We start from the raw sequence: 57518 nt of genomic DNA, 5'->3' as shown, positions 1-57518 counted from the left end.
GCAAGGAGCCCTTCCTGGAGCCGTTCACGCAGGGCCGGCAGCGTTACGCCCAGCACCTCGACGAGGCGAAGACCGCGCTGGCCGGGCAGACCGCCCAGCTGGAACGGCTGCAGCGGCTGGCCGACGCCGCGACGGCCTTCGCCGAGGTGGCGGACAAGCTCATCGCCGCCCGCCGCGACGCCACCCAGTTGATGAGCGGCACCGAGGAGCTGGTGGCCCAGTTCTCCGAGGGCCGCGACAAGAAGGCCACCGATGCCATCCGCGAGGAGGCGAAGGCCATCGAGCAGGCCGAGAAGGCGCTGCAGCACACGCTGGCCGAGCAGTCGGCCAGCCTGCGCCGGACGACCACCTTCGTCATGACCGCCGGCGGCCTGGTCGCGCTGGCCTTCGGCGTGGTGCTGGCGGTGGGCCTGGCCCGCGCCATCGGCCGGCCGCTGGCCCAGGCGGTGGAGGCCAGCCGGCGCATCGCCACCGGTGACCTGACGGTGTTGCTGGACGCCCGGCGCGACGACGAGATCGGCGCCCTGCTGCGGTCGCTGCACGAGATGCAGCAGTCGCTGCAGCAGGCGGTGCACGGCGTGCGCGAGAACGCCGAGCGCGTCGCCCGCTCGAGCAGCGGCATCGCCGAAGGCAACGGCGCCCTGCGCGACCGCACCGACGCGCAGGCCGCGTCGCTCCAGCAGGCCACCGCCTCGGTGTCGCAGCTGCACCAGACGGTGCAGCGCAACGAGGCCGACGCGGTGCAGGCGCGCCAGCTGGCGCTGTCGGCGTCCCAGGTCGCGGCGCGCGGCGGGCAGGTGGTGTCCGAGGTGGTGGCGACCATGCAGGGCATCAGCGAGGCGTCGCGCCGCATCGCTGACATCACCGGCGTCATCGACGGCATCGCCTTCCAGACCAACATCCTGGCGCTGAACGCGGCGGTGGAAGCCGCCCGCGCCGGCGAGCAGGGGCCGCGGCTTCGCCGTCGTCGCCGGCGAGGTGCGCACGCTGGCGCAGCGCTCGGCGGAGGCGGCCCGCGAGATCAAGCAGTTGATCGGCACCAGCGTCGAGCGGGTCGAGCAGGGCTCGACGCTGGTCGACCAGGCCGGCGGCACCATGCACGAGATCGTGCAGGCCATCGAGCGGGTGAGCGGCATCGTGCAGGCGATCAGCGACTCCAGCCGCACGCAGGGCGAGGGCCTGGGCCAGGTCAACCAGGCGGTGACCGACATGGACCGCAGCACCCGCGAGAACGCCAGCCTGGTGCAGCACAGCGCCGCGGCGGCGGACAACCTGTCGCAGCAGGCGCAGGCGCTGGTGCAGGCGGTCGCGGTGTTCCGGCTGCGCGAAGGCGTGAGATGAAGCCCCCGGGCGCCCGGGGCACCGGACACCACCCCCGGCGGGGGCGCTCAGCCGGCTTGGGCCAGCCCGGCGCCGGCTGAGGCCGCCGCTACTGCTCGATCAGCTCGGCGCCCTTGGGCAGCACGAAGCGGAAGCTGGCCGGCGGCAGGCCGACGTTGGCCTGGAAGTCGGTGAACTGCAGGCGCGAGCGCTGGCCGAAGCCGTCGAGGATGTCGAGCGCGGCCGGCGTGCGGCCCTTGAAGCCGATGCGCAGCTCGCGCAGCGTGCCGTCGGCCGTGCGGGGCTTGGCCAACACCCACTCCAGCCCGTCGGGCTGCGGCCCTTCGGCGGTGAGCACGAAGTCCTTGTCGAGCGAACCGCCGGCCAGCAGCGCCGCCGGCGTCGCGCCGAGCGCGCTGCTCAGCCGCCGCGAGCTGGCCTGGTTCAGGTCGGCGTCGTAGATCCAGACCTTTTCGCCGTCGGCGACGATGCTCTGCTCGAACGGCTTGGCGTAGCTGAAGCGGAAGCGGTCGGGCCGCGAGAACTCGAACTGGCCGGACGAGCTCTTGCGGCGGGCGCCGTCGGGCGACGTCACCGTCTGCGTGAAGGCGGCGCGGCCGCTCTTCACCTCGCGCACGAACTCGCGCAGCGTGTCCACCGCGTCGGCCTGCGCCGCGGCGGTGACGGCCAGCAAGGCGCCGGCCAGGAGGGGCTTGAACAGGAAGGTCATGCGGGCTGAGAGCGGCTGCGGCGCATCGAGGTTCAACGGGCACCCGGGGCGCCGCGCCGACACGCTGGTCAGACCTCCTCGCGCTTGGGCAGGATGAGGTCGCGGTTGCCGTTGGTGGCCATGGCCGAGACCAGGCCCGACTTCTCCATCTGCTCCAGCAGCCGGGCCGCGCGGTTGTAGCCGATGCGCAGGTGCCGCTGCACCAGCGAGATCGACGCCTTGCGGTGCTGCAGGACGATGGCCACGGCCTGGTCGTACATCGGGTCGGCCTCGCCGTCGCTGTCGCCGCCGCCCGGGCCACCGACCTCACCCGCCTCGCCGTCCAGCGTGCCGCCCTCGAGGATGCCCTCGATGTAGTTCGGCTCGCCCTGGCCCTTCAGGTAGTCGACCACCCGGTGCACCTCCTCGTCGGAGACGAAGGCGCCGTGCACCCGCACCGGCAGGCCGGTGCCCGACGGCATGTAGAGCATGTCGCCCATGCCGAGCAGCGCCTCCGCGCCCATCTGGTCGAGGATGGTGCGGCTGTCGATCTTGCTGCTGACCTGGAAGGACAGCCGGGTCGGGATGTTGGCCTTGATCAGGCCGGTGATGACGTCCACGCTCGGCCGCTGGGTGGCCAGCACCAGGTGGATGCCGGCCGCCCGCGCCTTCTGCGCCAGGCGGGCAATCAGCTCCTCGATCTTCTTGCCGACCACCATCATCAGGTCCGCGAGCTCGTCGATGACGACGACGACGAAGGGCAGGCGCTCCAGCGGCTCCGGCGCCTCGGGCGTCAGGCTGAAGGGGTTGCCCAGCGTCTCGCCGCGGGCGTGGGCCTCGTCGATCTTCTTGTTGAAGCCGGCCAGGTTGCGCACCCCCAGCTTGCTCATCAGCTTGTAGCGGCGCTCCATCTCGCCGACGCACCAGTTGAGCGCGTTGGACGCCTGCTTCATGTCCGTCACCACCGGGCACAGCAGGTGCGGGATGCCCTCGTAGACGCTCATCTCCAGCATCTTCGGGTCGATGAGGATGAGCCGCACGTCGCGCGCCTCGGCCTTGTAGAGCAGGCTGAGGATCATCGCGTTGATGCCCACCGACTTGCCGGAGCCGGTGGTGCCGGCGACCAGGCAGTGGGGCATCTTCGCCAGGTCGGCCACCACCGGGGCGCCGACGATGTCCTTGCCCAGCGCGATGGTCAGCTGCGAGGCGGCGTCGTGGTAGACCTGCGAGCCGAGGATCTCGGTCAGGCGGATGGTCTGCCGCTTGGCGTTGGGCAGTTCCAGCGCCATGTAGTTCTTGCCCGGGATGGTCTCCACCACCCGGATGGACACCAGGCTGAGCGAGCGCGCCAGGTCCTTGGCGAGGCCGACGATCTGCGCGCCCTTGACGCCGGTGGCCGGCTCGATCTCGTAGCGGGTGATCACCGGGCCGGGCGAGGCCGCCACCACCCGCACCTCGACGCCGAAGTCCTTGAGCTTCTTCTCGATCAGCCGCGAGGTCATCTCCAGCGTCTCGGGCGTCACCGTCTCCTGCCGCGCGGGCGCGCTGTCGAGCAAGTCCACCTGGGGCAGCTTGGTGTCGTGCGGGTCGGAGAACAGCGGCTTCTGCCGCTCCTTGGCCACCCGCTCCGATTTGGGCACCTCGACCATGGTCGGCTCGATGGCGATCGGCAGGTGGTCCTCGGCGACCTGGCGCTCGGCCTCGACGACGACGCGCCGCTCGGCCTTGGCGCGCTCGCCGACGCGCCGGTCCTCGGCCAGCTCTTTCTCGTGGCGGCGCCGCAGGTGCAGCGATTCCAGCCGCTCGCCCACCGCATCGGCCAGCGCCAGCCAGGAGAAGCGCAGCGCCAGCGACGCGCCCAGCACCAGCACCGCGATCCACCACACGCCGGAGCCGGCGAAGCCCAGCCAGGTCATGCTGGTCGAGCCGAGCTGGTAGCCGAGCACGCCGCCCGACGGGCCGGGCAGCAGCGATTCGAAGCGGTACAGCCGCGTCCACTCCAGCGCGGTGCTGGCCGACATCAGCAGCACCAGGCCGCCCCACAGCGACAGCTTCTCGATCCGGGTGGGCAGTTCGACGCGGCGGCCCTCGCCGCGCAGCAGCCGGGCCAGCGCGCCCAGACCGCAGCGCAGGGCGACCACCGGCAGCCACCAGGCCGACAGGCCGAAGAGGAAGAAGGCGGCGTCCGAGGTCCATGCACCCAGCAGGCCGACCCAGTTGCGCAGCGGCCCGCCTTCGCCCGACGTGGAGAAACCGGGGTCGGTGGGATGGTGGCTGATCAGCGCCAGCACCAGCAGCAGCCAGCCGACCCCGCCGGCGACCAGCAGCGCCTCGGTGCGCCAGCGCGGCGCCTGCGGAACGGTCGCGGCGGGCGCCGGCTTGGCGCGGCCGCGGCGGTGGACGGGGGGCGCCGCACCGGCGGTCGAGGCGCCGGCGACGGCGGGCTCGGAATGCAGCGAGCCGAGCGGAAAGGTCATGCGGCGATTGTCGCCGACCCGGGCCGGGCGGCCGGAGGCGTCGGGGCGTCAGTCGCGCTCGTACAGACGCTCTTTGAGGATGACCGAGCCGTTCTCCTGCGTCTCGATCACGCCGCGCTCCTCCAGGTCCTTCATCACCCGGCTGACCATCTCGCGCGAGGCGCCGACGATCTTGGCCATGTCCTGGCGCGAGACCTTGTTGCGGATGATCTTGATGCCGTTGTCCTCTTCGGCCATGTCCAGCAGCGTGCGGGCGACGCGGCCGTAGACGTCCAGCAGGGCCAGCGACTCGATCTGACGGTCGGCGGCGCGCAGGCGCGACACCAGGCCGCGCAGGATGCCGTAGGCCAGGCTGGTCGACTCGGGCAGGCAGCGCGAGAACTCGATGCGGCCGAGCACCAGCATGTCCGTCTGCACCTCGGCGCGGACCGTCGCCGAATGCGGCTCGTTGTCGATCAGGCTCATCTCGCCGACGTAGTCGCCGGCCTGCATGACGGCGAGGATGACCTCGCGGCCCCGCGAGTCGGCCGTCAGCACCCGTGCCCGGCCGTTGAGCAGGATGAACAGCGCATTCGACTTGCGCCCCTGCTCGACGATCAGCTCGCCGCGCCGGTAACGGCGCTTGACGACACTGTCCGCAATGGATTGGGCCTGATCGCTGGTCAACATGGAGAACAGCGGGACGCGACGGATCAGGTCCAGATTGGACAGCATCGACATGGGGTGAGCCTCCCGGTCTCAAGCGATTCGGACATCGCAGGCCGCGCGCCCGTCGATGGCGTGACAGCCTTCCTAGAATCCGGCAATTGTGCCGATTGACAGGGTTTCTGCCACCGGTTTCAACCCCATGTCAGACTCATAAGCAACGATCCGGCCCCGCGACCATCACCAGCCCATGTCCGCCTCCCCTACCCTCCACGCCCAGGTGCTGATCCTTGGCTCCGGCCCCGCCGGCTACACCGCTGCCGTCTATGCGGCCCGTGCCAACCTGAAGCCGGTGCTGATCACCGGCCTGGCCCAGGGCGGCCAGCTGATGACCACCACCGAGGTGGACAACTGGCCGGCGGACGCGGCCGGCGTGCAGGGGCCGGAGCTGATGCAACGCTTCCTGGCCCACGCCGAGCGCTTCAACACCCAGATCGTCTTCGACCACATCGGCGCGGTGGACCTGGCCCGGCGGCCGTTCACGCTCAAGGGCGACGCCGGGACCTACACCTGCGACACGCTGATCATCGCCACCGGCGCCTCGGCCAAGTACCTGGGGCTGCCCAGCGAGCAGGCCTTCATGGGCCGCGGCGTCAGCGGCTGCGCCACCTGCGACGGCTTCTTCTACAAGGGGCAGGAGGTGTGCGTGGTCGGCGGCGGCAACACCGCGGTGGAGGAGGCGCTGTACCTGTCCAACATCGCCAGCGCGGTTCACCTCGTCCACCGGCGCGACAAGTTCAGGGCCGAGGCCATCATGGTCGACAAGCTGCACGAGCGCGTGGCGGACGGCCGCATCGTCCTGCACCTGCACCAGACGCTGGACGAGGTGCTCGGCGACCCCAGCGGCGTCACCGGCGTGCGGCTGCGTGACGTCAACGACGGCAGCACCCGCGAGCTGGCGCTGCACGGCTGCTTCATCGCCATCGGCCACCATCCGAACACCGACATCTTCCAGGGCCAGCTGGAGATGAAGGACGGCTACATCGTCACCCGCTCCGGCCTGGCCGGCATGGCGACGATGACCAGCGTGCCGGGCGTCTTCGCCGCCGGCGACGTGCAGGACCACGTCTATCGCCAGGCCATCACCTCGGCCGGCACCGGCTGCATGGCGGCGCTGGACGCCCAGCGCTTCCTCGAACAGGCCACCTGACGCCCCCTGCCGAACCGGCCGCTGGCGCACCGGCGGCGGTTTGGGCTAGAATCGCGGTCTTTGCCGGAACGGGCAGCGCCTTGCGTGGCGCGGCCTCGCCGCCCTTCGATGCCTTGAGGGGCGCCGGCACCCCACACGAATTGCTACGGAGAAGCGTCATGGCACGCGTCTGTCAAGTCACGGGCAAGGGCCCGATGGTCGGGAACCACGTGTCCCACGCCAACAACAAAACGAAGCGCCGCTTCCTGCCCAACCTGCAGTACCGCCGCTTCTGGGTCGAAAGCGAGAACCGCTGGGTGCGGCTGCGCGTGACCAACGCCGCGCTGCGCCTGATCGACAAGGTCGGCATCGAGCAGGTCGTCGCCGACCTGCGGGCCAAGGGCGGCCTGTAAGGCCCCGCTGAAACGAGGAGCGCACCATGGCCACCAAAGGCGGACGCGAAAAGATCAAGCTGGAATCCACCGCGGGGACCGGCCACTTCTACACCACGAACAAGAACAAGAAGACGACGCCCGAGAAGCTCGAATTCCTGAAGTTCGACCCGAAGGCGCGCAAGCACGTCCTGTACAAGGAAACGAAGCTGAAGTGAGCCGGACGGCGGGGTCGCTTCGCGCCCCCTTGAAAGCGAGCCCGCCCGCGCCCTGCGCCGGCGGGCTTTTCTTCGTGTCCTCCTGGGACAGACCGCGTGGCGATCAGGGCCGGGGGCCCACCTTCACCCACTGCCACTCGAGCCAGTTGTCGGGGCGGTGCACCACCTCGACGTTCTGGCGCATCGCCCAGGGCACCACCTGCCGGTGCAGCGGGATGTGCAGCACCAGGGCGTTGTGCCGCTTCAGCGCGGCCTTCACCAGTTGCTCGCGCTTGGCGTTGTCGGGCTCGCGGCTGGACGCGGCGGCCAGTTCGTCCAGTTCGGCGTCGCGCACGTTGCCGAAGTTCCAGGCGCCGACGCCCTTGTCGCCCGGGCTGCGGTAGACCGGGGTCAGCGTGGTCTCGGCGTCCGTGATGGAGCCGCCCCAGCCGAGCAGGTACATCGAGGTGTCGCGCCGCTCCAGCTTGGGAAAGTACTGCGCCCGCGGCATGGCGTTGACCTTCACCCGCACCTTCAGCTGCGCCCACATGGCGGCCAGCGCGACGCAGATCTCCTCGTCGTTGATGTACCGGTTGTTCGGGCAGTCCAGCGTCACCTCGAAGCCGTCCGCGTAGCCGGCGTCGGCCATGAGCTTGCGCGCCGCGGCCAGGTCGAAGGGCAGGCGGCGCTCGATCTCCGGGTCGCGGCCATGCGCCAGCGGCGACGGCGTCACCGCGCCGGTGGGCTGGGCCTGGCCGTTCATCAGCCGGGTGCGAATGGCCTCGATGTCCACCGCCTGGTACAGCGCCTGGCGCACCCGCAGGTCCTTGAACGGGTTCTTGTCGGCCGGCACCCGGCCGTACAGCAGCTTGTCGCGCGACTGGTCCATGCCGATGAAGAGCACCCGGTTCTCCGGCCCCTCCACCACCTTGAGGCCGCCGCTGCCGCGCAGGCGGGGCACGTCGCGCGGCGCGGGGTCCTGCACGAAGTCGATCTCGCCGGACAGCAGCGCGGCCAGCCGGGTGGCGTCGTTGCGGATGGGCGTGTAGACCACCTCCTGCAGGTTGCCCTCCATCTGGCCCCACCACTGCGGGTTGCGCTTGTAGACGGTGCGCACGTCGGGCTGGCGGCTCACCAGCACGAAGGGGCCGGTGCCGTTGGCGTGCAGCGCGGCAAAGGTCTCCTCCTTGCCCTTGAAGTCCTGCGGCCGCACCACCTTGTGCTGCTCGCTCCACGACTTGCTCATGATGAACAGCGTGTTCAGGTGCTGCAGGAAGATCGGGTTGACCTGCTCGAGCTGGAACTCCACCGTCAGCGCGTCCACCTTGCGCGGCTCGCCCACCGCGTTGGCATACGCCTGCAGCGCCGACGTCGGCTCCCTGGCGCGCCGGATGGAGAACACCACGTCGTCGGCGGTGAAGGGGCTGCCGTCGTGGAACTTCACGTTCGGCCGCAGCTTGAGCCGCCACAGCCGAGGCGACACCTGCTGCCACTCGGTGGCCAGCTGCGGCGCCAGGCCGAGCTGCTTGTCGCGCCCGACCAGCGTCTCGTAGACCTGCGCATTCATGGCGTTGGTCAACGACTCGTTCTGCGCATGCGGGTCCAGCGTCTGCGGGTCGCCCTGGGTCGCCCAGCGCAGGACCTGGGCCTGGGCGCCGAGGGCCAGCAGCGCGCCCGCCAGCAGCGGCAGGACGCGGCGCAAGATCCAACGGTGGGGGGCGTGCGGCATGCCAGTCTCCTTCGTGCAATCCCTGGGCAGGACGGCGGCGAGTGTAGGCAGGCAAGAAAAAGGCCGCTGCGGGCAGCGGCCTCTTGTTCGCCGTGGCGCGCGAAGCGCCCCGAGGTCAGTTGCCCCTGAAGCGCGACTGCGGCACCGTCTTCAGCTCGCCGGGCAGCGAGCCGATGTACTCGGCCATCTTCTTCAGCTCGGCCGGCGAGAACTGCTTGACCTGCGCCGACATGATGGCGTTGTTGCGACCGAAGTGCGCGTTGTTCTCCGCCTTGTAGGCGCGCAGGCTGACCTCGAGGTAGTCGGCGTACTGGCCGGCGATCTTGGGGTAGGTGGGGTCCAGCGGCTTGTTGAAGTTGGCGCCGTGGCAGGACACGCAGGCGCCCTTGGTCAGCAGGGCGGCCACGTCGGCCGGCGGCTGCTTGGCGGGCTGCTCGGGCGGGGCCTCGCCGCCGGCTTCCTTGCCCTGCTGCTCGTAGAAGGCCGCGATGGTGTTGATGTCCTGCTCGGTCAGCGTGGTCGCCACCCCGCGCATCGTCGGGTGCTTGCGGTCGCCCTTCTTGTAGGCGGTCAGCGCGGCGGCGATGTACTTGGCGCCCTGGCCCGCGATCATCGGCACCTTGTGCACCACCGGGAAGCTCGACTGGTAGCCCGGGATGTTGTGGCAGCCGATGCACATGGCCACCAGCTTGGCCGCCGGCAGGCCCTGGGTCGCGTCCACCGCGGCGGTCGGTGCCTGGGCCCCGGCCGGGGAGGCCAGGGTGGCCGCGAGCAGCGCGGCTGCTGCGCCGGGCAGCCGAAGGGCGAGCTTGTTCATCATGTCTGGGATGCTTTTCCGACCAACCGTCGATTATAGGGTCGCCCCGTATACTGGCCTGAAGCCCTCGGCACCGCCGCATCGGTTGCACCGGGCGCGGCGGCGCCTCCCCCTCCGCGCGCCATACCGCGCCCTCCAGCGGCCCGCAGCATGAAATTCCAAGGCTCAGACCAGTACGTCGCCACCCAGGACCTGCGCCTGGCCGTGAACGCCGCGATCACCCTGCAACGGCCGCTGCTGGTCAAGGGCGAGCCGGGCACCGGCAAGACCATGCTGGCCGAGGAAGTGGCCGCGGCGCTGAACCTGCCGCTGCTGCAGTGGCACGTCAAGAGCACCACCAAGGCCCAGCAGGGCCTGTACGAGTACGACGCGGTGAGTCGCCTGCGCGACAGCCAGCTCGCCGACATCGACGGCGGCGAGCGCGTGCGCGACATCCACAACTACATCGTCAAGGGCGTGCTGTGGCAGGCCTTCGAGGCCGACCGGCCGGTGGCCCTGCTGATCGACGAGATCGACAAGGCCGACATCGAATTCCCCAACGACCTGCTGCGCGAACTCGACCGCATGGAGTTCTACGTCTACGAGACGCGGCAGCTGATCAAGGCCCGCCACCGGCCGCTGGTGTTCATCACCTCCAACAACGAGAAGGAGCTGCCGGACGCCTTCCTGCGCCGCTGCTTCTTCCACTACATCAAGTTCCCCGACGCCGACACCATGCGGCAGATCGTGGACGTGCACTACCCCGGCCTGAAGAAGGAGCTGCTCGGCGCCGCGCTGAAGACCTTCTACGAGGTGCGCAACCTGCCGGGCCTGAAGAAGAAACCGAGTACCTCCGAGTTGCTCGACTGGCTGAAGCTGCTGGTCGCCGAGGACATCCCGACCGAGGTGCTGCAGAGCAAGGACGAGAAGGTCGCGGTGCCGCCGCTGGTCGGCGCGCTGCTGAAGAACGAGCAGGACGTGACGCTGTTCGAGAAGCTCGTCTTCATGCAGCGCAACCACCGCTGAAGGACCAGGGTCGCACCATGAACCCGCTGGTGCAGCCGGTCACGCTCGCCGGCCGACATGCCCGGCTGGTGCCGCTGGCGCCGGACCACGCGCCGGCGCTGGCCGAGGCGGTGCAGGACGGCCAGCTCTGGCGGCTCTGGTACACGGCCATCCCCTCGCCCGACGGCATGCAGGCCGAGATCGAGCGGCGACTCGGCCTGCACGCCGCCGGCGCCATGCTGCCCTTCGCGGTGCTCGACGCCGACGGCGTGCCGGTGGGCATGACGACGTACATGAACGTCGACGCGGTGCACCGGCGCCTCGAGATCGGCAGCACGTGGTACGCCGGTCGGGTGCAGCGCACACCGCTGAACACCGAGTGCAAGCGCCTGCTGCTGGGCCACGCCTTCGACAGCCTGGGCTGCATCGCGGTGGAGTTCCGCACGCACGTCTTCAACCAAGCCAGCCGCCGCGCCATCGAGCGCCTGGGCGCCAAGCTGGACGGCGTGCTGCGCCACCACCAGCGCCTGGCCGACGGCACGCTGCGCGACACCTGCGTCTACAGCATCGTGGCCGCCGAATGGCCGACGGTGCGCGCCCACCTCACCTGGCAGCTCGACCGGCCGCGGGGCTGACCGCCACCGCCCGCCTCGCCACGCTGACCCCAGCCCGCCGCGAACGCCATGCTGATCGACTTCTTCTACACCCTGCGCAGCGCCCGCCTGCCGGTCTCCGTCAAGGAGTACCTCAGCCTGCTGGAGGCGCTGAAGCAGGGCGTCGTCGGCCCCGACAGCGACGGCGCCTTTCGCATCGACGACTTCTACTACCTGGCCCGCACGACGCTGGTCAAGGACGAGAAGCACTACGACAAGTTCGACCGCGCCTTCGGCGCCTACTTCCAGGGCGTGGAGCTGCTCACCGACTTCACCCGCGAGGTGCCGCTGGACTGGCTGCGCCAGACGCTGCAGCGCGAGCTGACGCCCGAGGAGAAGGCGGCCATCGAGAAGATGGGCTGGGACGAGCTGATGGAGACGCTGAAGAAACGCTTCGAGGAGCAGAAGGAACGCCACGAGGGCGGCAGCAAGTGGATCGGCACCGGCGGCACCAGCCCCTTCGGCCACGGCGGCCACAACCCGCAGGGCATCCGCATCGGCGGCCAGGGCCGCAACAAGAGCGCGGTCAAGGTCTGGGACCAGCGCACCTACCAGGACTACGACGACCAGAAGGAACTGGGCACGCGCAACATCAAGGTCGCGCTGCGCCGGCTGCGCCGCTTCGCGCGCGAAGGCGCGGCCGAGGAACTGGACCTGGACGACACCATCCGCGCCACCGCGGCCAACGCCGGCTGGCTCGACCTGAAGATGGTGCCCGAGCGCCACAACCGGGTGAAGGTGCTGCTGCTGATGGACGTCGGCGGCACGATGGACGAACACGTGCACCGGGTGGAGGAGCTGTTCTCCGCCGCCAAGGGCGAGTTCAAGCACCTCGAGTTCTTCTACTTCCACAACTGCGTCTACGACTTCGTCTGGAAGCACAACCGGCGCCGCCATTCCGAGAAGACCTCGACCTGGGACCTGATCCGCACCTACAACAAGGACCACAAGCTGATCTTCGTCGGCGACGCGACGATGAGCCCCTACGAGATCCTGCAGCCCGGCGGCAGCGTCGAGTACCAGAACGAGGAGCCGGGCGCCGAATGGCTGCAGCGGCTCACCAATGCCTTTCCGAAGTTCGCGTGGATCAACCCCGAACCGCAGGGCGTATGGCAGTACCGGCAGAGCATCGCCATCGTCCAGCAGCTCATGGGGCAGCGCATGTTCCCGCTCACGCTGGCCGGCCTCGAGAGTGCGATGCGCCTGCTGACCAAGTGAGCCCGCCGCGGTCGGCGCCGCGACGGGCGGCCGGCCGGTGCCTCGCCTGGTGGGGGCCGATGGCGGCCGTGATGGTGGCCATCTCGACGGCCGGCTGCTCCCTGCTGCCCACCACCCCCGCGCCCGAGAGCGTGCTGGAGGCGCCGCCCCCCGGCGACCTCCTGCGCCTGGAGCTGGACGCCCCGGCGCCGCTGGCCCGCCTGCTGCGCGAGCACCTGGACGTGGCGCGGCTGGAACGGGTGCGCGGCGGCGAGCCGGTCAGCGCCACCGAGCTCGGCCGCCTCGTCGCCGCCACCCCGGCCCAAGTGCGCGAGCTGCTCGAGACCGAGGGCTACTTCGAGCCGGTGGTGCAGGTGCGGCGCGAGCCCGGCCAGCCGCCGGTGGTCGTCGTGGTGGTGCAGCCGGGCCCGCGCACCCGGGTCGGCCGCGTCACCCAGGACGTCGAAGGCCCGATGCAGGACGGCCTGCTGGCCGACGACGCCCGCGCCCGGCAGGTGCTCGACCGCTGGCGCCGGCAGTGGCCGCTGAAGGTGGGCGACGCCTTCCGCAACCCTGCCTGGGTCGACGCCAAGGCCAGCTCGCTGGCGCAGTTGCAGGCCGAGGGCTACGTCGCCGCGCGCTGGGCCTTCACCGCCGCGCGCGTCGACGTCGAGGGCGGCGCCGCCGACCTGCAGGTGCAGGCCGCCAGCGGCCCGCTGTTCCGTGCCGGCGACCTGCGGGTGGAGGGCCTGCAGTTCCACGACGAGGCGACGGTGCGCAACCTCGCCAACTTCGACCGCGGCGCGCCGGCCACCGAGGCGCTGCTGCTCGACTTCCAGCAGCGGCTGCAGACCTCCGGCCTGTTCGAGCTGGCCAGCGTCGGCATCGACCCCGATCCGACCCAGGCCGCCGCCGTGCCGGTTCGCGTGCGGCTGCGCGAACTGCCGCTGCAGCAGTTCAACATCGGCCTGGGCTACAGCGCGCTCAACGGCCAGCGGGTGTCGCTGGAGCACCGCCACCGACGGCCCTTCGGCCTGCCGCTGCAGGCCCGCCACCGCTTCGAGCTGGGCCGCGACCGGCAGACGGTGGAGGGCGAGGTCAGCACCCATCCGCAGCGCAACCTCTGGCGCAACCTCACCGGCTACGGCCTGTCGCGGCTGGAGACGGAGAGCGACACCGTCACCTCGTCGCGCCTGCGCGTCGGCCGCCAGCAGGACACGCCGCGGGTGCAGCGCCAGTTCTACGTCGAGGGCACCCGCGACCTGCGCCGCACCGACGTCGAGCGCGAGAGTGCCGGCGCCGTCACCGCCAACGCCAACTGGATCTTCCGTCGCCTGGACAACCCGCTGCTGCCCACCCGCGGCTGGGCGCTGTCGCTGCAGAACGGCATCGGCCTGGCGCGCGACTCCGACGGCGGCAGCGGTGCCTTCACCCGCCTCTACGGCCGCCTCACGGGCTACCACCCGCTGCCCGCCGGCTTCTTCGGTCAGGCCCGGCTGGAACTGGGCCAGGTGCTGGCCGCCGACCACGTGACCGTGCCGGACACGCTGCGCTTTCGCGCCGGCGGCGACGAATCGGTGCGCGGCTACGGCTACCGGGAGCTGGCGCCGACCGACGCCGCCGGCGACCTCACCGGCGGACGGGTGCTGTTCACCAGCAGCGTGGAGGTGGCGCGGCCGGTCGCGCCCAGCCTGCCCGCGGTGTGGTGGGCGGCCTTCGTCGACGCCGGCACCGCCGCCCAGCGCTGGGGCGACCTCGAGCCGGCCGTCGGCCTCGGCCTGGGCCTGCGCTGGCGCAGCCCCGTCGGCCCGCTGCGGCTGGACCTCGCCCGCGCCCAGCGCACCCACAAGCCGCGCCTGCACCTGAGCGTGGGCATCGTCTTCTGAGCCGATGGCCGCCGACACCCCGCGCCCCTTGGCCACCGGTCAACGGCCTCCACCGCGACGCGGCCTGCGCTGGGCGGCCGGCGCCCTGGCCGTGGTCCTCGCGGTGCCGCTGGGGCTGGCCGCTGCACTGGCGGTGGCCCTGCACAGCACCGCGGGCAGCGCCTGGCTGCTGCGCCAGGTGCCGGGACTCGCGCTGGACGGGCCGCATGGCGCGCTGCTCGGCGGCCATGGTTTCGGCGCCGCACGGGTGCGGTATGCCGACGCCCAGGCGCGCGAGGTCGAGGCGACCGGCGTCGCGTGGCAGCGGCTGGCCTGGCGCCTGCGCCCCGCCCCCGGCCAGTGGCTGGGCCTGCGGCTGGAGGGCCTGCGCCTCGACGACCTGCGGCTGCGCCTGCCGACCACCGACCCGCCGCGGGCCGCCCCCGCCGACCTCTCGATGCCTCTCGCGGTCGACCTGCCCGACCTGCGCATCGCGCGGCTGCAGGTCGACGACCTGCCGCCGGTGGAGGCGCTGCAGGCCGACGTGCAGCTCGGCGCCGACGGGGGCGCCCTGCACCGCCTGCGCGGGCTGGACCTGCACTGGCAGGGCCACGCGCTGCAGGCCCAGGGGCAGATCGGCAGCACCGGCGACCTGCCGCTGCAGCTGCAGGCGCGGGTGACATCGCCCACGGCCGCACCGGCCGCCGGCACCGCGGCGCTGCCCGGCTGGCAGGCCCTGGCCGACCTGGCCGGCCCGTTGGCCGCCCCGCGGTTGACGCTGTCGCTGCAGCCGCTGACGACGGCGCCCGCAACCCCCCGCGACGACGCCACCCGCCTGCAGCTGCAGGCCGACCTGCAGCCCTTCGCCGCCTGGCCGCTGGGCGCGCTCGACGCCCGGTTGCGCGGGCTCGACCTGCACGCCCTGTGGCCCGACCTGCCCCGCACCCGGCTCGACGGCGAAGCGCGCCTGCAGTCCACCGGCCTGCAGGCGCCGGCCGCGCTGTCGCTGACGCTGACCAACGCCCAGCCCGGGCGCTGGGACGCCGGCCGCCTGCCGCTGCGCCGCCTGGCCGTGCGCGTCGCCGGGCGCCTGGACGACCGCAGCCGCCTCGACCTGCAGGCGCTGGACCTGCAGGCCGCCGACGAGCGCCGCGACCTGGGCCGCCTGCAGGCCGACGGCGAGTGGACCCGCGACGCACTGCGCCTGGACACCACGCTGCAGTCGCTGGAGCCCGCCGGCCTGGACGCGCGGCTGCCGGCGCTGCGCCTGTCCGGCCCGCTGGCGCTGCGGCTGGCCGGGTGGCCGCCGCCCGGCGACCGCCGTCCGCCGGCGGCGGAGAAGCGGCTGTCGCTCGACGGCCGGCTCGACGGCGCCGTGCTGTCGCTGCCCCGCGCGCCCGCGGCGCGCCTGACGTTGCAGGCCGAGGGCCGGCAGGCGGCCGACGGGGCCTGGTCGCTGAACCTGCGCCAGTTGCTCGCCCAGGCCGGCGAGGCCGAAGCGCAGGCGCGGCTGGACGCCAGCGGCCAGCCCGGGCGCTGGCAGGCGCGCGGCGAGGGACTGCTGCGGCGCTTCGACCCCGCCGCCTGGTGGCCTGCCGCCGGCAGCGGCCACCGGCTGGACGGGCGCTGGCAGGCCGACCTGCAGGGCCGGACGGGCACGGCCCTGGCGGGCGGCACCGGGTCCGCCCCGACGCCGCTCGCGCTGCTCGAGTCCCTGCGCCGGCAGACCCAGCCGGTGAGCGGCCGGCTGTCGCTGGACATCGACGACGGCCGGCTGGCGGGGGTGCCGCTGCGCGGCCGCGTCGCCTGGCAGCGGCAGGCGGTCGGCCAGGCGGCCAATGCCGAAGTGGCGCTGCAGGCGGCGGGCGGCAGCACGCTGCAGTTGCAGGCCCGGCTGGCGGCCGACGGCAGCGCGCCCGACCAGGCCAGCGGCCGGATCGAGCTGCCCGACGCCGGCGCGCTGGCCGCTTGGTCGCGCCTGCACCCCGGGCTGGCCTCGCTGTGGCCGCAGGCCGGCCGGCTGGTGGCGGAGGCCCGCACCGAAGGCCGCTGGCCGGCCCTGCGCTCCGACGGCCGGGCCGAAGCCGACGGCCTGGCCGCCGCCGGCTGGCGCATCGACCGCGGCCGCGCCCGCTGGCAGCTCGACGGCGCCGATCTCGACGGCCGGCTGGAGGCCCATGCCGAGCTCGACGGCGTGACCAGCGCCACCCCGCGCGGCGAGCCGGCCCGGCGCCTGGAGCGGGTGACGCTGGCGCTGGCCGGCAGCCGCGGCGACCACGGCCTGCGCGTCGACGCGCGCAGCGCGGTGCGGCCACCGGCCTGGGCGGAGCCGCTGCTCGGCCCTGGCGGCAGCGCGGGCGGCAGCGCCTTCACGCTCGACGGCCGCGGCCGCTGGACCCCGGTGACCGGCGGCGCCCGCTGGGAGGGCCGGCTGGCGCGCCTGCGCAGCGGACCGGTGCGCGCCGACGCCACGCCCTGGCTGGCGGCGGACGACCTCACCGCCACCCTTCAGTTCGACCCGGCGTTCGCGCTGCGCAGCGCCGAACTGGCGCCTGGCCGCCTGCAGGTGGTCGGCTCGGCCCTGCGCTGGCAGCTGGCGCGCTGGCAGGCGGCCCCGCCCGGTGCGCCGGCCGGCGACGCCCAGCTGCGGCTGCAGGCGCAGCTGGACCCGCTGCCGCTGGCGCCGCTGCTCGCCCGCTGGCAGCCCGACTTCGGCTGGGGCGGCGACCTCGTCGTCGCCGGCCGCGCCGACATCCGCAGCGGCGCCGGCGTCGAGGCCGAGGTGCTGCTGGAGCGGCGCACCGGCGACCTCACCGTCACCGACGAAGGCGGCACCACCGGGCTCGGCCTCACCGAGCTGCGCCTGGGCCTGTCGGCGCGCGACGGCACCTGGCACTTCACGCAGGCGGTGGCCGGCAGCACGGTGGGGGTGCTCGCCGGTTCGCAGACGCTGCGCACCGACCCGCGTGCCGCCTGGCCGGCGCCCACCACGCCGCTGGCCGGCGCGATCGAACTGCGCGTCGACAACCTCGGCGTCTGGGGGCCGTGGACGCCGGTGGGCTGGCGCCTCGGCGGCGCGCTGCACGCCCGCGCCACCCTGGGCGGCACCGCCGGCGCGCCGCAGTACACCGGCCGCGTCGACGCCCGCGACCTGAGCGCGCGCCACCTGCTGCAGGGCGTGTCGCTGCGCGAGGGCCGGCTGGCGCTGCGGCTGGCGGGCGAGACGGCGCAGGTCGAGCAGTTCAGCCTGCGCGGCGGCGACGGCTGGCTGCACATCGGCGGCGACATCGGCTTCGGCGAGGCGCCGCAGGCCCGGCTGACGCTGCGCGCGGACCGCTTCCAGGCGCTCGGCCGGCTGGACCGACGGGTGGTGGTCAGCGGCGACGCCCGCATGGGGCTGGACCGCCAGGCGCTGACGCTGGACGGACGGCTGAAGGTGGACGAGGGCCTGATCGACGTCAGCCGCGGCGACGCTCCCGCGCTGGACGGCGACGTCACCGTGGTGCGCCGCGCGGCGCCCGAGGCCCCGGTCGCCGAGGAGGGGCCGCCCCGCGTGGCCCGCGAGACGCAGGTGCGGTTGTCGGTGGACCTGGGCGATCAGCTGCGGGTGCGCGGCCGCGGCCTCAACGCGTTGCTGCGCGGTGACCTGCAGCTCACCACGCCGGGCGGCCGGCTGCGCATCAACGGCACGGTGCGCGCCGACGAGGGCACCTACACCGCCTACGGCCAGAACCTGCGCATCGACCGCGGCCTGGTCACCTTCATCGGCAACCCGGAGAACCCGCGGCTGGACATCCTGGCGCTGCGCGACCAGGTCGACGTGCGCGTGGGCGTGGCGGTGACCGGCAGCGTGCTGCGGCCGCGGGTGCGGCTCTACTCCGAGCCCGACATGCCCGACCCCGAGAAGCTGTCGTGGCTGGTGCTGGGCCGGGCGCCCGAGGGCGTGGGCCGCAGCGACACCGCGCTGCTGCAGCGCGCGGCGCTGGCGCTGCTGTCCGGCGAGGGCGACGGCAGCCCGTCGACCACCGACCGGCTGACCCGCGGCCTCGGCCTGGACGACATCACCCTGCGCCAGAGCGCCGACAACGACGTGCGCAGCACCGTCGTCGGCGTCGGCAAGCAGCTGACGAGGCGCTGGTACGTGGGCTACGAACGCGGCATCAACTCGACCACCGGCACCTGGCAGCTGATCTACCGCATCGCCCAGCGCTTCACCCTGCGCACCCAGGCCGGCGAGGACCCGGCGGTGGACCTGCTGTGGATCTGGCGCTGGAACGGCCGCGGCATTCCGCCGCCGGGCGCGCTGCTACCATCCCGGCCCCCGCGCGCGAGCAGCAGCCCCTCGCCGTAGTTCAATGGATAGAACGGCCGCCTCCTAAGCGGCAGATACAGGTTCGATTCCTGTCGGCGGGACCACTCCGGACAGGCCGTCCATCGCGGCATCGAGGAACCATGCAAGAGCCCATCCACGCCGCGCGCTCGCCGGTCTCGCTCCTGCGGCGCCGACCGCCGCTGCGCATCTTCCTGACCGGCCTGCTGGCGGCCCTGCCGCTCATGGCCACGCTGGCCATCTTCGGCTGGGTGGTGGGGCTGCTGATCGGCTGGATCGGCCCCGAGAGCCTGGTCGGCTCGGTGCTGGTCGCCATCGGCTTCGGCCTCACCGGCTCGGTGGTGGTGAGCTACCTGTTCGGCATCGTCATCGTGCTGGCGGCCATCTTCGGCCTCGGCGTGCTGATCGAGTCGCGCTGGCAGCACGACAAGGCGGTGCTGCTGGACACCCTGTTCCAGCGCATTCCGCTGGTGGGCAAGGTCTACGACCTGGTGCGCAAGATGGTCGACCTCTTCTCGCAGAAGGAGCGCGACGGGCCGAAGTCGATGAGCGCGGTGTGGTGCCACTTCGGCGGCGTGGGCGGCGCGGCGGCCTTGGCCCTGCTCGGCAGCCCGGAGCCGGTGTTGATCGGCGAGCAGCGCTACCTCGCGGTGCTCATCCCCACCGCGCCGGTGCCGGTGGGCGGCGGCCTGCTTTATGTGCCCGAGGCCTGGGTCACGCCAGCCGACGTCGGCATCGAGGCGGTGACCAGCATCTACGTCTCGATGGGGCTGACCTCGTCGCAGCACCTGTCGCGTGCCGCCGACGCGGACGCCGCCAGCAGCGCCCCGGGGACCACCGCGGCGGCGGCCACGACGGGCCCCTGACCGCGCTCAGACCGACCGGCGACCCCACCGCCGCCACAGCGGCGGCGCCAGCAGCAGCAGCACGCACAGGGCCAGCACGGTGGCGCTGAACGGCCGCTCGATCAGCACGGTCCACCGGCCCTCGCCGATGGACATCGCGTTGCGCAGCTGGGCCTCGCCCATCGGGCCGAGGATCATGCCGACGATGACCGGGGCGGTGGGGATCTCGAAGCGCCGCATCACCACCCCGGCCACGCCGATGGCATAGAGCAGCACCAGGTCGAAGGCCGACTGGCGCATGCCGTAGACGCCCACGGTGGCGAAGATGAGGATGCCGGCGTACAGCGCCGGCCGCGGCACCTTCAGCAGCTTGACCCACAGCCCCACCAGCGGCAGGTTGAGCACCAGCAGCATGACGTTGCCGATGTACAGCGACGCCACCAGCGCCCACACCAGCCCGGCCGAGGTCTGGAACAGCGTGGGCCCGGGCTGGATGCCGTAGTTCTGGAAGGCCGCCAGCAGCACCGCCGTCGTGTTGGAGGTGGGGATGCCCAGCGTCAGCAGCGGCACCAGCGCGGCGGTCACGGCGGCGTTGTTGGCCGCCTCCGGCCCGGCCACGCCCTCGATGGCGCCGCGCCTGCCGAACTCGGCCTCGTCCTCGCCGCGGGCCAGCTTCTTCTCCAGGCCGTAGGACAGGAAGGTCGGGATCTCGGTGCCGCCGGCCGGGATGGCACCGAAGGGAAAGCCGATGGCGGTGCCGCGCAGCCAGGCACCGGTGGAGCGCTTCCAGTCGCGCCGGCTCATCCACAGGCTGGACAGGCGGTTGCGCGACCCGTCCACCCGGCCCTCGTACAGCACGGCGTGCAGCGCCTCGGCCACGGCGAACAGGCCGACGGCCACCAGCACCACCTCGATGCCGTCGACCAGCTCCGGCACACCGAGCGTGTAGCGCGCGGCGCCGGAGATCTGGTCGATGCCGATCAGCCCCACCGCCAGCCCCAGCAGCAGCGCGGTCATGCCCTTGAGCACGCTGGCGCCCAGCACCGCCGACACGGTGGTGAACGACAGCACGATGAGCGCGAAGTACTCGGGCGGACCGAGCTTCAGCGCCCACTCGGCGATCGGCGGCGCGAACAGCGTGACCAGCACCGTGGCGACGGTGCCGGCGACGAAGCTGCCGATGGCGGCGGTGGCCAGCGCCGCGCCGGCACGGCCGCTCTTGGCCATGCGGTTGCCCTCCATCGCGGTGACCATCGAACCGGTCTCGCCCGGCGTGTTGAGCAGGATGGAGGTGGTCGAGCCGCCGTACATCGAGCCGTAGTAGATGCCCGCGAACATGATCATCGACGCGGTGACCGGCACGTTGGCGGTGATGGGCAGCAGCATGGCCACCGTCAGCGCCGGGCCGATGCCCGGCAGCACGCCGATGGCGGTGCCGATGAAGCAGCCGATGAAGGCCCACATCAGGTTGACGGGCGTGGCGGCGTTGGCGAAGCCGTCGAGCAGTTGAGGCCAGATGTCCATGGATACCGCAGGGAGGTGGGGCGGCTTCAGATCCAGCCCGAGGCCGTGAGCGCGGGCAGGCTGAGGCCGAGCGCGCGGGTGAACAGCCAGAACACCGGTGCCGACAGCGCCGCGCCGACCACGAGGTCCTTCACGGCGGTGCGCACCTGCAGCCGCTGTCCTTCGGCATGGCGGAAGCCGCAGGCGGCCAGGGTGTAGAGCAGCGCGCAGGACAGCACGAAGCCCAGCGTGGTGATCAGCGCCGCGCTGAGCAGCAGGCCGGCCGACACCCAGACGAAGGCCGGCGCGTTGGGGCGCGCGGGCGGGTCCTGCACGGCCGCCGGCGCGCGCAGGCCGTCGACCACCAGCAGCACCGCGCACACCGCCAGCGCCAGCGACACTGCCCAGGGCAGGAAGGACGGGCCCACGCCGGCATAGCCTGCCTCGCTGGGGATGCCGCGGGCCCCCAGCGCGAGCAGCCCGGCCAGGGCCAGCAGGCCCGCCGCCAGCGCGGCGAGCTTCGGGTCCAGCCGCCTCACAGCATGCCCAGCTTGAGCATCAGCGCGCGCAGGCGGGCATGGTCGTTGTCGACGAAGCCGCCGAACTCGTCGCCGGTCATCAGCGCCGGCGTCCAGTTGTTCTTCTCCAGCGTCTCCGCCCAGGCCTTGGTCTTCACCGCCCGGGCCACGCCGTCGATCAGCGCCCTGCGTTGCTCGGGCGTGATGCCGGCCGCGCCGTAGACGCCGCGCCAGTTGCCGATCTCCACGTCGATGCCCTGCTCCTTGAGCGTCGGGATGGCCACGCCCTTGAGCCGCTGCGGCGCCGTGACGGCGATCGCGCGCAGCTTGCCGGTGCGGATGAACTCGTCCATCTCCGCCAGGCCGCTGGTGCAGCAGGTGACATGGCCGCCCAGCACCGCGGCCACCGCCTCGCCGCCACCCTTGAAGGGCACGTAGTTCACCTTGGCCACGTCGACCGCGTTCTCGCGCGCGATCATGGCCACGCTGATGTGGTCGACGGAGCCACGCGAGCCGCCGCCCCACTTGACGCTGGCCGGCTCCTTCTTCATCTGCTCGACCACCTCGCGCATGGTCCTGATCGGCGAGGCCGCGGGCACGACGAAGACGTTGTACTCGGCGAACAGGCGCGCGATCGGCGTCACCTGCGCGAGCGTGATCGGCGGCTTGTTCTGCACGATGGCGCCGACCATGATGGCGCCGACCACCAGCAGCGCGTTGGGATCGCCCTTGGCGGCGTTGGCGAACTGCGCCAGCGCGATGGTGCCGCCGGCGCCGCCCTTGTTCTCGTAGGTCACCGAGCCGGCCACGCCGGCCTCCTGCAGCGCCTTGCCGATGCCGCGGCCGGTCTGGTCGTAGCCGCCGCCGGGGTTGGCGCCGATCATGACCTTCAGGTTGGCCGCCGCACGGGCGCTGCCGCTGCCCGTCAGGGCCAGTGCGGCCAGCGTGCCCAGGCACTGCCGGCGGTTGGATGCGTTCATGTGCTCTCCTTCAGATGCCCGATGGCGGGCGTCGGTGTCGGTCGGGCTCGCCCCGGCGGTGGTCCTCAGAAGCGGTGCTGGATGCCGGCCGCCACGTTGGACTGCGAGCCGAGGAAGCCGGCGTCGTCGCGCGACACGCCGACCGCGCCACTCCTGGCCTTGGCGTGGCCAACCACCGCGTACAGGTCGGTGCGCTTGGACAGGGCGTAGCGCGCCCGCAGGGTCAGCAGCTTAGGGTCGTCGCCCGGCCGCACGCCACTGCGGATGTCCTGGTGGTAGTACGCGGCGGTGAGCGTCAGCGCCGGGCTGGCCGCGTAGGCCGCGCCGACCCAGGCGGTGCGGCTTTCCAGGTCGGCGGCGCCCGAGGCCAGCGACCGGTCGAAGTTGCGCACCACCGCGAACAGCTTGGTCGGGCCCACCTGGTAGCTGGCGCCCAGGTGCACGGTGCGGGTCCGGTCGCGCCGGCCGCTGGCGGCCACGGTGATGCCGTTGGCCTGCTCGGCGGTGACCACCAGCCCCAGCGGGCCGGCGTTGTAGGCCGCGGCCAGGACGGCGGCGTTGCCGTCGCTGAAGCCGGTCTGCTCGCCGAAGCGGTAGCTGGCGCCGACGCTGACCGGGCCGAACGCGCCGCGGTACTTCACCAGGTTGGAGACGCCGGTGAGCATGCCGTCGGCGCGGCTGACACCGGCCGCGGTGGCGGTGGCGTTGCCGGCCGTGGCCCAGGAGTTCACGGGGGGCATAACCCATCGGGTCGAAGGGCAGGATGAAGTCGTAGGTGGTGCTGTACGAACGGCCGGCGACGACGCGGCCGAAGCGGCCTTCCAGGCCGACGTTGGCCTGCCGGCTCCAGAAGGCGGCCGCGGCGGCGCCGGTGTCGGCGCCGACCTCGCTTTCCAGCTGGAAGATGGCCCTCAGCCCGCCGCCCAGGTCCTCGCTGCCGCGCAGGCCCCAGCGCGAGGTGTTCATGCCGCCGGAGTTGAGCGCGAGGCGGCTGTCGCCGGCGGCGTTGTTGTGGTTGCGCCATTCGACGTAGGTGTCCAGCAGCCCGTAGAGCGTGACGCTGGAGCCCGTGCCCTGGGCCTGCGCGGCGGTGGTGCCGGCGGCGAGGATCGCGGCGGCGAGCGGGACGAAGCGGGGACGGCGAGCGGTCACGGGATCTCCTCGTTGGGGCAAGAGGCCGCGATGCTGAGGGCCGTGCCGGCGGGCCCGTTTAGGCGACAACCCGCAGGCCGCGCGCCAGGCTGTCAACTGGCTGTCGCGTCCCGCCGTGCCGCCTGTCAAGCGGCTGTCGGGCCCCGCCGCGGTCGGTGGCGACCCGGTCCTGCGCGGCCGTTGCCGCGCGCCACACTCGGCCCATGAACCCGGCCATGACCGTCGCCGACGGCCCCCGACTGCTGCTGGTCGAAGACGAGCCCGACCTGGCCGCCGCGCTGCAGCGTGCCCTCGAAGCGCGCGGCTTCGCCGTCACCTGCTGCGGCAACGGCAGCGAGGCGATGAACCGCCTGCGCCACGACCCGCCCGCGCTGCTGCTGCTGGACCTGACCATCCCCGGACTCGACGGCCTGCAGGTGCTGCACAAGGCGCGCGCCGAGCAGATCGGCGTGCCCATCGTCGTGCTCACCGCGCGCAGCGCCGTCGGCGACCGCGTCGTCGGCCTCAACGCCGGTGCCGACGACTACCTCGGCAAGCCCTTCGACCTCGACGAGTTGGAGGCGCGCATCCGCGCGCTGCTGCGCCGCCACGGCCGCGACACCGAGGCGGTGCAGCGCTGCGGCCGGCTGCAGCTGGACCGCGCGGCCGGCGCCTTCTACGTCGGCGAGCAGGTGCTGGAGCTGACGCCGCGCGAGCAGGCGCTGCTGAAGGCGCTGATGGCGACGCCGGGGCGCGCGGTGGCCAAGGAACGGCTGTTCCGCCTGGTCTTCCCGATGGCCACGGAGGTCCAGTTCGAGGCCATCGAGGTGGTGGCCTACCGGCTGCGCAAGAAGCTGGCCGGCTCGGGCACCGCGCTGGTCACGCTGCGCGGCCTGGGTTACCTGCTGCGCGAGGACGCCGCGACGTGACCCCCCCGGCGCCGACGCCCGCCGGCGGGCCGGCCCCCGGCCAAAGGCCGGCGGACCTGGCCAACGGGCGGTCCCACTCCCTGCGCCGACGGCTGCTGGTCGGCTTGATCGTGCCGATGGCGCTGTTCGTCGCCGTGGACACGGTGAGCGTCTACCGCAACGCCCTGCAGGCCATCACGCTGGCCTACGACCGCACGCTGCTGACCACCGCCCGCACGCTGGGCGAATGGCTGCAGTGGCGCGACGGCCGCCTGCTCGCCGACCTGCCGCCGAGTGCGCTGGAAGAACTGGAGCCCGACAGCCTGCGCGGCGTGGCCTGGCGCATCACCGGCCTGGACGGCGAACTGCTGGCCGGCCATGCCGGGCTGCCGCCCTACCCCGGCCCGATGCCGCAGCGCAGCGCCTACCCGGCCCTGGTCGACTTCTACGACACCGACTACCAGGGCCGGCCGGTGCGCGTGGCGGCGCTGTACCAGCCGGTGGTGGGCCCCGACGTGCGCGGCATCGCCGTCATCCAGGTGGCCGAGGGCCTGGACCTGCGCCGCCAGCGCGCGCAGGAGCTGCTGCGCGCCACGCTGCTGCGCCAGGCGCTGCTGGTGCTGGTCGTCGCCGGCGTCACCTGGGCGGTGGTCGCGCACTCGCTGAAACCGGTGGAGGCGCTGCGCGCCGCGCTGGCCCGCCGGCGCGGCGACGACCTGTCGCCGCTCGAACCGACCGCGCTGCCCCGCGAACTGCGCCCGGTGCCGGCGGCCATCAACGACCTGCTGGGCCGCCTCGGCGGCACGCTGGAGCGCCAGCAGCAGTTCATCCGCGACGCCTCGCACCAGCTGCGCACGCCGCTGACGGTGCTGCGCACGCAGTTGCGCAACGCGCTCGACGGCGACGGCGACCGCCCGGCCGACCGCGCGGCCCTGGTCGACATGCAGCGCACCGTCGAACGCGCCATCGGCCTGGCGCAGCAGATGCTGGCGCTGGCCAAGGTGGACCAGGTCAGCCGACGCGCCTTCGCCGCCGTGCGGCTGGACGAGCAGGTGCGCGAGGTGGCACTGGACCTGGCGCCGCTGGCCGCGCAGAAATCGGTGGACCTGGAGCTGCGGGCCGAGCGGCCGGTGACCGTGCTCGGCCATGAGTGGATGCTGCGCGAGCTCGCGCGCAACCTGCTGCACAACGCGCTGCGCGAGACCCCTGCCGGCGGGGCCGTGCTGCTGCAGGTGGACGTCGACGACGGGCAGGCCCGGCTGCAGGTGATCGACAGCGGCCCGGGCATCGACCCCGCGCTGGCGGAGCACCTGTTCGAGCCCTTCCGCACCGGCCGGCCCACCGAAGGCACCGGCCTCGGCCTCACCATCTGCCGCGACATCTGCGCCGCGCTCGGCGGCCGCCTTGCGCTGGACAACCGCCAGGACGAGGCCGGCCGGGTGCGGGGGGCCACGGCCACCGTGCGACTGCCGGCCGCGGCCGGCGGTTGACGTCAGGCCGGCGCGTCGGCGGGCTGGTCGGGCCGCGTGGCGACCGCCGGCCCCTGCAGCACCACCCGGTTGCGGCCCTCGGCCTTGGCCCGGTACAGCGCCGCATCGGCCGCGGCCAGGACGGCGGCGGCGTCGGGCCAGTCGGCGGCCGGCACCGCGATGCCCAGGCTGATGGTCACCCGCACCGCACCGGGACAGGCGGCGACCACCGCGCGCAGCTTCTCGCAGGCGGCCAGCGCGCCCTCGGCCGGCGTGTCGGGCAGCAGCAGCAGGAACTCCTCGCCGCCGTAGCGGCCGACGATGTCGGTGCCGCGCACGGTGCCCTGCAGGCAGCGCGCCACGTCGCGCAGCACGCGGTCGCCCTCGGCATGGCCATGGCCGTCGTTGACCGCCTTGAAGTGGTCGATGTCGGCCAGCACCACGGCCAGCGGCCGGCCGCTGCGGCGATGCCGCGCCAGCTCGGCGGCCAGCCGCTCGTCCAGCAGGCGACGGTTGAACAGCCCGGTCAGCGCATCGCGCGAGGCCAGCGCCTGCAGTTCCGCGTTGGCCTGCTGCAGCGCCGACTGGGCGTGCAGCAGGTCGCGGGTGCGTTCGGCCACCCGCGCCTCCAGCACCCGGTTCGCCTCGGCCAGCGCCTGCTCGCGCTGGCGCAGCGAGGCGGTCATGCCGCGCAGCGAGGCGCTGAGTTGGCGCAGCTCGGCAGCGCCGTGGTGCTGGCGGATCTCGGTCACGCGGTCGCCGGCTTCCACCTGCCGCGCGGCCTCGGCCATCTGCGCCAGCGGCCGGGTGTAGCGGCCCAGCGCCAGCCAGGCCAGCACGGTGGCCAGCAACGCGGCCACCGCGCCGATCGCCCAGGCCGCATGCCGCGCCGCCCGGGCCGGCGCCAGCGCCTGCGCCACCGGCTGGCGGGCGACGATGGTCCAGCCCATGTCGGTGGGCCCGGCCGGCGAGGGCAGCCGGGCGGCGGCCGTCAGGTGGTCCGACCGGTCGGCCCAGCGCACGGCCCTGGCGCCGTCCGCGGGCAGCTGGTCGAGGGCGATCGGCCGCTCCGGGCCATCGAGGCCCAGCGGCCGCAGAATGACCTCGCCGCGGTGGTCGAGGATGAAGACGGTGACGCCCCGGTGCCGCGCCAGCGGGCTGCGCAGGCGGCCGATGACGTCCCGTGCCCAGTCCCAGGACACGTGCACCCCGATCACCGCCTGCAGCCGGCCATCGGCGCGCACCGGGGCCGCGAAGTCGATGAAGCGCAGCGGCTCGCCGGTGGCCGAGGCCGGCAGCCGCGCGGCCAGCAGCTTGGCGGTGTGCACGTCGCCGACGACGGGCGCCGCGCGCGCGGCGATGAACCAGGGCCGCTCGGCCACCGACTCGCCCACCAGCAGGTCGCCGGTGGCGTGTCGCACCCGGCCGTCGGGCTCGACCAGGCCCATCCAGCTGAAACGAGGCCGGCTCTGCTGCGCCCGTGCCATCACGCGCTGCCAGTCGGCCGGGCTGGCCGGCGGCGAGGCGGCCAGCAGTTCGACCTCGCGCAGCCGTTCGGCCAGGCCGTCGGCCAGCACGTCGGCGGTGGAGCGGGCGAGGGTGTCGAGCGCGACGGCCTGGTCGGCCAGCATGCGGCGGGCCGTCATGTGCCCGAGCACCAGCGACAGCGCGCCGACGACGGCGATGACGACGCCGCCGAAGGCCAGGGCGACGCGTGAGCGCAGGGAGCGGAGCATGACCGCAAGTGTCCGGCGGGCGGCGGCGGCACAGCCGGTGAGGTGCGCCGGCAGGGCGCCCCATTCACTGGCTTCGCCGCCGCAGCGTGACGTTTGCACGCCCGCGGCGGTGCGCCATGCCTGCCGCCGAGGCACCGCTGCCACGCGCTGGTGCAGGCGCCAAACATTGCTCAAGCGCTGACGACGGCCGTCGATAGAGGCCTGTGCAGGGTCTTCCCTGAGCCCGCCTGCAGGCCCCGGTCTGCGGCCCAACAACCAACCGACCGCCATGCCCCTCCGGCGAGCCTTCTCCGACCTGCTGGCCCGGCTCAGCGTGGGCCGCAAGCTCGCCCTGATCTACCTGCTGGACCTGTCCGCGGTGATCTTCATCAGCGGCATCCTGATCCACGAGAAGTACATCGCCATCGACTTCGCGCGCAAGGAGGTGGCCGGCAACGCCTACCTGCGCGAGCTGCAGCCGCTGGTGATCGCGCTGGCGGGCCAGCGGCCGGCACCGGCGTCGCCGCCGCTGTCGGAGATCGAGGCCCGGCACGGTGCCGGCATGGACAGCGCCGGGCCCAACGGCGCGCTGCAGGCATCGCTGCAGTCGCTCGAGGCCGGCACCCGCCACGCCGAAGCCGAACGGCCGGTGGCGCTCGGCCGCGCGCTGGACGATGCCCTGGCGCTGATCAATCGGGTGGGCAACCAGTCCAACCTCATCCTCGACCCCGACCTCGACAGCTACTACACGATGTCGGTGGTGCTGCTGCGTTTCCCCGAGCTGCTGGCCCTGGTGTCGCAGATCGACGCCGTGCTGCAGGCCGACCTGCCGCGCCACCAGGTGCGCGACGCCGACGCCCGCACCCGCTACTTCATCCTCGAGGGCCGGCTGGACGCCACCGCCAAGGGCCTGAAGAGCGACCTCAACGAGGCCTTCTCCGCCGCCGCCGACGGCCAGCTGCGGCAGGCGCTGGAAGGCCCGGGGGCCGCGATGGCCGAGCGCATCGACGCCTTCCGCAACGCCGCCCGGGCGCTGATGGACGAGCCGAAGGCGGCCCAGGCCGCCGGCCTGCAGGCGGCACGCGAGGCGCTGCTGGGCGATGCCGCCATCGGCTGGGCGCTGAGCTCGCAGCAGCTGGACCGGCTGATCGACCTGCGCATCAACGGCTTCTTCCAGCGCATGTGGCTGCACCTCGGCACGGCGCTGTTCATCCTCGCGCTCATCCTCACCGCCGTGTACTCGGTGGCCAAGCGCATCTCGCAGCCGCTGAAGCGGCTGTCCACCGTGGTCGACACCGTGCGCCGCACCGGCAACCACCGCCAGCGGGTGCACTGGGACAGCCGCGACGAGATCGGCCGCCTGGTGGTGGGCTTCAACGGCATGCTGGCCGAGCTGGACGAGCAGCGGCAGGCGCAGCAGGAGCTGGCCGCCAGCGCCCGCGCCGCCGAGGCGCAGCAGCGGCTGGTCGAGGCCATGCCCATCCCGCTGATGGTGACCTCGGTGCCCGAGCACGACGTGCTGCACGCCAACGGACCGGCGCTGCGCTGGCTGGGCGATCACCGCCACGACCCCTGGGGCACGGCGCTGGCGCCGGCGGTGCGGGCGCGCTTCTTCCAGCAGCTGGCCGACCGCGACGCCGTCGACGAGTTCGAGGTGCACTGGCGCGCCGGCGACGAGGGCACCTGGGCCGTGCTGTCGGCGCGGCGGCTGCACTACCAGGGCCGCGAGGCGGTGCTGACCGCCTTCGCGCCGGTCAACCACCTGAAGGTGATGGAGCAGCGGCTGGAGCTGTGGGCCAAGGTGTTCGAGGCGTCGTCGGAGGCCATCCTCATCGTCGACGCGCAGCAGCGCATCGTCACCGTCAACCGCGCCTTCTGCCAGGCCACCGGCCACGAGGTGCCGGAGGTGAGCGGCGAGCACCCCGGGCTGCTGCTCGCGCCCGAGGAACGCGAAGGCTTCTTCGCGCGGCTGTGGCCGCACCTGCGCCGGCGGTCGTCCTGGCAGGGCGAGGTGACCGTGCAGCGCCGCGACGGCAGCCGCTACCCGGCGTGGCTGGTGGTCAGCGCGGTGCGCGACCGCCAGGGCCAGAGCTCGCACCACATCTTCACCTCGCTCGACATCAGCGACCGCAAGGCCAGCGAGGAGCGCATCCAGTACCTGGCCCAGCACGACGTGCTGACCGGACTGCCCAACCGGTCGCTGTGCATCGAACGGCTGCGCATGGCCATGCAGCAGGCGCAGCGCAACGGCCACCAGGTGGCGGTCCTGTTCATCGACCTCGACCGCTTCAAGACCATCAACGACTCGCTGGGCCACCACGTCGGCGACAGCCTGCTGAAGTCGGTGGCGAAGCGGCTGTCGCAGGCGGTGCGCGGCGGCGACACCGTGAGCCGGCTCGGCGGCGACGAGTTCATCGTGGTGCTCGGCGAGGTGCACGACGCCGAGGAGGTGGCGTCGCTGGTCGAGCGCCGGCTGCTGCCGCTGATCCGCCAGGTGCACGAGGCGGCGGGGGTGGAGCTGCACGTGTCGTGCAGCGTCGGCGCCGCCCTCTTCCCCGGCGACTCGCAGGACATCGACGAGCTGCTGCGCCACGCCGACGTGGCGATGTACCAGGCCAAGGCACTGGGCCGCGACGGCGTGCAGTTCTTCACCCCGGAACTCAACCAGCAGACGCAGCGCCGCCAGCAGGTGGAGTCGCTGCTGCGGCACGCGGTGGAGCGCAGCCAGCTGTCGCTGCATTTCCAGCCGCGGGTCGCGGCCGCCGACGGCCGTTGCCTGGGGGCCGAGGCGCTGCTGCGCTGGCAGTCACCCGAGCTGGGCGCGGTGGGACCGGCCGACTTCATCCCCATCGCGGAGGAGTCGCGGCTGATCGTGCCCATCGGCGCCTGGGTCATCGACGCCGCCTGTCGCCAGCAGGCGCAGTGGCGCGCCGAGGGGCTGGGCGAGGTGGCGATGGCGATCAACCTGTCCGCGGTGCAGCTGCGCGACCCGGCGCTGCCGGACGTCCTGCGCGAGGCCCTGCAACGCCACGGCTGCCGGCCGGCGTCGATCGAGCTGGAGCTGACCGAATCGACGCTGATGGACGGCGCCGAGCAGACGCTGCAGCAGCTGCACGCCCTGAAGGCGCTGGGCATCCAGCTGGCCGTGGACGACTTCGGCACCGGCTACTCCAGCCTGCACTACCTGCACCGCTTCCCCATCGACCGGCTGAAGATCGACCGCTCCTTCGTGCGCGACCTGCTGACCGACCGCGCCCACCAGGCCATCACCCGCGCCGTGATCGGCCTCGGCCATGCGCTGCACCTTCGCGTGGTGGCCGAGGGCGTGGAGAACGAAGCCACCGCGCAGGCGCTGCGCGTGGCGGGCTGCGACGAACTGCAGGGCTTCCACTTCGCGCGGCCGCTGCCGGCCGCCGAGCTGGCGCAGTGGCTGCGGCAGGAGGGCCGCGCCGAGGTGGCGGCCCCGGAGCTGCCGGCGCACGCGTGACGGGCGCCGGCCGCCCGCGGTGCTACACCGCGGCCAGGCCCGGGAAGTGGCGCTCGGGGGGCCGTCGTCGGGCAGCACGTACGCCGTGCCGCGCCGCTGGCCGAGGACGGGGTGCACCCAGGCCTCGTAGAAGGCGACCGGCACCACCACGCAGCCGGCCGAGGCACGGTTGTCGTCGGGCGAGGTGCTGGCCAGGCGCGCCTCGCGCTGCGCCAGGCCCTTGCCGGGGCGCAGGCGGTGGATGGCCAGGCCGGCGTCGTAGTCCAGCCACACGATGTCCTCGCCGTCGAGGTTGCGGCCCGGCTCGGTGGGGAAGCGCCCGGCGGGTGTGGTCTGCTCGTGCGGCAGCAGCGCGGCCACCGGCTTGTCGCCCACGCCCGGGATGGCATGGTCACCGACGGTGCGCCCGAGCAGGGCGGCGCTGTGCGCCAGCGGGCGGCCGTCGGCCGCGAAGAGCCACAGCACCGCGGCCGGCTTGTCGACGATGGCGAAGGGACGGCGTCGATGGTCGCCGCTGGCCAGCACCCACTGGTGCAACCGGCCCGCCGTGGACGCCGCCGCCGGCCAGGCGGTGCCGGCCCACGCCGGTGCCGCGGCGCCGAGCAACAGCCCGGGGGCGAGCCCCAGCCAACCACGCCGCCGCAGCGCGGCGCCGCCTCGAATCTCCGTCCTCTGCATCGCGCCCCTCGTCGATCGACGGCGCGCATGCTAAGGCCGTGCCAGGCGCACCGGCCGCGCGGAAGTCACGCTTCCCGGCGCGGCCCTCGGGCAAGCGCACCGGTCGCGGGCAGAATCGCGCCCGCCCGAATCCCGGGCGGCTATCCAGAACGTCAACAGAGAACCGACCACGATGAATCGGATTGAACTGATCGAGCTCCTCGCCGAGCGCCATGGCCTGTCGAAGGCCGAAGCGGGCCGCGTGCTGGCCACGCTGCTCGACGCCGTCGTCACCACCGTCAAGAAGGGCGGCTCGGTCACCCTGCCGGGCTTCGGCTCGTTCAAGCAAACCGCGCGCGCCGCGCGCACCGGCCGCAACCCGGCCACCGGCGACAAGATCAAGATCGCCGCGGTGAAGCTGCCCAAGTTCACCGCCGGCGCCGGCTTCAAGGCCGCCGTCGACCCCAAGGCCGCGGCGCGCAAGGCGGCCAAGGCCGAAGCCAAGCCGGCGAAGAAGGCCCCGGCCAAGAAGGCGGCGGCGAAGAAGGTCGCCAAGCGCTGAGCGCCTTCGGGCACCGCCACACGCCGGGCCACGCCCGGCGTTTTCGTTTTCAGTGCTGCCGCCGCAGCGTGCGCGACAGCAGCAGCACCGGCAACATCCCGACGGCGACGATGGCCAGCGACGGCAGCGCAGCCTCGGCCAGGCGCTCGTCGCGCGCGAAGTTGTAGGCCACCACCGCCAGCGTGTCGCTGTTGAACGGCCGCAGCACCAGCGTGGCGGGCAGCTCCTTCATCACGTCGACGAAGACCAGCAGCGCGGCCACCAGCACCGAGCGTTGCATCAGCGGCGCATGCAGCTCGCGCAGCACCCGGCCGGGGCCGGCACCGAGCATGCGGGCGCTGTCGTCGAGGGACGTGGGGATGCGCGCATAACCCGCCTCCACGGTCTGCAGCGCCACCGCGCAGAAGCGCACCAGGTAGGCGTAGAGCAGGCCGAGCAGCGTGCCGGTGACCCAGCGGCCCGCGCCCACCTGCGGCCACTGTGCCTGCAGCCAGCCGGTGGGCAGCAGCAGCCCGACCGCGATCACCGCCCCCGGCACCGCGTAGCCGAGCGAGACGGCGCGGGCGCTCCAGCGCAGCCCGGTCTGCACCGGGCCGGCGCCGGGCTGGCGCAGCGCGAAGCCGAGCGCGAAGGCCAGCAGCGCGGCGGCCAGCGCGGCCAGCGCCGACAGGCTGAAGCTGTTCCACGCCCATTGCGCGAAGCGCGCCAGCGGCAGGCCGAACTCCTCCTGCCGCTGCAGCCACAGCAGCCGCGCCAGCACCACCACCGGCAGCACGAAGCCGAGCAGCACCGGCAGGCCGCACAACGCCATCGCCAGGCCGGCGCGCACGCCGCGCAGGCGCACCGGCTGGGCCTCCGCGCCCTGCGCCGCGCCACGCCGGCTGGCGGCGAAGCGCAGCCGGCGCTGCGCGCGCCGCTCCAGCAGCAGCAGCAGCGCCACCACCGCCAGCAGCACGGTGGCGAGCTGCGCGGCGGCGATGCGGTCGTTCATCACCAGCCAGGCCTTGTAGACCCCGGTGGTGAAGGTGGTCAGGCCGAAGTACGCGCCGACGCCGTAGTCGGCCAGCGTCTCCATCAGCGCCAGCGCCACGCCGGCGGCCAGCGCCGGCCGGGCGAGCGGCAGCGCCACCGTCAGCACGCGGCGGGTCAGCGAGGCGCCGAGCAGCCGCGCCGCCTCCATCAGCGGCAGGCCGCGCTCGGCCAGCGCGGCGCGCACCAGCAGGTAGGCGTAGGGATAGAGCGCGAGCACGAACAGCACCACCGCGCCCCACAGGCTTCGCACATCGGGCCACAGCGCACCCTGCCAGCCGAAGGCCTGGCGCAGCGCCACCTGCAGCGGCCCGCTGAACTGCAGGAAGTCGGTGTAGGCGTAGGCCAGCACGTAGGCCGGCATGGCCAGCGGCAGCAGCAGCGCCCATTCCAGCGTGCGGCGGCCGGGGAAGTCGAACAACGCCACCGCGGCGGCGGTGGCGCCGCCGAGCGTCGCCACGCCCAGCGCCACGCTGACGGCCAGCAGCGCCGACTGCGCGGCGTAGGCCGGCAGCACGGTCGCCGCCTGGTGCCGCAGCACCGACGCCGCGCCCTCGTCGAACGCGAACCAGGCGCCGAGCACGCCCAGCACCGGCAGCGCCAGCAGGGCGCAGAACAGGACCAGGCCGGCCCGCGCGACGGTGCCGAGGATCGAGCGCCGCGCCGGACGCGCCTCGCCGGACGGCAGCAGCGGCAGCGGCGCGATGACGCTGCTCACGCTGACTTGCCGTCGCACACCGGCGGCGTCTGAATGCGAACGATCCTCATTTGAGCCGGCTATGATAGTCCGATGTTCCTCCAGCTCGACCGGGTGCGGCTGCACTACCCCGACCGCGCCGCCGGCGCGGCGGCGGTGGACGTGGCGTCGCTGGCGCTGCAGGCGGGCCAGCTGGGCGTGCTGATCGGGCCGTCCGGCTGCGGCAAGACGTCGCTGCTGCGGCTGATCGCGGGGCTGGAACGGCCGGACCAGGGCCAGATCCGCATCGGCGACGACGTGCTGGCCGACGCCGCGACCGGCCACCACCTGGCACCGGAGCAGCGGCGCATCGGCATGGTCTTCCAGGACTACGCGCTGTTCCCGCACCTGTCGGTGGCCGACAACGTCGCCTTCGGCATCCGCCACCTGCCGCGCGGCGAGCGCCGGCAGCGCGTCGAGCAGATGCTGGCGCTGGTCGGGCTGGGACACACCGCCAAGCGCGCGCCGCACCAGCTGTCGGGCGGTCAGCAGCAGCGCATCGCGCTGGCCCGGGCGCTGGCGCCGCAGCCGCGGCTGCTGCTGCTGGACGAGCCCTTCTCCAGCCTGGACGTCGACCTGCGCGAGCGGCTCGCGCAGGAGCTGCGCGCCATTCTGAAGAGCACCGGCACCACCGCCCTCTTCGTCACCCACGACCAGCTGGAGGCCTTCGCGCTCGGCGACGTCATCGGCGTGATGCACCGCGGCCGCCTGGAGCAGTGGGACGACCCCTACACGCTGTACCACCGGCCGGCCAGCCGCTTCGTGGCCGGCTTCATCGGCCACGGTGTGTTCGCGCCGGCGCGCATCGTCGACTGCGACGGCCACCCCTGCGTGCACACGCCGCTGGGCGAGCTCGACGATGTCGCCGAATGCCCGCTGCCCGAGGCCTTTCCCGGCGGCGAGTGCGACGTGCTGCTGCGCGCCGACGACATCGTCCACGACGACGCGTCGCCGGTGAAGGCGCGCATCGAACGCAAGGCTTTCCGCGGCTCGGAGTTCCTGTACACCCTGCGCCTGGCCAGCGGCGAGCAGGTGCTGGCGCACGTGCCCTCGCACCACGACCACCAGGTCGGCGAGTGGATCGGCATCCGCGCCGAGGTCGACCACGTGGTCACCTTCCGCCGCGAGGCGGCCTGACCGGAGCCGGCGACCTGCTCGGCGATTGTCCATAGACGGCGGCGAACTATCCCGCTGATCGAGGATCTTCTCCTGGGACCGGGCCCTATACTGGCCCGGGACTTGCCTTCCCCTTCCCTCCACACCCCCGCCCGCGCAGCGTCACAGCGAGAGAGAGCAGTCACATGGGCTCGAAATTGAAAGTCGCCGGCCTTGTCTCCATCGGCGCCGTGGCGGGCGCACTGGCCACCATGCAGCTGCAGGCCTTCGCTCGCGGCGCCCTGGGGCCCCTGCCGCTGGAAGAGCTGCAGCAGCTCGCCCAGGTCTTCGGCATCGTCAAGCAGGAGTACGTCGAGCCGGTCGACGAGAAGAAGCTGATCTCGGACGCCATCGGCGGCATGGTGCAGGGGCTCGACCCGCACTCGCAGTACTTCGACAAGAAGAGCTTCAAGGAATTCCGCGAAGGCACCTCGGGCCGCTTCGTCGGCGTGGGCATCGAGATCGGCATGGAGGACGGCCTGGTCAAGGTCGTCTCGCCGATCGAGGGCTCGCCGGCCTTCCGCGCCGGCCTGAAGGCCGGTGACCTGATCACCAAGATCGACGACACCGCCGTCAAGGGCCTGAGCATGGACCAGGCCGTCAAGCGCATGCGCGGCGAGCCCAACACCAAGGTCTCGCTGCAGATCTTCCGCAAGGCGGAGAGCCGCACCTTCCCCGTCACCATCACCCGCGAGGAGATCCGGGTGCAGAGCGTGCGCGGCAAGGTGATCGAACCCGGCTACGCGTGGCTGCGGGTGTCGCAGTTCCAGGACCGCACGGTGGAGGACTTCGTGCGCAAGGTGGAGGAGGTCTACAAGGCCGATCCCAACCTGAAGGGCCTGGTGCTCGACCTGCGCAACGACCCGGGCGGCCTGCTCGAAGGCGCGGTGGCCATCTCGGCCGCGTTCCTGCCCTCCGACGCGGTGGTGGTGACCACCAACGGCCAGCTGCCCGACAGCAAGGCCACCTTCAAGGCCGCGCCGGAGAACTACCTGCGCCGGGGCGGCAGCGACCCGCTTCGCCGGCTGCCGGAGGCGCTGAAGAAGGTGCCGCTGGTGGTGCTGGTCAACGAAGGCTCGGCCTCGGCCAGCGAGATCGTCGCCGGGGCGCTGCAGGACCACAAGCGCGCCACCGTGATGGGCGCGCAGACCTTCGGCAAGGGCTCGGTGCAGACCGTGCGCCAGCTCACCGCGGACACCGCGCTGAAGATCACCACGGCGCGCTACTACACGCCGTCGGGCCGTTCCATCCAGGCGCGCGGCATCGTGCCCGACGTGCTGCTCGACGAGACCGCCGACGGCAACGTCTTCGCCGCGCTGCGCATGCGCGAGGCCGACCTGGAGAAGCACCTGTCCACCGCCGACGAGAAAAAGGACGAGGCGCGCGAGAAGGCGCGCGAGGAAGCCCGCAAGAAGCTGGAAGAACAGATGGCCAAGAACCAGGGCACGCCCAAGCCGCTGCCCGAGTTCGGCTCGGCGGAGGACTTCCCGCTGGTGCAGGCGCTGAACCAGCTCAAGGGCAAGCCGGTGATGGCGAGCAAGACCGCCGTCATCGAGCGCAAGGCCGAGGCGGCGACGAACTGACGCCGCACGGCGCCGGATGCAGGGCCCGCTTCGGCGGGCCCTTTCCATTCCGCCCCGTATGCTTGGTGCATGGACGACGACCAGCTGCTGCGCTACTCGCGCCACCTCCTGCTCGACGACCTCGGCGTCGAGGGCCAGCGCCGGCTGCTGGCGTCGCATGCGCTGGTGATCGGCGCCGGCGGCCTCGGCTCGCCGGCGCTGCTGTACCTGGCGTCGGCCGGCGTCGGCCGCCTCACCGTGGTCGACGACGACACGGTCGACCTGACCAACCTGCAGCGCCAGGTGGTGCACGGCGGCGACCGCATCGGGCGGCCCAAGGCCGAGTCCGCCGCGCAGTCGCTGCAGGCGCTGAACCCCGGCGTCGAGGTGCGCGCGCTGCAGGCGCGGGCCGACGCCGCGCTGCTCGCCCGCCTGGTGCCCGAGGCGCAGGTGGTGCTCGACTGCAGCGACAACTTCGCCACCCGCCAGGCGGTCAACGCCGCCTGCGTCGCGGCGCGGGTGCCGCTGGTGGCCGGCGCGGCCATCGGCTTCGACGCCCAGGTCTCTGTCTACGACCCGCGCCAGCCGGCGTCGCCCTGCTACGCCTGCGCCTTCCCGCCCGACGAGCCGGTGGAGGAGGCGCGCTGCGCGACGATGGGCGTGTTCGCCCCGCTGGTCGGCATCGTCGGCTGCGTGCAGGCGGCCGAAGCGCTGAAGCTGCTGGCCGGCATCGGCACCTCGCTGGCCGGCCGGCTGCAGCTGCTCGACGCCCGCGACATGGAGTGGACGACGATGCGGCTCGCCCGGCGCGCCGAATGCCCGGTGTGCGGTCGGCGCGTCACGCCGACGTGATCCAGCCTTCCAGGCGGTCCCAGTCGACCGGCAGCCCGTGGTTCGGCTGCACCGCGGCCCAGCCGGCCTGCATCAGGCACAGCACCGCGTCCAGCCGGTCGCCGCTGGCGTCGTCGACCAGGGCGTCGCGCTGCGCGTGGCTGAGCTTCAGGCGCAGGCCGAGGCGGCTGCGGCCCTGCTCCAGCGCATCGACCAGGTCCTTGCGCGCGATCAGCCGGTCCTGGGTGTGGCGCGCCGCCTCGTCGCTCTTGTACGAGCGGCGGCCGATCAGCTCGCGCGCCAGCAGCCCGGGGTAGCCCTCGAGCGCCACGCGGCCCGGGTCGCCCAGCTGGCCCACCGCGGGCAGGCTCACGCCGGCGGCGCGCAGCACCGGCACGCCGGCGTGCAGCATGAACGCGACCGGCGGGTTGACCCACTTCATCGACGGCGACGATCCCGCCGGGCCGTCGCAGGCGCGGTGGGCGAACTTGGCGCCGACGGGCCGGGCGGCGGTGAACGCTGCGAACGTGGCACGGATGGTGGCGCGGTCCATCGCGGCGTAGCGGTCCATCAGCGCGGCCCAGTCCGCGGGCCAGCCGAGCGACTGCACCAGTTCGCGCGGCAGGCCGAAGGGGAAGTCGAAGGCGCCGAGCCAGTCGCCCGGCGCGACCAGCGCGGCCAGGAAGCCGGCCTCGTCCGGCTGCGCCTGCAGGGCCTCCAGCCGGACCACCATGCCGGCCCGACGTCCCCAGGCCAGGGTGATCGGCTTGCGCTTGGTCGGACGGCTGGTGAAGTCCACGCCGAGCAGGCGGGCGGGCGTCGGGGACGGGGACGGGGGAGACGGTACGGCCATGGCGGATTGTCCGGGTCGCCGCGGGCCCGCCTTGGGGGCACGGGGCTTGCCTGGGTCTGCGCCACCATGGACCACCGCCCCGTGCTGCGCGCCGGACTGGCCAGCGCCGCCAGCTGGCTGCGGCCATCGCCCGCGCCGGTGACGGCGCCCGCCGGCGTGGACGCGGCCTCCGCCATGGCGACGGCCCGGGCGGCGTGCGCCGCCTGGCGGCCCGACGCGCCGCTGCACGTGGTGCTCAACGCCGCGTCCGGCCATGGCGACACCGACGAGCGCATCGCCGCCCTGCGGGAGGTGATGGGGACCCAGGGCCGCGCCCACGAGCTGCTGATGGTGCGGCGGCCGGCCGAGCTGCGCCGCACGGCCCAGGCCGCGGTGCAGGCCGCGCTGCGCAGCGGCGGCGCGGTGGTGGCCGCCGGCGGCGACGGCACGATCAACACGGTGGCCCAGGCGGTGCTGGAGGGTGGCGGCGTGCTCGGCGTGCTGCCGCAGGGCACTTTCAACTTCTTCGGCCGGGCGCACGGCATCCCGACCGAGCCGCGGCCGGCGACCGAGCAGCTGGCGGCGGCCCGACCCCAGCCGCTGCAGGTCGGCCTGCTCAACGGCCGCCTCTTCCTGGTCAACGCCAGCCTGGGCCTGTACCCGCGGCTGCTGGAGGACCGCGAGGCGTTCAAGGCGCAGTACGGCCGCCGCCGCGCGGTAGCGCTGCTCGCCGGCCTGGTGACGCTGATGCGCGAGCATGGCGACTGGGAGCTGGAACTGCAGGCGGAGGGCGAGGCCCCGCGGATGGTGCGCAGCTCGACGCTCTTCGTCGGCAACAACCGGCTGCAGCTGGAACGCGTGGGGCTGGACGAGGCGCCCGCCCTCGACGAGGGGCGGCTGGTGGCGCTGCGCCTGCGGCCCGTGGGCAGTGCGGAACTGCTCGGGCTGCTGTGGCGCGGCGCGATCGGCCAGCTCGGCGACGCACCGTCGGTGGACAGCTTCGCCTTCCGCCGCCTGGTGGTGCGCCGCATCGGCCGCCGCGCCGCCACGGTCAAGGTGGCGCTCGACGGCGAGATCGAGCGCATGCGCCTGCCGCTGACCTTCAGCGCTGCCCCGGCCGCCCTGCCGGTGCTGCTGCCGCCGGCGGCCTGACACGCCCGATGGCGGACGACGCCCGCGGGCCACACGCCGGGCCGCTTCCCAGCCGGCCGGCGGTCCCGACGGCCGAGCGGGGGGGGACCCGCCGGCCGAGGGACACCGCGGCCAGGTGCTGCTGCAGATCTCCGATCCGCACTTCGGCACCGAGCGCCCGGCGGTGGTGGAGGCGCTGGCCGCCCTGGCCGACGCGCAGCGGCCCGACCTGGTGCTGTGGACCGGCGACGTCACCCAGCGCGCCCGCCGGGCGCAGTTCGAGGCGGCCCACCGCCTGGTGCAGCGGCTCGGCCGCCCCACCCTGGCGGTGCCCGGCAACCACGACATCCCGCTGTTCAACCTCGCCGCGCGCGCGCTGTGGCCCTATGCCGGCTGGCAGCGGGTGTTCGGCCAGGCGCTGGAGTCGGTGCTGGACGAGGGCCCGTGGCTCATCCAGTGCGTGGACAGCACCCGACGTTGGCGGCACAAGCACGGCACGCTGTCCCGGGCGCAGGTGCAGCGCGTGGCCGGGCGGCTGCAACGGGCGCGGCCCGGGCAGGTGCGCATCGTCGCCTTGCACCACCCCTTGCACGTGCTGCGCGTGGGGGGACACCCACGACCTGGCACGGGCGCCGTCGCACGCCCTGCGGACCTGGCGCGAGGCGGGGGCCGACCTGGTGCTCGGCGGCCACATCCACTGGCCGTTCTGCGCGCCGCTGCCGGCCCCCGACGAATCGCTGTGGGTGGCCCTGGCCGGCACGGCGGTGTCGCACCGCGTGCGGGAAGGCATTCCCAATTCCGTCAACCTCGTCCGGATGCCGTCGGGAGACCGCTCCGGGGGTGTGCAGGTCGAGCGCTGGGACCACGAGGGCACCGCCTTCCGGCGGGTGGCCAGTCACCGCCTGGCAGACCCCACGAGCGAGCCCGCGGCGCCGCCAGGGCACGGCGCTTGCCGCTGATGGACTGCATCGGGCCGGCCGGCCCGCGACCGCCGCCTGCGCGGCCTCCATCCCATGAGTCCTGTTCCCGCTGTCGCCCTGCACGTCGCTCGGCCGGCCCCGGTGGCCGGCGCCATCGTGCTGCCGCTGCTGCGGCGCGCGTCGTCGGCCCTGTCCCGGCCCTTCGGCCCCCAGCGCCAGCGTCAGCACGCGCTGGCGCGGCTGCAGGCCTTCCTGCTCGGCTGGCTGCCGGCGCTGCGCCGGGCCCTGGCCGAGGACGGCTTCGTGCTGCCCCGGGTGCCGGACGCATCGACCCTGCGCCAGCGGTGGGTCGATGCGGGGGCCCATCCCGACGGCTTCGACGCCATCGCCCCCGATCCCCTGGCGGCCGCGTTGTGCAGCGGCCGGCCGGCGGCCCTGGGCTCGTTGTACGCGGTGCAGCTGTGGCTTGCAGACGACAGCCTCCCGGCCGGCGCCACGGGGCGCCTCAGGGAATTTCCTGGCGCCCTGCCGGGTGACCTGGACACGCGCCTGAAGATCAAAGGTACTCTCGCGCGGATGGCCGGGCTGAGCCCGGAGGAGGCGGCGGAAGCCGCCGACAGCGCCGCCCGCACATGGCAGTACCTGCAGCGGCGTCCGGTTGCCGGCTCGCTCGACCGACCCTGAAGGGCGCCGACCATGGCCACCTCGACCTTCGCCGCGGGCGCTTTCGCTGCCATGTCCTCCCCTCCCCTGCCCCTGACGACGCCCGCCCTGCGGGTGCTCTTCGTCGACGACAACGCCCTGGTGCGCGAGTCGATGCGCGAGTGCATCGAGGTGCTCGGCCACCAGGTGGTCGACGTCGCCAGCGCGGAGGAAGCGCTGGTGCGCCTGTCGCAGCAGGGCTTCGACGTGCTGCTGAGCGACCTCAACCTGCCGGGGCTCTCGGGCATCGAGCTGGCGCGCAAGGTGGCCGAGCAGCACCCCACGGTGCACACGCTGCTCTCGTCCGGTGTCGGCGGTTCGCTGGACCTGGCCCGCTACGGCATCCGCGCCGGCTGGCTGCCCAAGCCACTGTCGATGGACACGCTGGAGCAGGCGCTTCGCGACATCGCCCGCCACGGCGGCCCCTCGGCCGCGGCCTGACGCTGGCCCCGCCAGCGCATGGCCCTGGGCGACCTGGTCCAGACCCACGGCTACTGGCTGCTGGCGCTGGGCTGCCTGCTCGAAGGGGAGGCGGTGGTGCTGCTGGCCGGGTTGGCCGTGCAGCAGGGCCACCTGAACTTCGCGGGCGTGGTCGGCGTGGCGTCGGTGGCGAGCTTCGCCAGCGACCAGTTCTGGTTCTGGCTCGGGCGCCGGCACGGGCCGGCGCTGTTCCGCCGCTGGCCGTCACTGGAGCGGCGGACGGCCCGCGTGCGCGCGCTCATCGAACGCTTCGGCCCCTGGGTGATCCTCGGCGTGCGCTTCGCCTGGGGGCTGCGCATCGCCGGGCCGGTGCTCATCGGCACCACCGCCATCCGCGCCCCGCTGTTCGCCGCCCTCAACGCCGTGGGCGCGCTGCTGTGGGCCGCTTGCTTCACCGCGCTGGGCAGCGCCTTCGGCCAGGCCGCCGAATCCCTGCTCGGCGACCTGCGCCAGTTCCAGGGCCTGCTGCTGGGCGTGCTCGCCGCCGTCGCCCTCGGCTTCTGGTGGTACCGACGGCGCCGGGGCTGATCCCAGGAGCGCCTGCAGCGTCTGCAGGGTGTCGGCCTCGTGCAGCGGCTTGTCGTCGCGGATGCGCAGCATGCGCGGGAAGCGCACGGCGATCCCGCTCTTGTGCCGCCCGCTGCGGGCGATGCCCTCGAAGCCCAGCTCGAAGATCAGGCTGGGCCGCACGGTGCGCACCGGGCCGAACTTCTCGAGCGTGGTGGCGCGGATGCGCTTGTCCACGCGGCCGAACTCCTCGTCGGTGAGGCCGGAATACGCCTTGGCGAACGGCACCAGCTGCAGCGCGCCGGCGACGGCCGGCTCGCGGCGGGCGATGGCCTCCACCACCGCGGCCGCCTCCGCCGCGTCGGCCGGCGGGCGGTTCCACACCGCGAAGGTGTAGTCGGTGTAGACGCTGGCACGGCGGCCGTGGCCGCGCTGCGCGTAGACCAGCACCGCATCGACCGCGTAGGGCTCGACCTTCCACTTCCACCACACGCCGTCGGCCCGGGTGCGTCCGGCGCCGTAGCCGGCGTCGCGGTGCTTGAGCATGAAGCCCTCGACGCCGCGCTCGCGCGAGGCCTGGCGCAGGGTGGCCAGGTCGTGCCAGCTCGGCTCGCCGGGCCATTCGTCGGTGGCCCGCGGCGAAACGGTGACGCCGGTGCCGTCGAGCAGCGCTTCCAGCCGCGCGCGCCGCTCGTGCTGCGGCCGCGACCGCAGGTCCCGGCCGTCGGCCTCCAGCAGGTCGTAGGCGATGAAGTGCGCCGGCGCGTCGGCCAGCACCTTCTTCGTCAGCGTCTTGCGGCCGATGCGCTGCTGCAGCAGCGCGAAGGGCGCCACCCGGCCGGCCTTCCAGGCCACCACCTCGCCGTCGAGCACGGTGCCCGCCGGCAGCGCAGCGGCCAGTGCCGCCACCTCGGGGAAGCGGTCGGTGACCAGCTCCTCGCCGCGCGACCACAGGCACACGCCCTGGCCGCGCTTGACCAGCTGGGCGCGGATGCCGTCGTACTTCCACTCGACGAGCCACTGCGACGGCGGGCCGAGCAGCGCGTCGAAGGCCTCGACCGGCTGCTCCAGCGGATGGGCGAGGAAGAAGGGGTAGGGCTGGCCGTCGCGCCGAGGCCCGACGGCCCCGTCGGTGGCCTGGTCCATCGGTGCCAGCAGGGCGCGGAAGCGCGCCTCGGTGGGCGCCTGGCGGGCGTCGGTGTAGCCCATCATGCGTTCGGCCACACGCTTGGCGTCGAGGCCCGCCACCGCCGCCAGCGCCCGCTGCACGAGCAGCCGGCTGACGCCGACGCGGAAGCCGCCGCCGATCAGCTTGAGCATCAGGAAGCGGCCGGCCACGTCGAGCTCGTCCCAGGCCGCGGCCACGCGCAGCGCCTGCTCCTGCGGCGGCAGCGAACGCAGCGGCAGCAGGCGCTGCTCCACCCACTCGGCCAGGCCGGCGGTGGTGGTCGGGCCCGACGGCGGCGGCAGCACCAGGGCGATGGTCTCGGCCAGGTCGCCCACCGCCTGGTAGCACTCCTCGAACAGCCAGTCGGCGATGCCGGCGCGTTCGACCGCCAGGCGCCGCAGCAGCGCGGTGGGCACCGCCTGCCGGGGCCGGCCGCCGGCGAGGAAGTAGGCGGCCCAGGCGGCGTCGGCCGCCGGCGCCTCGGCGAAGTAGCGCTGCAGGGCCGCCAGCTTCTCGCCGGTGGCGGTGGTGGCGTCCAGCGCGGCGTAGAGGGCGGCGAAGCGCTCCATCGGGGCGACGCTCAGGGCTGCAGGTGCTGGCGGAAGAAGCGCAGCAGGTGGCCGAACTCCAGCGCCTGGTTGGCACGCGACGAGGCGCCGTGGCCCTCGTCGGCGAAGACCATCAGCTCCAGCGGCACGCCGCGCGCGCGGGCGGCGTCGTGCATCAGCAGCGCCTCGCCCACCGGCACCCGGGGGTCGTTGGCGCCCTGGATCAGCAGCAGCGGCGCCTTCAGTTGATGGACCCAGCTGGTGGGCGACAGCTGCACCAGCGCCTCGCGGTCGGCCACCGGGTCGCCGTACTCGCTGGTGCGCAGCGCGCGGCGGTAGGGCGCGGTGTTGTTGAGGAAGGTCAGCAGGTTGGCGATGCCCACGCTCGACGCCCCCGCGTCGTAGGCGCCGGCGAAACGGGTCATCGCCATCAGCGCCGCGTAACCGCCATAGCTGCCGCCGAAGACCCCCAGCTTCGGCGCCACGCCCTCGTGCGCCCAGGCGGTCTTCAGGTGCTGGGCGGCGTCCTCGATGTCGGTGATGACCTGCAGCCGCCTGGCGCCGTTGTCGGCGTCCAGCCAGGCCTGGCCGTAGCCGGTGGAGCCGCGCACGTTGGGCTCGACCACGCTGAAGCCGGCGTCCAGGAAGAGCTGCCAGATGGGCGAGAAGCCGGGGCGGCTCTGGCCCTCGGGCCCGCCGTGGAAGTGGACGATCACCGGGCAGGGCGGGCGGCCGGGCGCCGGGCTGCGGCAGGCCGCCGGACGGCGCACCACCATCGGAATGGCCGTGCCGTCGCGCGCCGGGTAGCTGGCCAGCTCCGCCGGCACGAAGCGCGACAGGTCGACCTCGGGCGCCGAGGGCACGGTCCACGGCGTCAGCCGGCCGGTCTGCCAGTCGAAGACATGGCCCTCGCGCGGCCGGTCGGCGCGGCCCACCGCCAGGCTGACGAACCGGCCGTCCGGGCTGGTGCCGCCGACGAGCTGGTGCTCCGCACCCGCCGGCCAGGGCAGCGGCAGGGGCTGCAGCGTGCCGGCGTCGAGCACGCTGGTGCGGGTGTAGCCGGCCTCGTTGCGGCTGACGTACAGCCGCCGGCGCGCGGGGTCGATGTCGAAGTCCTCGACGTCCCAGCGGTCCGCGTTCGATGAGACCGATTGCCGGCCGTCGCCGGCCGGCAAGGGCACCGGCTCGAACTCACCACCCGGCCGCCAGCGGTACAGCCGCCGCCAGTCGCCGAACTTTGGCGTGGCGACGAAGTACTCGCCGGGCCGCGGGCCGAAGGCCATGCGCCAGTCCACCCGCTCGCCCTGCCCCAGCAGCGGCTGCAGCGCGCGGGTGGCCTCGTCGAAGAGCCACCACTCGCGGCCGATGGAGCCGGTGGCCTGCACCAGCAGCAGCCGCCCGCCGTCGCCGATGTCGGCGATGCGCCAGTAGCCGCGGCCGTCATGCAGGCGCTCGGTGGTGCCGGCGGCGATGTCGTGGCGGTACAGCGCGTAGTCGCCCGGGCGCAGGTCGTTGGCCGCCCAGTAGAGCTGGCGGCCGTCGCGCGAGAAGCCCTGGAACACGGTCTGCACCCGGTCGACGTGCTGCAGCCGCCGCAGCGGCCCGCCCTCGGCCGGCTGCAGGTACAGGCCCGGGTTCTCGGCGCCGCCGCGGTCGCGCTGCACGGCCAGCCAGCGGCCGTCGGGCGACACGCCGGCCAGCGTGGTGCGGTCCTCGCCGCCGGTCATCTGCCGCGGGAACGCCAGCGGCCCGTCCAGCCGCCACACCTGCTCCACCCCGGTGACGCGCCAGCCGAAGTACAGCCGCCGGCCGTCGGGCGAGGGCCGGCCGAGGCCGGGCGAGCGCACGTCCAGCAGCGCCTGCACCTGGCGCGACAGCTCGGGCGGCAGCGGCGGCGGGCGGAAGCGGGCCAGCACCTCGGCGGGCACGGAGTCCGCGCCGAGGCCCTGGTAGCCGGGGGCGGACGTGGCAGGGGCCGGCGCCGGCGCACCCTGCGCTTGCGCCAGGCCGCCGATGCACAGCGCCACCCCGGCCATCAGCCAGCCGGGCAACCGTCGGGTCATGGGGTCTCCTCTGTGAGGTTCGGAACGGGGTCGGGCGCCGCCTCGGCGACGTCCAGCGCCGCGTCGTCGAATTCGGTGTGGAAGGCGCCCGCCTGCAGGCCCCGTTCCTGCAGCCAGCGCACCATCACCGCCTCGTAGCCGTGGGTGACGATGACGCGTTCGGCGCCGGTGGCCGCGATGGCGCGCTGCAGGCCGGGCCAGTCGGCGTGGTCGGACAGCACGAAGCCGCGGTCCACGCCGCGCCGGCGGCGGGTGCCGCGCAGCTGCATCCAGCCGCTGGCGAAGGCGTCGCGGGCGTCGGCGAGGCGGCGCGTCCACGGCGTGCCCTGCACCGACGGCGGCGCGACCACCAGCGCGCGGCGCAGCGCGGCCTTGTCCAGCTCGGTGACGGCGACGGTGTCCGGCAGCGCCACCCCGGCCGCACGGTAGGCGGCGTTGAGCGTCGCCACCGCGCCATGGACCGCGATCGGGCCGATCGACGGGTCGACGCCGGCCAGCAGCCGCTGCGCCTTGCCGAACGAGTACCCCATCAGCAGGCTGGGCCGGCCGGCCTCGGCGTTGGCCTGCCACCAGGCGTCGACCTCGGCGAACAGCTCGGCCTGCGGCCGCCAGCGGTACAGCGGCAGGCCGAAGGTGGATTCGGTGACGAAGCAGTCGCAGCGCACCGGCTCGAAGGGCGGGCACGTGGGGTTGACATCGTCGTCGTGGCCGCTGGTGAAGTAGTCCCCCGACAGCACCCAGACCCGGCCCCGGTGTTCCAGCCGAACCTGCGCCGAGCCCAGCACATGGCCGGCCGGGTGCAGGCTGAGGCGCACGCCGTGGTGCTCGATCACCTCGCCGTAGGGCAGCGTCTGCAGCGCGATGTGCTCGCCCAGCCGCGCCCGCAGCACGCCTTCACTGTCGTTGCTGGCCAGGTAGTGCGCATGCCCGGTGCGGGCATGGTCGGCGTGGGCATGGGTGATGACCGCCCGGTCCACCGGCCGCCAGGGGTCGATGTAGAAGTCGCCGGGCGGGCAGTACAGGCCGGCGGGCCGCTCGATCACCAGGTCGTCGTCCCCGGGCGCGGTCGTCGGATTCGTTGTGGACATCACGGACCATTGTGAAAGGGCGGCGCCGACCACCCGAAACAGGGTCCGGGTTGACCCGGTGCGGCACGGGGCCGCCGCTATGATCGCCCCGGCCGGGCAACCCCCCTGCCCGGGCGACCACGGCGACTTCACCCATGACGATTCTCGTGACCGGCGGCGCCGGCTTCATCGGCAGCAACTTCGTGCTCGACTGGGTCGAGCAGGTCGGCGAGCCGGTGGTCAACCTCGACGCCCTGACCTACGCCGGCAACCGCGCCAACCTGGCCGCGCTGGCGGGCGACGCGCGCCACACCTTCGTGCACGGCGACATCTGCGACCGCGCGCTGGTCGACCGCCTGCTGGCCGAGCACCGGCCGCGCGCCATCGTGCACTTCGCCGCCGAGAGCCACGTCGACCGCAGCATCAGCGGCCCGGCGGAGTTCATGCGCACCAACGTCACCGGCACCTTCACGCTGCTGGAAGGCGCGCGCGCCCACTGGGGCGGCCTGCAGGGCGCGGAGCGCGAGGCCTTCCGCTTCCACCACGTCAGCACCGACGAGGTCTACGGCAGCCTGGCGCCCGACGCGCCGGCCTTCACCGAAGACCATCCGTACGAGCCGAACAGCCCCTACTCGGCCAGCAAGGCGGCGAGCGACCACCTGGTGCGCGCCTGGCACCACACCTACGGGCTGCCGGTGGTCACCACCAACTGCTCGAACAACTACGGGCCGTTTCACTTCCCCGAGAAGCTGATCCCGCTGATGATCGTCAACGCCCTGGCGGGCAAGCCGCTGCCGATCTACGGCGACGGCCAGAACGTGCGCGACTGGCTGTACGTGCGCGACCACTGCAGCGGCATCCGCGCGGTGCTGGCCGGCGGCCGGCTGGGCGAGACCTACAACATCGGCGGCTGGAACGAGAAGACCAACCTCGAGATCGTGCACACCGTGTGCGACCTGCTCGACGAGTTGAAGCCCGATGCCGCCGGCTCCTACCGTCGGCTCATCACCTACGTCAAGGACCGGCCCGGCCACGACCGTCGCTACGCCATCGACGCCCGCAAGGTCGAGCGTGAACTGGGCTGGCGCCCGGCCGAGACCTTCGACACCGGCATCCGCAAGACCGTGCGCTGGTACCTCGACCACACCGACTGGGTGCAGCAGGTGCAGAGCGGTGCCTACCGCGACTGGGTCAGCCAGCAGTACGGCGCGGAGCGCCGCGCATGAGGATCCTGCTGCTGGGCAAGGGCGGGCAGGTGGGCTGGGAGCTGCAGCGCTCGCTGGCACCGCTGGGCGAGTTGGTCGCGCTGGACTTCGACAGCACCGAGCGGCATGCCGACTTCAGCCGCCCCGAGGGCCTCGCGGCCACGGTGCAGGCGGTGCGGCCCGACGTCATCGTCAATGCGGCGGCCCACACCGCGGTGGACAAGGCCGAGAGCGAACCGGCGCTGGCGCAGGCGATCAACGCCACCGCGCCCGGCGTGCTGGCCCGTGAGGCGGCGGCGCTAGGCGCCTGGCTGGTGCACTACAGCACCGACTACGTCTTCGACGGCAGCGGCGAGGCGCCGCGCGACGAGGAGGCGCCCACCGGCCCGCTCAGCGTCTACGGCCGCACCAAGCTCGACGGCGAAGACGCCATCCGGGCCAGCGGCTGCCGACACCTGATCTTCCGCACCAGCTGGGTCTACGGCGCCCGCGGCGGCAACTTCGCCAAGACCATGCTGCGGCTGGCGGCCGAGCGCGACCGGTTGACCGTCATCGACGACCAGATCGGCGCGCCCACGGGCGCCGACCTGCTGGCCGACATCACGGCGCATGCCTTGCGCGCCGCCTCCCGAGACCCGTCCCTGGCCGGCACCTACCACGCGGTGGCCGGCGGGCAGACCAGCTGGCACGGCTACGCCCGCTTCGTCATCGGCTTTGCGCAGGCCCGCGGCCTGGCGCTGAAGACGGCGGTCGACGCGATCGAGCCGGTGCCCACCACCGCCTTCCCCACCCCGGCGCGGCGACCGCTGAACTCGCGGCTGTCCACCGCCAGGCTGCGCCAGCGCTTCGGCCTGACGCTGCCCGAATGGCAGGTGGGGGTCGAGCGCATGCTCACCGAAGTCCTGGACCGCTGAAGCCACGAAGACGCACACCGATGACACAACGCAAGGGCCTCATCCTCGCCGGCGGCTCCGGCACCCGGCTGCACCCGGCCACGCTGGCGCTGTCCAAGCAGCTGCTGCCGGTGTACGACAAGCCCATGGTGTACTACCCGCTGTCGACGCTGATGCTGGCCGGCATCCGCGACGTGCTGGTGATCAGCACGCCGCAGGACACCCCGCGCTTCCAGGCGCTGCTGGGCGACGGCAGCCGGCTGGGAATGAACATCGGCTACTGCGTGCAGCCCAGCCCCGACGGCCTGGCGCAGGCCTTCATCCTCGGCCGCGACTTCATCGGCGGCGCGCCGAGCACGCTGGTGCTGGGCGACAACATCTTCTACGGCCACGACTTCGCCGGCCTGCTGAAGAACGCGGCCAGCCGTCCCGACGGCGCCAGCGTCTTCGCCTACCACGTGAACGACCCGGAGCGCTACGGCGTGGTCGACTTCGACGAGGAGCAGCGCGCCGTCAGCATCGAGGAGAAGCCGGCGCAGCCGAAGAGCAGCTACGCGGTGACCGGGCTGTACTTCTACGACCGGCAGGTCTGCGACATCGCGGCCGACATCCGGCCCAGCCCGCGCGGCGAGCTGGAGATCACCGACGTCAACGCCCGCTACCTGGCCGCCGGCCAGTTGCAGGTGGAGATCATGGGCCGCGGTTATGCCTGGCTGGACACCGGCACCCACGACAGCCTGATGGAGGCCGGCCAGTTCATCGCGACGCTGGAGAAGCGCCAGGGCCTGAAGGTGGCCTGCCTGGAGGAGATCGCCTACCGTTCGGGCTGGATCGACGCCGCCCAGTTGCAGGCGCTGGCCGAACCGATGCGCAAGAACGGCTACGGGCAGTACCTGCTGAAGGTGCTGAACGACCGCACCTTCTGACCCCCAATGAAACTCGTCCCCACCCGCCTGCACGGCGTCGTCATCGTCGAACCCGCGGTCTTCTCCGACGACCGCGGCTGGTTCATGGAAAGCTTCAACGAGCCGCGTTTCCACGCGGCCCTCGGTGAGCTTGGCCTGCCCGCCCCTCGCCCCTTCGTGCAGGACAACCACTCCTGCTCGCAGCGCGGCGTGCTGCGCGGCCTGCACTTCCAGCGGGCGCCGCATGCGCAGGGCAAGCTGGTGCGGGTGGTGCAAGGCGCGGCCTTCGACGTTGCGGTGGACATCCGACCCGGGTCCGCCACCTTCGGGCAGTGGGTGGGCGTCGAACTGGACGCGCAGAACCGCCGTCAACTGTGGATCCCCGAAGGCTTCGCCCACGGCTTCCTTGCGCTGCAGGACGACACCCACTTCCTCTACAAGACCACCGACGTCTACGCCAAGGACTGCGAGGGCGCGATCCGCTTCGACGATGGCGACATCGGCATCGCCTGGCCGGCGCTGGAGGGGCTGAGCGCGTACCGGGTGGCGCCCAAGGACGCGGCGGCGCCGTCGCTGGCGGCGTGCCGGGCCACGCTGCAAGCGGCGTAGCGGCGCATGCGCGTCCTGCTCATCGCCGAGGCGGCGAACCCCGAGTGGGTGAGCGTGCCGCTGGTCGGCTGGTCGATGGCGTCGGCCATCGCGCGCGCCACCGACGCCCACATCGTGACGCAGGTGCGCAACCGGGACGCCCTGCTGCGCGCCGGCTGGCGTGAAGGCGAGCACTTCACCGCCCTGGACACCGAGGCGCTGATGGCGCCGCTGTGGCGCGTCGCCGAGACCATCGCCGGCAAGAAGGGCGGCTGGACGCTGAAGACGGCGATCGCCAGCCTGTCCTACCCCTACTTCGAGCGACTGGTGTGGCAGCGCTTCAAGGCCGACGTGACGGCGCGCCGCTTCGACCTGGTCCACCGCATCACGCCGCTGACGCCCACGGCGGCGAGCAGCCTGGCCGCCCGCTGCCACGCCGCGGGCGTGCCCTTCGTGATGGGGCCGCTGAACGGCGGCGTGCCCTGGCCGCCAGGGTTCGACAGCGCCCGGCGGCAGGAGCGCGAGTGGCTGTCCTATGTGCGCGGGGCCTATCGCTGGCGGCCGGGCGTGCGCGCGACCTGGCGCCACTCGGCCGCGCTGATCGCCGGCTCCCGGCACACCGCCAGCGAGTTCCCGAAGGCGCTGCAGTCCCGGTGCCACTACCTGCCCGAGAACGGCATCGACCCCGCCCGCTTCAGCGGCCAGGCCGCACCGTGGACCGGCGGGCCGGTGCGGGGCTGCTTCATCGGCCGGCTGGTGCCCTACAAGGGGCCCGACATGCTGCTGGAGGCAGCGGCCCCGCTGCTGCGCGACGGCCGCCTGCGGCTGGACATCGTCGGCGACGGGCCCCTGATGCCGGACCTGCAGGCCTGGGTGGCCACCGAGGGCCTGCAGGCGGCGGTGACGCTGCACGGCTGGGTGCGGCACGACCAGGTGCAGGACGTGCTCCGCCAGGCGCACATCCTGCCGTTCCCCAGCGTGCGGGAGTTCGGCGGCGGCGTGGTGCTGGAAGCGATGGCGCTCGGCGTGGTGCCGGTGGTGGCGGACTACGCTGGCCCGGCGGAACTGGTGGACGACGCGGTGGGCTTCAAGGTGCCGATCGGACGCCGCGAGGACGTGGTGACCGGCTTCCGGCGGGTGTTGACCGACATCGTGGACCGGCCGGCGGAACGGCTGAACGGCCGCTCGGTGCAGGCGCGGCAGCGCATCGCCGACCGCTACACCTGGGACGCCAAGGCGGCGCAGGTAATGGACATCTACCGGCAGGTGCTGAAGCAGACGCAGCGCCCTCGCTGACCCCATGGCGAGCCGGCGCGCAGGAGCGCCGTTTGCCGCGGCGGCGCCATGCCCGCCGTCGACTGGTCGCTGTTCGATCGCATCTACGTCATCAACCTGCCGTTCCGCGTCGACCGGCGCCGGGAGATCGAGCAGCAGCTGCTGGCCGTCGGGCTGAGCCTGCAGTCCCCGCGGGTGAAGCTGTTCGAGGCGGTGCGACCGGCGGACGCGGCCGGGTTCCCCACCCTGGGCACACACGGCTGCTTCCTCAGCCACCTGGGGGTGCTGCGCGACGCGGCGGGGCTGTCGCGCATCCTCATCCTCGAGGACGACCTGAACTTCTCGCGCGACTTCCTGGCGCAGGCGCCGTCGATGTTCCAGGCGCTGGCGGCGGACCGGAACTGGCGCTTCTTCTACGGTGCCAACAGCGCGAACTTGCCGCAAGGCGAGGGCCTGCTGCCGCTGCCACCCGACGTGCCGCTGATCGGCGCCCACTTCCTCGGCATCCAGGGCGACACCGCCCCCATCGCCGACTTCCTGGCCGCCATGCTGACCCGGCCGCCGGGCCACCCGGAGGGCGGTCCGATGCACGTCGACGGGGCGTACTCCTGCTACCGCGCGGTGCGCCCGGAGGAGCCGGCGCGCTACGCCTGCCCGGACCTGGGGTACCAGCGCCCTTCCCGCACGGACATCCACGCGCTGGCGTGGTACGACAACGTGGCGGGGGTGCGCGACGTCGCCTTCGCGCTGCGGCGCTTCAAGTCCACCTTGCGCGAACTCGGCCTGGTCGGCCGGCCGAGCGGGGGCCGGCCGCGGAACACGTTGCCCGGGCCTCCGCGTCCTCCGGCGGCCAGCGGCCGGCCGACCGGCCGCGCTGAACCGGACCGCCGGCGCGGCTCAGTAAGGCCGCGTGATGCCCGCCATGCGCAGGTAAATCAGGGCCCCCCAGGCCACCACCCCGCGCCGCAGCGCCCCCCACCAGCCGCGCGACGGCCCGGCGCGGTCGACCCGTCGCGACTGGGCCAGCGCCTGCGCCAGCCGCTGGCCCAGTTCGTCGGCGAAGCCGGCGTCGTCCACCGCCACGTTGGCCTCCAGGTTGAGCAGCAGCGACAGCGGGTCGATGTTGGAGCTGCCGACCGTCACCCAGCGGCCGTCGACCACCGCCGCCTTGGCGTGCAGCCAGGCCGGGGTGTACTCGTAGATCTCCACCCCCTGACGCAGCAGTTCGTCGTAGAGCACCGTGGCCGCCAGCCCGGCGATGCGGTAGTCCAGCTTGCCCTGCAGCAGCAGGCGCACGCGCACGCCGCGGCGGGCGGCCTGGCGCAGCGCGCGGCGGAAGCGCTGGCCGGGGTAGAAGTACGGCGTGACGAGGTCGATGCTGTGCCGGGCGTGGCGGAAGGCCTCGAGCTGGCTGTGCTCGATGGCGCCGCGGTGGCGCAGGTTGTCGCGCACCACGAAGGCCGCCCGCACCGGCGATCCGTCGCGCACCCCCGGCAGCAGCACTTCCACCGGCGGCGCGATGCGCAGGCTGCGCATCAGCCGGCCGGCACCCTTGACCGGCTCCGCGCTGCCGACCAGCGCCGCCAGCTCGCCGCGCCAGTCATGCCCCAGGGCTGCCCGCGACCACAGCGCGCGGGCGGTGTGCGCGACGGGCAGCACCACCGGCCCGGCCAGGCGCACGGCGTAGTCCAGGCGCGGCGCATCGGCGCGGCCGTGGCGCACGTCGACACGGTCGTCGAGGATGTTGATGCCGCCGACGAAGGCCACCTCGTCGTCGACCACGCACAGCTTGTGGTGCAGACGCCGGAACTGCCCCGGCTGCAGCACCGCCCACCAGCGGTCGAGCGGCCGGAACACCGCCAGCGACACCGACGAGCCGGCCCACCAGCGTTGCAGCTGCGCCAGGCTGCCGCGGCTGCCGAAGCCGTCCACCACGACGCCCACGCGAACGCCGCGCCCGGCCGCCTCGCGCAGCGCCTGCGCCATGGCCTGGGCCGCCTCGTCGTGGTGGAAGATGTAGGTGACCAGCCAGACCTCGCGGCGGGCGGCGGCGATGGCCGCATGCATCGCCGGGAACAGCTCGTCGCCCCCGGCCAGCAGCCGCACGTGATTGCCGCCGGTGTAGACCACGCGCCGGCTCAGGTACCAGGCCCGCCACTGGGCACGGCCCAGGTCGGGTGCCGACGGCTGGCGGTCGGGGGGGCCTGCATGGTGTGGGGCGGCCCGGCAGCGCCTCAGGCCGGCTCCAGTTCCACCACCAGCGGCAGGTGGTCGGACATGCGCACCCAGGCGCTGCCGCGCGGCACGAAGGTGCCGCTGCAGCGCAGCCCGCGCACGTAGACGCGGTCGAGGTGGAACACCGGCACCCGCGACGGGAAGGTCGGCTTCTCTCGACCTTCCGGCGGTCGCGACCGCGCAAGCCCGAGGCCGGCCATCGGCCCGTCGAGCTTCTCGCCCCAGTCGTTGAAGTCGCCGGCCACGATCAGCAGTTCCCCCTTCGGCACGTGCTGCTCGATGAAGGCCGCGAGCTTCTGCACCTGGCGCACCCGGCTGGCGTGGATCAGGCCGAAATGCGCCACCACCGCGTGCACGGTGCGGCCGCTCCACTGCACCGGCACGTGCAGCAGGCCGCGCTGCTCGAAGCGGTGGTCGGACACGTCGTGGTGGCCGATGTCGCCCATGGGCCAGCGCGACAGCAGCGCATTGCCGTGCTCGCCATGGCGGGTGATGCAGTTGGTCCGGTAGGCCACTTCGTAGCCCGGCGGCGCCAGGAACTCGGCCTGCCCGCCGTCGGGCCAGCCGAAGGTGCTGCGGTCGAACTGGCGCGCCTGCAACGTGTGGAACAGCCGCACCTCCTGCAGGAACACCAGGTCGGCGTCCAGCGCCTCGACCCCCAGCCCCAGGTTGTGGATCTCCAGCCGGCGCGCCGGGCCGATGCCGCGCACGCCCTTGTGGATGTTGTAGGTCGCCACCCGCAGCCGGTGTTCGGCGAGCGTGGCGGAGAACGGCGGCAGGTGCGTGGAGTGGAGCGGGTTCATCAAGGCGCCGCGGGCGGGGTCTCGTCGATGATGCCGCACTGCATGCGGCATACCCGTTCGAGGGTCAGCTCGCGGTGGCGAAGCGCGGCAGCATCAGCACCGCCTCGGCGTTCGAGGGCGAGAAGCAGCGGTCGGCCGCGTCGCGCCAGGGCAGCCAGGCATGGGCCAGGTGCTCGCGCGGGGCCAGCGTGACCGGCGTGCCCGCCGGCACCCGAAGGCCGAACACATGCTCGGTGTTGTGGCTGACACCCGGTGCATAGCGGTGGCGCCACACCGGGTAGATCTCGTAGACGTTCTCCAGCCCCCAGTCCACCAGGGCCGACGCCGGCACCCCGGGCGCGCCGACGACGATGCCGGTCTCCTCGGCCACCTCGCGCGCGGCCGTCTCGGCCAGGGCCTCGTCCTCGCGGTCCAGCGACCCCGTCACGCTCTGCCAGTAGCCGGGCCGGTCGGCGCGCTCCAGCAGCAGCACCTCCAGCGCCGGCGTGTGGATCACCACCAGCACCGAGCGCGGGATCTTGAAGGGGCGGGGGCCCTCAGCCACGGCAGCAATTCCCTTCGGGACCGAGGCGCAGCGGTCAGCGGCGGCGCTCGCCGAGGAGCGCTGCGCGATCCCCGCCCCGGGGTCGCGACGCGGGCGCCCTCGGGGCGGCGCCGTCAGGCGGCGGCAGGCGCCACATTCCGCAGACGGATGTGGAGTTCGCGCAGCTGCTTCTCGTCCACCGGCGACGGCGCGCCGGTCAGCAGGTCCTGCGCCCGCTGCGTCTTCGGGAAGGCGATGACGTCGCGGATGGAATCGGCCTTGGTCATCAGCGTCACCAGGCGGTCCAGCCCGAAGGCCAGGCCGCCGTGCGGCGGCGCGCCGTACTGCAGGGCGTCGAGCAGGAAGCCGAACTTGGCCTGCGCCTCCTCGGGCCCGATCTTCAGCGCGGAGAAGACCTTGCTCTGCACGTCGGCGCGGTGGATGCGCACCGAGCCGCCGCCCAGCTCCCAGCCGTTGAGCACCATGTCGTAGGCCTTGGCGACGCAGGCGCCGGGGTCGGTGTCCATCAGGTTCTCGTGGCCGTCCTTCGGTGCGGTGAAGGGGTGGTGCACCGCGTTCCAGCGCTGGCCCTCCTCGTCGTACTCGAACATCGGGAAGTCGATCACCCACAGCGGCGCCCACCGGTCCTCGAACAGGCCCTTGGCGCGGCCGAACTCGCTGTGGCCGATCTTCACCCGCAGCGCGCCCAGCGCGTCGTTGACCACCTTGGCCTTGTCGGCGCCGAAGAAGATGAGGTCGCCGGTCTGCGCCCCGGTGCGGCGGACGATCTCGTCGACCGCGCGGTCGTGCAGGTTCTTGACGATGGGGCTCTGCAGCCCCTCGCGGCCCTTGGCCAGGTCGTTGACCTTGATCCAGGCCAGGCCCTTGGCGCCGTAGATCTTCACGAAGTCGGTGTAGCCGTCGATCTCGCCGCGGCTCATGTCGCCGCCGCCGGGGATGCGCAGCGCCGCGACGCGGCCGCCCTTCATCGTCGCCGGCCCGGAGAAGACCTTGAAGTCGACGTCGGCCATGACGTCGGTCAGCTCGGTGAAGTCGAGCTTGACGCGCAGGTCGGGCTTGTCCGAGCCGTACAGCCTCATCGCCTCGCTGTACTGCATCACCGGGTAGGTGCCCAGGTCGACGCCCAGCGCCTTCATGAAGACGTGGCGGATCATGCCCTCGGTCAGGTCGCGAATCTCCTGCTCGGTGAGGAAGCTGGTCTCCAGGTCGATCTGGGTGAACTCGGGCTGGCGGTCGGCGCGCAGGTCCTCGTCACGGAAGCACTTGGTGATCTGGTAGTAGCGGTCGAAGCCCGAGACCATGAGCAGCTGCTTGAACAGCTGGGGGCTCTGCGGCAGCGCGAAGAACATGCCGTCGTGGACCCGGCTGGGCACCAGGTAGTCGCGTGCGCCCTCGGGGGTGCTGCGGGTGAGCATCGGCGTCTCGATGTCGACGAAGCCGTGTTCGTCGAGGTACTTGCGCACCTCCATCGCCACGCGGTAGCGCAGCATCAGGTTGTGCTGCATGGCCGGGCGGCGCAGGTCGAGCACGCGGTGGGTCAGGCGCGTGGTCTCGGACAGGTTGTCGTCGTCGAGCTGGAAGGGCGGCGTGACGCTGGGGTTGAGCACCTCGAGTTCCTGGCACAGCACCTCCACCTTGCCGCTGGTGAGGTTGGCGTTCTCGGTGCCGGCCGGCCGCGCCCTCACCTTGCCCACCAGCTTCAGGCAGAACTCGTTGCGCACGCCCTCGGCGGTGGCGAACATCTCCGGGCGGTCGGGGTCGCACACCACCTGCACCAGGCCCTCGCGGTCGCGCAGGTCGATGAAGATGACGCCGCCATGGTCGCGCCGGCGGTGGGCCCAGCCCATCAGGGTGACGGTCTGGCCCAGCAGGGCCTCGCTGACCAGGCCGCAGTAGGTGGTTCTCATGTCGACTATCTCCGCAGGTTCGGCAGCGGCGCCTGCAGCGGCGGCTTCGGTCGAAGCGCGTGGCCGGGCGCCGGGTGTGGTGGGTGGCGGTTGGGTGAGGCGCCGGCTCAGTGGGCGGCCGCGGCGGCCAGCGCCACCCGCGGCGGCGGCGGG

At 73.3% G+C, this 57518-nt stretch carries 45 protein-coding genes, 1 tRNA gene and 4 pseudogenes (2 of these 50 only partly in view); 30 read left to right on the top strand and 20 right to left on the bottom strand.

The features are described from left to right. A protein-coding gene (locus tag LRS07_RS06455) for a methyl-accepting chemotaxis protein (protein WP_260501139.1) crosses the window boundary here: on the top strand, positions 1–1421 show its 3' portion. It extends 232 nt beyond the left edge of the window; the window shows 1421 of its 1653 coding nt (coding positions 233–1653); the start codon falls outside the window, past its left edge; it ends in the stop codon at positions 1419–1421. A gap of 8 nt (positions 1422–1429) precedes the next feature. Here the strand turns inward: LRS07_RS06455 and lolA are convergent, their stop codons facing one another. From lolA to LRS07_RS06440, 3 genes are all read right to left on the bottom strand, one after another. Continuing rightward, complete coding sequence (lolA, locus tag LRS07_RS06450) at positions 1430–2050, bottom strand: outer membrane lipoprotein periplasmic chaperone LolA (RefSeq protein WP_260501138.1); 621 nt, start codon at positions 2048–2050, stop codon at positions 1430–1432. A gap of 68 nt (positions 2051–2118) precedes the next feature. Beyond that, complete coding sequence (locus tag LRS07_RS06445; RefSeq protein ID WP_260501137.1) at positions 2119–4506, bottom strand: DNA translocase FtsK; 2388 nt, start codon at positions 4504–4506, stop codon at positions 2119–2121. A 48-nt stretch (positions 4507–4554) separates the two neighbouring features. Beyond that, positions 4555–5226: a Crp/Fnr family transcriptional regulator gene (locus LRS07_RS06440; protein WP_260501136.1), complete on the bottom strand. Its 672-nt coding sequence runs from the start codon at positions 5224–5226 to the stop codon at positions 4555–4557. A gap of 175 nt (positions 5227–5401) precedes the next feature. Between LRS07_RS06440 and trxB the strand changes: the two genes are divergently transcribed. From trxB to rpmG, 3 genes are all read left to right on the top strand, one after another. After that, positions 5402–6361, top strand: a complete 960-nt coding sequence (gene trxB, locus LRS07_RS06435; protein WP_260501135.1) for a thioredoxin-disulfide reductase — start codon at positions 5402–5404, stop codon at positions 6359–6361. A gap of 158 nt (positions 6362–6519) precedes the next feature. After that, on the top strand, positions 6520–6753 hold the full coding sequence (gene rpmB, locus LRS07_RS06430; RefSeq protein WP_260501134.1) for a 50S ribosomal protein L28: 234 nt from the start codon (positions 6520–6522) through the stop codon (positions 6751–6753). 26 nt (positions 6754–6779) lie between these two features. Next, a complete protein-coding gene (gene rpmG / locus LRS07_RS06425) occupies positions 6780–6950 on the top strand; it encodes a 50S ribosomal protein L33 (RefSeq protein ID WP_046113738.1) in 171 nt (56 codons plus the stop codon). 103 nt (positions 6951–7053) lie between these two features. Here rpmG and LRS07_RS06420 read toward each other — a convergent pair whose 3' ends face one another. Beyond that, on the bottom strand, positions 7054–8658 hold the full coding sequence (locus LRS07_RS06420) for an ABC transporter substrate-binding protein (RefSeq protein WP_260501133.1): 1605 nt from the start codon (positions 8656–8658) through the stop codon (positions 7054–7056). A 115-nt stretch (positions 8659–8773) separates the two neighbouring features. Then, positions 8774–9475, bottom strand: a complete 702-nt coding sequence (locus LRS07_RS06415; RefSeq protein ID WP_260501132.1) for a c-type cytochrome — start codon at positions 9473–9475, stop codon at positions 8774–8776. Between the two features lie 150 nt (positions 9476–9625). Between LRS07_RS06415 and LRS07_RS06410 the strand changes: the two genes are divergently transcribed. The 7 genes from LRS07_RS06410 to LRS07_RS06380 all read left to right on the top strand — a co-directional run bounded on the left by LRS07_RS06410 (position 9626) and on the right by LRS07_RS06380 (position 19370). After that, positions 9626–10480: an AAA family ATPase gene (locus LRS07_RS06410; protein ID WP_260501131.1), complete on the top strand. Its 855-nt coding sequence runs from the start codon at positions 9626–9628 to the stop codon at positions 10478–10480. Positions 10481–10497: 17 nt separating this feature from the next. Further along, complete coding sequence (locus LRS07_RS06405; RefSeq protein WP_260501130.1) at positions 10498–11094, top strand: GNAT family N-acetyltransferase; 597 nt, start codon at positions 10498–10500, stop codon at positions 11092–11094. Positions 11095–11142: 48 nt separating this feature from the next. Next, positions 11143–12330, top strand: coding sequence for a vWA domain-containing protein (locus tag LRS07_RS06400; protein WP_260501129.1), 1188 nt, complete (start codon positions 11143–11145; stop codon positions 12328–12330). A 59-nt stretch (positions 12331–12389) separates the two neighbouring features. Beyond that, complete coding sequence (locus LRS07_RS06395) at positions 12390–14195, top strand: autotransporter assembly complex protein TamA (protein WP_260501128.1); 1806 nt, start codon at positions 12390–12392, stop codon at positions 14193–14195. Positions 14196–14199: 4 nt separating this feature from the next. Then, a complete protein-coding gene (locus LRS07_RS06390) occupies positions 14200–18525 on the top strand; it encodes a translocation/assembly module TamB domain-containing protein (RefSeq protein ID WP_260501127.1) in 4326 nt (1441 codons plus the stop codon). After that, positions 18516–18590, top strand: a tRNA-Arg gene (locus tag LRS07_RS06385). Before LRS07_RS06390 ends, LRS07_RS06385 begins: the two co-directional genes overlap by 10 nt. A 36-nt stretch (positions 18591–18626) precedes the next feature. Next, entirely contained in the window at positions 18627–19370 is a 744-nt protein-coding gene (locus LRS07_RS06380) for a DUF502 domain-containing protein (RefSeq protein ID WP_260501126.1), read from the top strand. A 6-nt stretch (positions 19371–19376) separates the two neighbouring features. Here LRS07_RS06380 and LRS07_RS06375 read toward each other — a convergent pair whose 3' ends face one another. The 4 genes and pseudogenes from LRS07_RS06375 to LRS07_RS22425 all read right to left on the bottom strand — a co-directional run bounded on the left by LRS07_RS06375 (position 19377) and on the right by LRS07_RS22425 (position 23502). After that, complete coding sequence (locus LRS07_RS06375; RefSeq protein WP_260501125.1) at positions 19377–20873, bottom strand: tripartite tricarboxylate transporter permease; 1497 nt, start codon at positions 20871–20873, stop codon at positions 19377–19379. Between the two features lie 26 nt (positions 20874–20899). Beyond that, entirely contained in the window at positions 20900–21391 is a 492-nt protein-coding gene (locus LRS07_RS06370) for a tripartite tricarboxylate transporter TctB family protein (protein WP_260501124.1), read from the bottom strand. Beyond that, positions 21388–22350, bottom strand: a complete 963-nt coding sequence (locus tag LRS07_RS06365; protein WP_260501123.1) for a Bug family tripartite tricarboxylate transporter substrate binding protein — start codon at positions 22348–22350, stop codon at positions 21388–21390. The genes LRS07_RS06370 and LRS07_RS06365 overlap by 4 nt, the downstream gene beginning before the upstream one ends. A 65-nt stretch (positions 22351–22415) precedes the next feature. Continuing rightward, positions 22416–23502 (bottom strand): annotated as a pseudogene (locus LRS07_RS22425) (porin). A gap of 203 nt (positions 23503–23705) precedes the next feature. Between LRS07_RS22425 and LRS07_RS06355 the strand changes: the two are divergent. Further along, complete coding sequence (locus LRS07_RS06355) at positions 23706–24410, top strand: response regulator (RefSeq protein ID WP_260501122.1); 705 nt, start codon at positions 23706–23708, stop codon at positions 24408–24410. Then, on the top strand, positions 24407–25879 hold the full coding sequence (locus tag LRS07_RS06350) for a sensor histidine kinase (protein ID WP_260501121.1): 1473 nt from the start codon (positions 24407–24409) through the stop codon (positions 25877–25879). The genes LRS07_RS06355 and LRS07_RS06350 overlap by 4 nt, the downstream gene beginning before the upstream one ends. A gap of 2 nt (positions 25880–25881) precedes the next feature. On the opposite strand, the gene LRS07_RS06345 is transcribed toward LRS07_RS06350, so the two are convergent. Next, complete coding sequence (locus LRS07_RS06345; protein ID WP_260501120.1) at positions 25882–27594, bottom strand: sensor domain-containing diguanylate cyclase; 1713 nt, start codon at positions 27592–27594, stop codon at positions 25882–25884. A 268-nt stretch (positions 27595–27862) separates the two neighbouring features. Here LRS07_RS06345 and LRS07_RS06340 point away from each other — a divergent pair, with 268 nt between their 5' ends. Beyond that, entirely contained in the window at positions 27863–31060 is a 3198-nt protein-coding gene (locus tag LRS07_RS06340) for an EAL domain-containing protein (protein WP_260501119.1), read from the top strand. Between the two features lie 850 nt (positions 31061–31910). After that, a complete protein-coding gene (locus tag LRS07_RS06335; protein ID WP_260501118.1) occupies positions 31911–32279 on the top strand; it encodes an HU family DNA-binding protein in 369 nt (122 codons plus the stop codon). A gap of 49 nt (positions 32280–32328) precedes the next feature. Here the strand turns inward: LRS07_RS06335 and LRS07_RS06330 are convergent, their stop codons facing one another. Then, positions 32329–33960 carry an ABC transporter permease gene (locus tag LRS07_RS06330; protein WP_260502057.1) on the bottom strand — a complete coding sequence of 544 codons (1632 nt, stop codon included), beginning with the start codon at positions 33958–33960 and terminating at the stop codon, positions 32329–32331. A gap of 138 nt (positions 33961–34098) precedes the next feature. Here LRS07_RS06330 and LRS07_RS06325 point away from each other — a divergent pair, with 138 nt between their 5' ends. The 3 genes from LRS07_RS06325 to LRS07_RS06315 all read left to right on the top strand — a co-directional run bounded on the left by LRS07_RS06325 (position 34099) and on the right by LRS07_RS06315 (position 37613). Continuing rightward, positions 34099–35181: an ABC transporter ATP-binding protein gene (locus LRS07_RS06325; protein ID WP_260501117.1), complete on the top strand. Its 1083-nt coding sequence runs from the start codon at positions 34099–34101 to the stop codon at positions 35179–35181. Between the two features lie 164 nt (positions 35182–35345). Beyond that, a complete protein-coding gene (locus LRS07_RS06320) occupies positions 35346–36782 on the top strand; it encodes a S41 family peptidase (protein WP_260501116.1) in 1437 nt (478 codons plus the stop codon). 69 nt (positions 36783–36851) lie between these two features. Further along, on the top strand, positions 36852–37613 hold the full coding sequence (locus LRS07_RS06315; RefSeq protein ID WP_260501115.1) for a HesA/MoeB/ThiF family protein: 762 nt from the start codon (positions 36852–36854) through the stop codon (positions 37611–37613). Here LRS07_RS06315 and LRS07_RS06310 read toward each other — a convergent pair. Further along, positions 37600–38445: a DUF429 domain-containing protein gene (locus LRS07_RS06310; RefSeq protein ID WP_260501114.1), complete on the bottom strand. Its 846-nt coding sequence runs from the start codon at positions 38443–38445 to the stop codon at positions 37600–37602. The genes LRS07_RS06315 and LRS07_RS06310 overlap by 14 nt on opposite strands. 66 nt (positions 38446–38511) lie before the next feature. Here LRS07_RS06310 and LRS07_RS06305 point away from each other — a divergent pair, with 66 nt between their 5' ends. From LRS07_RS06305 to LRS07_RS22205, 6 genes and pseudogenes are all read left to right on the top strand, one after another. After that, positions 38512–39576, top strand: coding sequence for a diacylglycerol/lipid kinase family protein (locus LRS07_RS06305; RefSeq protein WP_260501113.1), 1065 nt, complete (start codon positions 38512–38514; stop codon positions 39574–39576). A 115-nt stretch (positions 39577–39691) separates the two neighbouring features. Beyond that, a pseudogene (locus tag LRS07_RS06300) lies at positions 39692–40087 on the top strand (metallophosphoesterase family protein); the annotation flags it as partial. Between the two features lie 145 nt (positions 40088–40232). Next, the gene (locus LRS07_RS06295) at positions 40233–40514 is read left to right on the top strand and encodes a hypothetical protein (RefSeq protein WP_260502211.1); all 282 of its coding nucleotides are present in this window, start codon (positions 40233–40235) and stop codon (positions 40512–40514) included. A 54-nt stretch (positions 40515–40568) separates the two neighbouring features. Further along, the gene (locus tag LRS07_RS06290) at positions 40569–41159 is read left to right on the top strand and encodes a hypothetical protein (RefSeq protein ID WP_260502210.1); all 591 of its coding nucleotides are present in this window, start codon (positions 40569–40571) and stop codon (positions 41157–41159) included. A gap of 51 nt (positions 41160–41210) precedes the next feature. Beyond that, positions 41211–41618: a response regulator gene (locus tag LRS07_RS06285; protein WP_260501112.1), complete on the top strand. Its 408-nt coding sequence runs from the start codon at positions 41211–41213 to the stop codon at positions 41616–41618. Positions 41619–41636: 18 nt separating this feature from the next. Next, a complete protein-coding gene (locus LRS07_RS22205; protein WP_409450604.1) occupies positions 41637–42185 on the top strand; it encodes a DedA family protein in 549 nt (182 codons plus the stop codon). Here LRS07_RS22205 and LRS07_RS06280 read toward each other — a convergent pair. The 3 genes and pseudogenes from LRS07_RS06280 to LRS07_RS06270 all read right to left on the bottom strand — a co-directional run. After that, positions 42180–43901, bottom strand: a pseudogene (locus tag LRS07_RS06280) (ATP-dependent DNA ligase); the annotation flags it as partial. The gene LRS07_RS22205 and the pseudogene LRS07_RS06280 overlap by 6 nt on opposite strands. A gap of 11 nt (positions 43902–43912) precedes the next feature. Next, positions 43913–45943: a S9 family peptidase gene (locus tag LRS07_RS06275; protein ID WP_260501111.1), complete on the bottom strand. Its 2031-nt coding sequence runs from the start codon at positions 45941–45943 to the stop codon at positions 43913–43915. Then, positions 45940–47031, bottom strand: a complete 1092-nt coding sequence (locus LRS07_RS06270) for a ligase-associated DNA damage response exonuclease (protein WP_260501110.1) — start codon at positions 47029–47031, stop codon at positions 45940–45942. Before LRS07_RS06270 ends, LRS07_RS06275 begins: the two co-directional genes overlap by 4 nt. Before the next feature lie 134 nt (positions 47032–47165). Between LRS07_RS06270 and rfbB the strand changes: the two genes are divergently transcribed. The 6 genes and pseudogenes from rfbB to LRS07_RS22200 all read left to right on the top strand — a co-directional run. Next, positions 47166–48236, top strand: a complete 1071-nt coding sequence (gene rfbB / locus LRS07_RS06265) for a dTDP-glucose 4,6-dehydratase (RefSeq protein ID WP_260501109.1) — start codon at positions 47166–47168, stop codon at positions 48234–48236. Then, complete coding sequence (gene rfbD / locus LRS07_RS06260) at positions 48233–49129, top strand: dTDP-4-dehydrorhamnose reductase (protein ID WP_260501108.1); 897 nt, start codon at positions 48233–48235, stop codon at positions 49127–49129. Before rfbB ends, rfbD begins: the two co-directional genes overlap by 4 nt. 20 nt (positions 49130–49149) lie before the next feature. Beyond that, a complete protein-coding gene (gene rfbA, locus LRS07_RS06255; protein WP_260501107.1) occupies positions 49150–50034 on the top strand; it encodes a glucose-1-phosphate thymidylyltransferase RfbA in 885 nt (294 codons plus the stop codon). A 6-nt stretch (positions 50035–50040) separates the two neighbouring features. After that, the gene (rfbC, locus tag LRS07_RS06250) at positions 50041–50622 is read left to right on the top strand and encodes a dTDP-4-dehydrorhamnose 3,5-epimerase (protein ID WP_260501106.1); all 582 of its coding nucleotides are present in this window, start codon (positions 50041–50043) and stop codon (positions 50620–50622) included. A 6-nt stretch (positions 50623–50628) separates the two neighbouring features. After that, on the top strand, positions 50629–51897 hold the full coding sequence (locus tag LRS07_RS06245; protein WP_260501105.1) for a glycosyltransferase family 4 protein: 1269 nt from the start codon (positions 50629–50631) through the stop codon (positions 51895–51897). Between the two features lie 48 nt (positions 51898–51945). Next, positions 51946–52245: pseudogene (locus LRS07_RS22200) on the top strand (glycosyltransferase family 25 protein); the annotation flags it as partial. A gap of 528 nt (positions 52246–52773) precedes the next feature. Here the strand turns inward: LRS07_RS22200 and clsB are convergent. From clsB to LRS07_RS06220, 5 genes are all read right to left on the bottom strand, one after another. After that, on the bottom strand, positions 52774–54006 hold the full coding sequence (gene clsB / locus LRS07_RS06240) for a cardiolipin synthase ClsB (RefSeq protein WP_260501104.1): 1233 nt from the start codon (positions 54004–54006) through the stop codon (positions 52774–52776). A 104-nt stretch (positions 54007–54110) separates the two neighbouring features. Next, positions 54111–54914, bottom strand: coding sequence for an endonuclease/exonuclease/phosphatase family protein (locus LRS07_RS06235; RefSeq protein WP_260501103.1), 804 nt, complete (start codon positions 54912–54914; stop codon positions 54111–54113). Positions 54915–54978: 64 nt separating this feature from the next. Beyond that, positions 54979–55458, bottom strand: coding sequence for a dihydroneopterin triphosphate diphosphatase (nudB, locus tag LRS07_RS06230; RefSeq protein WP_260501102.1), 480 nt, complete (start codon positions 55456–55458; stop codon positions 54979–54981). 113 nt (positions 55459–55571) lie between these two features. Continuing rightward, positions 55572–57365, bottom strand: a complete 1794-nt coding sequence (aspS, locus tag LRS07_RS06225) for an aspartate--tRNA ligase (RefSeq protein ID WP_260501101.1) — start codon at positions 57363–57365, stop codon at positions 55572–55574. A gap of 107 nt (positions 57366–57472) precedes the next feature. Then, a protein-coding gene (locus LRS07_RS06220) for a DUF502 domain-containing protein (protein WP_260501100.1) crosses the window boundary here: on the bottom strand, positions 57473–57518 show its end. 602 nt of this gene lie beyond the right edge of the window; 46 of the gene's 648 nt are visible here — the last part of the coding sequence; its start codon lies beyond the right edge, outside the window — the gene reads right to left on this strand; its stop codon occupies positions 57473–57475.

The sequence above is a fragment of the Aquabacterium sp. J223 genome (genome assembly GCF_024666615.1).
Lineage (GTDB): Bacteria > Pseudomonadota > Gammaproteobacteria > Burkholderiales > Burkholderiaceae_C > J223.
This window is presented reverse-complemented; position numbering and strand designations above follow the sequence as displayed.

Coding starts and splice junctions, on each gene's coding strand:
- lolA (WP_260501138.1), bottom strand. CDS start 2,050: ATGACCTTCCTGTTCAAGCCCCTCCTGGCCGGCGCCTTGCTGGCCGTC.
- LRS07_RS06445 (WP_260501137.1), bottom strand. CDS start 4,506: ATGACCTTTCCGCTCGGCTCGCTGCATTCCGAGCCCGCCGTCGCCGGC.
- LRS07_RS06440 (WP_260501136.1), bottom strand. CDS start 5,226: ATGTCGATGCTGTCCAATCTGGACCTGATCCGTCGCGTCCCGCTGTTC.
- trxB (WP_260501135.1), top strand. CDS start 5,402: ATGTCCGCCTCCCCTACCCTCCACGCCCAGGTGCTGATCCTTGGCTCC.
- rpmB (WP_260501134.1), top strand. CDS start 6,520: ATGGCACGCGTCTGTCAAGTCACGGGCAAGGGCCCGATGGTCGGGAAC.
- rpmG (WP_046113738.1), top strand. CDS start 6,780: ATGGCCACCAAAGGCGGACGCGAAAAGATCAAGCTGGAATCCACCGCG.
- LRS07_RS06420 (WP_260501133.1), bottom strand. CDS start 8,658: ATGCCGCACGCCCCCCACCGTTGGATCTTGCGCCGCGTCCTGCCGCTG.
- LRS07_RS06415 (WP_260501132.1), bottom strand. CDS start 9,475: ATGAACAAGCTCGCCCTTCGGCTGCCCGGCGCAGCAGCCGCGCTGCTC.
- LRS07_RS06410 (WP_260501131.1), top strand. CDS start 9,626: ATGAAATTCCAAGGCTCAGACCAGTACGTCGCCACCCAGGACCTGCGC.
- LRS07_RS06405 (WP_260501130.1), top strand. CDS start 10,498: ATGAACCCGCTGGTGCAGCCGGTCACGCTCGCCGGCCGACATGCCCGG.
- LRS07_RS06400 (WP_260501129.1), top strand. CDS start 11,143: ATGCTGATCGACTTCTTCTACACCCTGCGCAGCGCCCGCCTGCCGGTC.
- LRS07_RS06395 (WP_260501128.1), top strand. CDS start 12,390: ATGGCGGCCGTGATGGTGGCCATCTCGACGGCCGGCTGCTCCCTGCTG.
- LRS07_RS06390 (WP_260501127.1), top strand. CDS start 14,200: ATGGCCGCCGACACCCCGCGCCCCTTGGCCACCGGTCAACGGCCTCCA.
- LRS07_RS06380 (WP_260501126.1), top strand. CDS start 18,627: ATGCAAGAGCCCATCCACGCCGCGCGCTCGCCGGTCTCGCTCCTGCGG.
- LRS07_RS06375 (WP_260501125.1), bottom strand. CDS start 20,873: ATGGACATCTGGCCTCAACTGCTCGACGGCTTCGCCAACGCCGCCACG.
- LRS07_RS06365 (WP_260501123.1), bottom strand. CDS start 22,350: ATGAACGCATCCAACCGCCGGCAGTGCCTGGGCACGCTGGCCGCACTG.
- LRS07_RS06355 (WP_260501122.1), top strand. CDS start 23,706: ATGAACCCGGCCATGACCGTCGCCGACGGCCCCCGACTGCTGCTGGTC.
- LRS07_RS06345 (WP_260501120.1), bottom strand. CDS start 27,594: ATGCTCCGCTCCCTGCGCTCACGCGTCGCCCTGGCCTTCGGCGGCGTC.
- LRS07_RS06340 (WP_260501119.1), top strand. CDS start 27,863: ATGCCCCTCCGGCGAGCCTTCTCCGACCTGCTGGCCCGGCTCAGCGTG.
- LRS07_RS06335 (WP_260501118.1), top strand. CDS start 31,911: ATGAATCGGATTGAACTGATCGAGCTCCTCGCCGAGCGCCATGGCCTG.
- LRS07_RS06325 (WP_260501117.1), top strand. CDS start 34,099: ATGTTCCTCCAGCTCGACCGGGTGCGGCTGCACTACCCCGACCGCGCC.
- LRS07_RS06320 (WP_260501116.1), top strand. CDS start 35,346: ATGGGCTCGAAATTGAAAGTCGCCGGCCTTGTCTCCATCGGCGCCGTG.
- LRS07_RS06315 (WP_260501115.1), top strand. CDS start 36,852: ATGGACGACGACCAGCTGCTGCGCTACTCGCGCCACCTCCTGCTCGAC.
- LRS07_RS06310 (WP_260501114.1), bottom strand. CDS start 38,445: ATGGCCGTACCGTCTCCCCCGTCCCCGTCCCCGACGCCCGCCCGCCTG.
- LRS07_RS06305 (WP_260501113.1), top strand. CDS start 38,512: ATGGACCACCGCCCCGTGCTGCGCGCCGGACTGGCCAGCGCCGCCAGC.
- LRS07_RS06290 (WP_260502210.1), top strand. CDS start 40,569: ATGAGTCCTGTTCCCGCTGTCGCCCTGCACGTCGCTCGGCCGGCCCCG.
- LRS07_RS06285 (WP_260501112.1), top strand. CDS start 41,211: ATGTCCTCCCCTCCCCTGCCCCTGACGACGCCCGCCCTGCGGGTGCTC.
- LRS07_RS22205 (WP_409450604.1), top strand. CDS start 41,637: ATGGCCCTGGGCGACCTGGTCCAGACCCACGGCTACTGGCTGCTGGCG.
- LRS07_RS06275 (WP_260501111.1), bottom strand. CDS start 45,943: ATGACCCGACGGTTGCCCGGCTGGCTGATGGCCGGGGTGGCGCTGTGC.
- LRS07_RS06270 (WP_260501110.1), bottom strand. CDS start 47,031: ATGTCCACAACGAATCCGACGACCGCGCCCGGGGACGACGACCTGGTG.
- rfbB (WP_260501109.1), top strand. CDS start 47,166: ATGACGATTCTCGTGACCGGCGGCGCCGGCTTCATCGGCAGCAACTTC.
- rfbD (WP_260501108.1), top strand. CDS start 48,233: ATGAGGATCCTGCTGCTGGGCAAGGGCGGGCAGGTGGGCTGGGAGCTG.
- rfbA (WP_260501107.1), top strand. CDS start 49,150: ATGACACAACGCAAGGGCCTCATCCTCGCCGGCGGCTCCGGCACCCGG.
- rfbC (WP_260501106.1), top strand. CDS start 50,041: ATGAAACTCGTCCCCACCCGCCTGCACGGCGTCGTCATCGTCGAACCC.
- LRS07_RS06245 (WP_260501105.1), top strand. CDS start 50,629: ATGCGCGTCCTGCTCATCGCCGAGGCGGCGAACCCCGAGTGGGTGAGC.
- LRS07_RS06235 (WP_260501103.1), bottom strand. CDS start 54,914: ATGAACCCGCTCCACTCCACGCACCTGCCGCCGTTCTCCGCCACGCTC.
- aspS (WP_260501101.1), bottom strand. CDS start 57,365: ATGAGAACCACCTACTGCGGCCTGGTCAGCGAGGCCCTGCTGGGCCAG.